The 55,502-nt window shown below is 71.5% G+C and carries 56 protein-coding genes (1 of these 56 running past the window's edge); 34 read left to right on the top strand and 22 right to left on the bottom strand.

What is annotated here, in order from left to right; all coding sequences use genetic code 11:
• A protein-coding gene (locus ACZ6ZQ_RS15455) for a penicillin acylase family protein (RefSeq protein WP_469769042.1) crosses the window boundary here: on the bottom strand, positions 1-1,483 show its 5' portion. 584 nt of this gene lie to the left of the window's left edge; 1,483 of the gene's 2,067 nt are visible here — the first part of the coding sequence; it begins with the start codon at positions 1,481-1,483; the stop codon falls past the left edge of the window.
• Positions 1,484-1,562: 79 nt separating this feature from the next.
• Between ACZ6ZQ_RS15455 and ACZ6ZQ_RS15450 the strand changes: the two genes are divergently transcribed.
• Positions 1,563-2,306 carry a siderophore-interacting protein gene (locus ACZ6ZQ_RS15450; protein WP_469769041.1) on the top strand — a complete coding sequence of 248 codons (744 nt, stop codon included), beginning with the start codon at positions 1,563-1,565 and terminating at the stop codon, positions 2,304-2,306.
• 290 nt (positions 2,307-2,596) lie between these two features.
• On the top strand, positions 2,597-3,610 hold the full coding sequence (locus ACZ6ZQ_RS15445; protein ID WP_469769040.1) for a hypothetical protein: 1,014 nt from the start codon (positions 2,597-2,599) through the stop codon (positions 3,608-3,610).
• A gap of 276 nt (positions 3,611-3,886) precedes the next feature.
• Here the strand turns inward: ACZ6ZQ_RS15445 and ACZ6ZQ_RS15440 are convergent, their stop codons facing one another.
• Positions 3,887-6,013, bottom strand: a complete 2,127-nt coding sequence (locus ACZ6ZQ_RS15440) for a S9 family peptidase (RefSeq protein ID WP_469769039.1) — start codon at positions 6,011-6,013, stop codon at positions 3,887-3,889.
• 199 nt (positions 6,014-6,212) lie between these two features.
• Between ACZ6ZQ_RS15440 and ACZ6ZQ_RS15435 the strand changes: the two genes are divergently transcribed.
• The 5 genes from ACZ6ZQ_RS15435 (at position 6,213) to ACZ6ZQ_RS15415 (ending at position 11,248) form a co-directional block, all read left to right on the top strand.
• A complete protein-coding gene (locus tag ACZ6ZQ_RS15435) occupies positions 6,213-6,407 on the top strand; it encodes a hypothetical protein (protein ID WP_453664896.1) in 195 nt (64 codons plus the stop codon).
• A 52-nt stretch (positions 6,408-6,459) separates the two neighbouring features.
• On the top strand, positions 6,460-7,368 hold the full coding sequence (mshB, locus tag ACZ6ZQ_RS15430; protein WP_469769038.1) for an N-acetyl-1-D-myo-inositol-2-amino-2-deoxy-alpha-D-glucopyranoside deacetylase: 909 nt from the start codon (positions 6,460-6,462) through the stop codon (positions 7,366-7,368).
• Positions 7,368-7,769, top strand: a complete 402-nt coding sequence (locus tag ACZ6ZQ_RS15425; protein WP_469769037.1) for a DUF6113 family protein — start codon at positions 7,368-7,370, stop codon at positions 7,767-7,769. Before mshB ends, ACZ6ZQ_RS15425 begins: the two co-directional genes overlap by 1 nt.
• Before the next feature lie 177 nt (positions 7,770-7,946).
• Positions 7,947-10,127, top strand: a complete 2,181-nt coding sequence (locus tag ACZ6ZQ_RS15420; protein WP_469769036.1) for a peptidoglycan binding domain-containing protein — start codon at positions 7,947-7,949, stop codon at positions 10,125-10,127.
• A 155-nt stretch (positions 10,128-10,282) separates the two neighbouring features.
• Entirely contained in the window at positions 10,283-11,248 is a 966-nt protein-coding gene (locus tag ACZ6ZQ_RS15415) for an NADP-dependent oxidoreductase (RefSeq protein ID WP_469769035.1), read from the top strand.
• A gap of 76 nt (positions 11,249-11,324) precedes the next feature.
• Here the strand turns inward: ACZ6ZQ_RS15415 and ACZ6ZQ_RS15410 are convergent, their stop codons facing one another.
• The 3 genes from ACZ6ZQ_RS15410 to ACZ6ZQ_RS15400 all read right to left on the bottom strand — a co-directional run bounded on the left by ACZ6ZQ_RS15410 (position 11,325) and on the right by ACZ6ZQ_RS15400 (position 14,330).
• Complete coding sequence (locus tag ACZ6ZQ_RS15410) at positions 11,325-12,104, bottom strand: SDR family NAD(P)-dependent oxidoreductase (protein WP_469769034.1); 780 nt, start codon at positions 12,102-12,104, stop codon at positions 11,325-11,327.
• Positions 12,105-12,387: 283 nt separating this feature from the next.
• Positions 12,388-13,227 (bottom strand): transglutaminase family protein, encoded by an 840-nt coding sequence (locus ACZ6ZQ_RS15405; RefSeq protein WP_469769033.1) that lies wholly within the window; start codon positions 13,225-13,227, stop codon positions 12,388-12,390.
• 17 nt (positions 13,228-13,244) lie between these two features.
• Positions 13,245-14,330, bottom strand: coding sequence for a GNAT family N-acetyltransferase (locus ACZ6ZQ_RS15400; RefSeq protein WP_469769032.1), 1,086 nt, complete (start codon positions 14,328-14,330; stop codon positions 13,245-13,247).
• Positions 14,331-14,469: 139 nt separating this feature from the next.
• Between ACZ6ZQ_RS15400 and fdxA the strand changes: the two genes are divergently transcribed.
• Both fdxA and dapC read left to right on the top strand, forming a co-directional pair.
• Positions 14,470-14,790, top strand: a complete 321-nt coding sequence (gene fdxA / locus ACZ6ZQ_RS15395) for a ferredoxin (protein WP_003985062.1) — start codon at positions 14,470-14,472, stop codon at positions 14,788-14,790.
• A gap of 91 nt (positions 14,791-14,881) precedes the next feature.
• On the top strand, positions 14,882-16,000 hold the full coding sequence (dapC, locus tag ACZ6ZQ_RS15390) for a succinyldiaminopimelate transaminase (RefSeq protein WP_469769031.1): 1,119 nt from the start codon (positions 14,882-14,884) through the stop codon (positions 15,998-16,000).
• Positions 16,001-16,163: 163 nt separating this feature from the next.
• Here dapC and ACZ6ZQ_RS15385 read toward each other — a convergent pair whose 3' ends face one another.
• A complete protein-coding gene (locus ACZ6ZQ_RS15385) occupies positions 16,164-16,616 on the bottom strand; it encodes an ATP-binding protein (RefSeq protein ID WP_469769030.1) in 453 nt (150 codons plus the stop codon).
• A 335-nt stretch (positions 16,617-16,951) separates the two neighbouring features.
• Entirely contained in the window at positions 16,952-17,899 is a 948-nt protein-coding gene (locus tag ACZ6ZQ_RS15380) for a VldE C-terminal domain-containing protein (RefSeq protein ID WP_469769029.1), read from the bottom strand.
• Positions 17,900-18,090: 191 nt separating this feature from the next.
• Between ACZ6ZQ_RS15380 and dapE the strand changes: the two genes are divergently transcribed.
• Positions 18,091-19,170, top strand: a complete 1,080-nt coding sequence (dapE, locus tag ACZ6ZQ_RS15375; RefSeq protein ID WP_469769028.1) for a succinyl-diaminopimelate desuccinylase — start codon at positions 18,091-18,093, stop codon at positions 19,168-19,170.
• Between the two features lie 152 nt (positions 19,171-19,322).
• Positions 19,323-20,105 (top strand): LOG family protein, encoded by a 783-nt coding sequence (locus tag ACZ6ZQ_RS15370; RefSeq protein WP_469769027.1) that lies wholly within the window; start codon positions 19,323-19,325, stop codon positions 20,103-20,105.
• Positions 20,106-20,161: 56 nt separating this feature from the next.
• Here the strand turns inward: ACZ6ZQ_RS15370 and folP are convergent, their stop codons facing one another.
• Positions 20,162-21,034, bottom strand: coding sequence for a dihydropteroate synthase (folP, locus tag ACZ6ZQ_RS15365; RefSeq protein WP_469769220.1), 873 nt, complete (start codon positions 21,032-21,034; stop codon positions 20,162-20,164).
• Positions 21,035-21,145: 111 nt separating this feature from the next.
• Between folP and ACZ6ZQ_RS15360 the strand changes: the two genes are divergently transcribed.
• The gene (locus ACZ6ZQ_RS15360) at positions 21,146-21,607 is read left to right on the top strand and encodes a hypothetical protein (protein ID WP_469769026.1); all 462 of its coding nucleotides are present in this window, start codon (positions 21,146-21,148) and stop codon (positions 21,605-21,607) included.
• Entirely contained in the window at positions 21,604-22,194 is a 591-nt protein-coding gene (locus tag ACZ6ZQ_RS15355) for a DNA-3-methyladenine glycosylase I (RefSeq protein WP_469769025.1), read from the top strand. The genes ACZ6ZQ_RS15360 and ACZ6ZQ_RS15355 overlap by 4 nt, the downstream gene beginning before the upstream one ends.
• 121 nt (positions 22,195-22,315) lie before the next feature.
• Here ACZ6ZQ_RS15355 and chcB read toward each other — a convergent pair whose 3' ends face one another.
• The gene (gene chcB / locus ACZ6ZQ_RS15350) at positions 22,316-23,116 is read right to left on the bottom strand and encodes a 2-cyclohexenylcarbonyl CoA isomerase (RefSeq protein WP_469769024.1); all 801 of its coding nucleotides are present in this window, start codon (positions 23,114-23,116) and stop codon (positions 22,316-22,318) included.
• A 336-nt stretch (positions 23,117-23,452) separates the two neighbouring features.
• On the opposite strand from chcB, the gene ACZ6ZQ_RS15345 reads away from it, so the two are divergent.
• Complete coding sequence (locus tag ACZ6ZQ_RS15345; RefSeq protein WP_003966491.1) at positions 23,453-23,620, top strand: DUF3117 domain-containing protein; 168 nt, start codon at positions 23,453-23,455, stop codon at positions 23,618-23,620.
• 132 nt (positions 23,621-23,752) lie between these two features.
• Here the strand turns inward: ACZ6ZQ_RS15345 and ACZ6ZQ_RS15340 are convergent, their stop codons facing one another.
• The gene (locus ACZ6ZQ_RS15340) at positions 23,753-24,418 is read right to left on the bottom strand and encodes an O-methyltransferase (RefSeq protein ID WP_469769023.1); all 666 of its coding nucleotides are present in this window, start codon (positions 24,416-24,418) and stop codon (positions 23,753-23,755) included.
• Between the two features lie 212 nt (positions 24,419-24,630).
• Between ACZ6ZQ_RS15340 and sigE the strand changes: the two genes are divergently transcribed.
• From sigE to ACZ6ZQ_RS15315, 5 genes are all read left to right on the top strand, one after another.
• Positions 24,631-25,320: an RNA polymerase sigma factor SigE gene (gene sigE, locus ACZ6ZQ_RS15335; RefSeq protein ID WP_469769219.1), complete on the top strand. Its 690-nt coding sequence runs from the start codon at positions 24,631-24,633 to the stop codon at positions 25,318-25,320.
• A complete protein-coding gene (locus ACZ6ZQ_RS15330) occupies positions 25,317-26,168 on the top strand; it encodes an anti-sigma factor family protein (RefSeq protein ID WP_469769022.1) in 852 nt (283 codons plus the stop codon). The genes sigE and ACZ6ZQ_RS15330 overlap by 4 nt, the downstream gene beginning before the upstream one ends.
• A 117-nt stretch (positions 26,169-26,285) precedes the next feature.
• Positions 26,286-28,040, top strand: a complete 1,755-nt coding sequence (locus tag ACZ6ZQ_RS15325; RefSeq protein ID WP_469769021.1) for a S1C family serine protease — start codon at positions 26,286-26,288, stop codon at positions 28,038-28,040.
• Positions 28,041-28,148: 108 nt separating this feature from the next.
• The gene (locus tag ACZ6ZQ_RS15320) at positions 28,149-28,589 is read left to right on the top strand and encodes a sec-independent translocase (RefSeq protein ID WP_469769020.1); all 441 of its coding nucleotides are present in this window, start codon (positions 28,149-28,151) and stop codon (positions 28,587-28,589) included.
• Between the two features lie 129 nt (positions 28,590-28,718).
• A complete protein-coding gene (locus ACZ6ZQ_RS15315) occupies positions 28,719-29,381 on the top strand; it encodes a hypothetical protein (RefSeq protein WP_469769019.1) in 663 nt (220 codons plus the stop codon).
• A gap of 84 nt (positions 29,382-29,465) precedes the next feature.
• Here the strand turns inward: ACZ6ZQ_RS15315 and ACZ6ZQ_RS15310 are convergent, their stop codons facing one another.
• From ACZ6ZQ_RS15310 to ACZ6ZQ_RS15300, 3 genes are read right to left on the bottom strand one after another with little or no spacing between them, the layout of a single operon-like run.
• A complete protein-coding gene (locus ACZ6ZQ_RS15310; protein WP_469769018.1) occupies positions 29,466-30,599 on the bottom strand; it encodes an Mrp/NBP35 family ATP-binding protein in 1,134 nt (377 codons plus the stop codon).
• Positions 30,600-30,642: 43 nt separating this feature from the next.
• Positions 30,643-31,230, bottom strand: a complete 588-nt coding sequence (locus ACZ6ZQ_RS15305; RefSeq protein ID WP_469769017.1) for a DUF1003 domain-containing protein — start codon at positions 31,228-31,230, stop codon at positions 30,643-30,645.
• On the bottom strand, positions 31,220-32,491 hold the full coding sequence (locus tag ACZ6ZQ_RS15300; protein ID WP_469769016.1) for a magnesium transporter MgtE N-terminal domain-containing protein: 1,272 nt from the start codon (positions 32,489-32,491) through the stop codon (positions 31,220-31,222). Before ACZ6ZQ_RS15300 ends, ACZ6ZQ_RS15305 begins: the two co-directional genes overlap by 11 nt.
• A gap of 184 nt (positions 32,492-32,675) precedes the next feature.
• Between ACZ6ZQ_RS15300 and ACZ6ZQ_RS15295 the strand changes: the two genes are divergently transcribed.
• Positions 32,676-33,464, top strand: coding sequence for a hypothetical protein (locus ACZ6ZQ_RS15295; RefSeq protein WP_469769015.1), 789 nt, complete (start codon positions 32,676-32,678; stop codon positions 33,462-33,464).
• A gap of 58 nt (positions 33,465-33,522) precedes the next feature.
• On the opposite strand, the gene ACZ6ZQ_RS15290 is transcribed toward ACZ6ZQ_RS15295, so the two are convergent.
• Together ACZ6ZQ_RS15290 and ACZ6ZQ_RS15285 are read right to left on the bottom strand one after the other, a co-directional pair.
• Positions 33,523-34,050, bottom strand: a complete 528-nt coding sequence (locus ACZ6ZQ_RS15290) for a hypothetical protein (protein ID WP_469769014.1) — start codon at positions 34,048-34,050, stop codon at positions 33,523-33,525.
• Between the two features lie 13 nt (positions 34,051-34,063).
• Complete coding sequence (locus tag ACZ6ZQ_RS15285) at positions 34,064-35,179, bottom strand: magnesium and cobalt transport protein CorA (RefSeq protein WP_469769013.1); 1,116 nt, start codon at positions 35,177-35,179, stop codon at positions 34,064-34,066.
• A 445-nt stretch (positions 35,180-35,624) separates the two neighbouring features.
• Here ACZ6ZQ_RS15285 and ACZ6ZQ_RS15280 point away from each other — a divergent pair, with 445 nt between their 5' ends.
• The 4 genes from ACZ6ZQ_RS15280 to ACZ6ZQ_RS15265 all read left to right on the top strand — a co-directional run bounded on the left by ACZ6ZQ_RS15280 (position 35,625) and on the right by ACZ6ZQ_RS15265 (position 39,138).
• Entirely contained in the window at positions 35,625-36,209 is a 585-nt protein-coding gene (locus tag ACZ6ZQ_RS15280; protein WP_469769012.1) for a suppressor of fused domain protein, read from the top strand.
• A gap of 395 nt (positions 36,210-36,604) precedes the next feature.
• Positions 36,605-37,243 carry a DUF6758 family protein gene (locus ACZ6ZQ_RS15275; RefSeq protein WP_453661871.1) on the top strand — a complete coding sequence of 213 codons (639 nt, stop codon included), beginning with the start codon at positions 36,605-36,607 and terminating at the stop codon, positions 37,241-37,243.
• 94 nt (positions 37,244-37,337) lie between these two features.
• A complete protein-coding gene (locus ACZ6ZQ_RS15270; protein ID WP_469769011.1) occupies positions 37,338-38,291 on the top strand; it encodes a PHP domain-containing protein in 954 nt (317 codons plus the stop codon).
• 241 nt (positions 38,292-38,532) lie between these two features.
• Positions 38,533-39,138 (top strand): MarC family protein, encoded by a 606-nt coding sequence (locus ACZ6ZQ_RS15265; protein WP_469769010.1) that lies wholly within the window; start codon positions 38,533-38,535, stop codon positions 39,136-39,138.
• 114 nt (positions 39,139-39,252) lie between these two features.
• Here ACZ6ZQ_RS15265 and ACZ6ZQ_RS15260 read toward each other — a convergent pair whose 3' ends face one another.
• The gene (locus ACZ6ZQ_RS15260; protein WP_469769009.1) at positions 39,253-39,405 is read right to left on the bottom strand and encodes a hypothetical protein; all 153 of its coding nucleotides are present in this window, start codon (positions 39,403-39,405) and stop codon (positions 39,253-39,255) included.
• Positions 39,406-39,543: 138 nt separating this feature from the next.
• Here ACZ6ZQ_RS15260 and ACZ6ZQ_RS15255 point away from each other — a divergent pair, with 138 nt between their 5' ends.
• On the top strand, positions 39,544-40,440 hold the full coding sequence (locus ACZ6ZQ_RS15255; RefSeq protein WP_469769008.1) for an NYN domain-containing protein: 897 nt from the start codon (positions 39,544-39,546) through the stop codon (positions 40,438-40,440).
• Positions 40,441-40,492: 52 nt separating this feature from the next.
• Here the strand turns inward: ACZ6ZQ_RS15255 and ACZ6ZQ_RS15250 are convergent, their stop codons facing one another.
• Together ACZ6ZQ_RS15250 and ACZ6ZQ_RS15245 are read right to left on the bottom strand one after the other, a co-directional pair.
• Positions 40,493-41,347, bottom strand: coding sequence for an alpha/beta fold hydrolase (locus ACZ6ZQ_RS15250; RefSeq protein ID WP_469769007.1), 855 nt, complete (start codon positions 41,345-41,347; stop codon positions 40,493-40,495).
• A gap of 121 nt (positions 41,348-41,468) precedes the next feature.
• Positions 41,469-43,190 (bottom strand): DEAD/DEAH box helicase, encoded by a 1,722-nt coding sequence (locus tag ACZ6ZQ_RS15245; RefSeq protein ID WP_469769006.1) that lies wholly within the window; start codon positions 43,188-43,190, stop codon positions 41,469-41,471.
• A gap of 479 nt (positions 43,191-43,669) precedes the next feature.
• Here ACZ6ZQ_RS15245 and ACZ6ZQ_RS15240 point away from each other — a divergent pair, with 479 nt between their 5' ends.
• Entirely contained in the window at positions 43,670-44,419 is a 750-nt protein-coding gene (locus ACZ6ZQ_RS15240; protein ID WP_469769005.1) for a ferritin-like fold-containing protein, read from the top strand.
• A gap of 7 nt (positions 44,420-44,426) precedes the next feature.
• On the opposite strand, the gene ACZ6ZQ_RS15235 is transcribed toward ACZ6ZQ_RS15240, so the two are convergent.
• The 4 genes from ACZ6ZQ_RS15235 to ACZ6ZQ_RS15220 form a co-directional block, all read right to left on the bottom strand.
• Positions 44,427-44,696, bottom strand: a complete 270-nt coding sequence (locus ACZ6ZQ_RS15235; protein ID WP_453668808.1) for a hypothetical protein — start codon at positions 44,694-44,696, stop codon at positions 44,427-44,429.
• A 198-nt stretch (positions 44,697-44,894) separates the two neighbouring features.
• Entirely contained in the window at positions 44,895-45,122 is a 228-nt protein-coding gene (locus ACZ6ZQ_RS15230; protein ID WP_469769004.1) for a DUF3107 domain-containing protein, read from the bottom strand.
• A 118-nt stretch (positions 45,123-45,240) separates the two neighbouring features.
• Entirely contained in the window at positions 45,241-45,894 is a 654-nt protein-coding gene (locus tag ACZ6ZQ_RS15225; RefSeq protein ID WP_469769003.1) for a TetR/AcrR family transcriptional regulator, read from the bottom strand.
• A gap of 164 nt (positions 45,895-46,058) precedes the next feature.
• Complete coding sequence (locus ACZ6ZQ_RS15220; RefSeq protein WP_469769002.1) at positions 46,059-46,292, bottom strand: hypothetical protein; 234 nt, start codon at positions 46,290-46,292, stop codon at positions 46,059-46,061.
• Positions 46,293-46,591: 299 nt separating this feature from the next.
• Here ACZ6ZQ_RS15220 and ACZ6ZQ_RS15215 point away from each other — a divergent pair, with 299 nt between their 5' ends.
• The 8 genes from ACZ6ZQ_RS15215 (at position 46,592) to moeZ (ending at position 55,378) form a co-directional block, all read left to right on the top strand.
• Positions 46,592-47,551, top strand: a complete 960-nt coding sequence (locus tag ACZ6ZQ_RS15215) for an alpha/beta fold hydrolase (RefSeq protein WP_469769001.1) — start codon at positions 46,592-46,594, stop codon at positions 47,549-47,551.
• A gap of 8 nt (positions 47,552-47,559) precedes the next feature.
• Entirely contained in the window at positions 47,560-48,882 is a 1,323-nt protein-coding gene (locus ACZ6ZQ_RS15210) for a DUF3152 domain-containing protein (RefSeq protein WP_469769000.1), read from the top strand.
• 57 nt (positions 48,883-48,939) lie between these two features.
• Complete coding sequence (locus tag ACZ6ZQ_RS15205; protein WP_469769230.1) at positions 48,940-49,128, top strand: hypothetical protein; 189 nt, start codon at positions 48,940-48,942, stop codon at positions 49,126-49,128.
• A gap of 180 nt (positions 49,129-49,308) precedes the next feature.
• Entirely contained in the window at positions 49,309-51,021 is a 1,713-nt protein-coding gene (locus tag ACZ6ZQ_RS15200; protein WP_469769218.1) for a DUF3492 domain-containing protein, read from the top strand.
• A gap of 37 nt (positions 51,022-51,058) precedes the next feature.
• Positions 51,059-52,246, top strand: coding sequence for a hypothetical protein (locus ACZ6ZQ_RS15195; RefSeq protein WP_469768999.1), 1,188 nt, complete (start codon positions 51,059-51,061; stop codon positions 52,244-52,246).
• A gap of 132 nt (positions 52,247-52,378) precedes the next feature.
• Positions 52,379-53,350 carry an NAD-dependent epimerase/dehydratase family protein gene (locus ACZ6ZQ_RS15190; protein WP_469768998.1) on the top strand — a complete coding sequence of 324 codons (972 nt, stop codon included), beginning with the start codon at positions 52,379-52,381 and terminating at the stop codon, positions 53,348-53,350.
• Positions 53,338-54,129 (top strand): spherulation-specific family 4 protein, encoded by a 792-nt coding sequence (locus ACZ6ZQ_RS15185; protein ID WP_469768997.1) that lies wholly within the window; start codon positions 53,338-53,340, stop codon positions 54,127-54,129. Before ACZ6ZQ_RS15190 ends, ACZ6ZQ_RS15185 begins: the two co-directional genes overlap by 13 nt.
• Before the next feature lie 70 nt (positions 54,130-54,199).
• Positions 54,200-55,378: an adenylyltransferase/sulfurtransferase MoeZ gene (moeZ, locus tag ACZ6ZQ_RS15180; RefSeq protein WP_469768996.1), complete on the top strand. Its 1,179-nt coding sequence runs from the start codon at positions 54,200-54,202 to the stop codon at positions 55,376-55,378.
• Positions 55,379-55,502: the final 124 nt, after the last annotated feature.

Here is a 55,502-nt window from a genome sequence, read left to right as displayed (position 1 = left end):
CATCGGTGCTGTCAGCCGCCATCCGCCGGTCCCAGCCCAGCAGCCGCTCCCGCAGTCGCGAGGCTTCGGGAGAGAGCCCGGGAAGCCCGGCGACCAGCTCCAGCAGCGGGCGCGCGGAGGCCAGACGGGTGTCGGTGTGGACGGCCGCCATGCCGGGCGCCGTCCAGCTCTTCGACTCGCGCAGCAGGTGGGCGATCCGGTCGGCCCGGTGCGGCGGCGCGAATTCGACGCCGAGGGCCGTGGCGAGCCCCCGCGCGTTCGCCATGACGGCGATGTCCTCGACCTCGGCGCTGGGCGTCTCGTGCCACCCCTGCCAGTCGTGCCCGTGCTCCCATGCCGGCACGACCCGCAGCCGGTTGTCCTCGTGCCGCACGGGTACGCGCCCGGCGACCCGGTGCAGCAGCCCGCCGGCGGTGTCCGCGGCATGGACCACATTGACCGGCTCGGTCCATGCGTCGAGCGCCCGGTCCACATCCCCCGTACTGCGCGCCCTGAGCAGCGCGGGGAGCGCCTCGAAGCCGAGCTCGCCGGTCACGCGCGGCGGGTAGCGCAGGCTGATGGCCTCCGTCCCGCCGTCATCGCCGCCGATGATCACGGGGCCGCGCCCGGTCTCGATGATCTCGACCTCGACCGGGTCGCCGCCCGCCACCTCGATCGTCTCGCGGTGGTGGGCGGCCGGGTGCCAGCCGTCCGGGCCGAGGGCCTCGACCGCGGTCGCCGTGCGCCGCAGCCGCTCGCGGTACAGGTCCTGGTAGTCGGACATGGCGTTGGTGATCGCCCAGGCGACGTCACCGGTGTGGCCGAAGTGGGCGAGGCCGGGTACGCCGGGGACGGCGAGGCCGAGGACGTCGAAGTCCGGGCAGACCAGGTGGATCTGCTGGTAGATGCCGGGGTCCTCGATGAAGCGGTGCGGGTCGCCCGCGATGAGGGGCGCGCCCGTGGCCGTACGGTCGCCGGTGACCAGCCAGCCGTTGCTGCCCGAGGTACCCGGACCGTCCGTGGCGAAGAGGGTGATCGCCTCGTCGCCCAGCCGTCGTGCCACCTCCTCGCGCCACAGCTTGGTGGGGAACCCGGCGAACAGGATGTGCGTCGAGATCCAGATCCCCAGCGGGACCCACGGCTCCCACCGACCGGGCGCGAGCCCGGTCGCCGCGAACTCGGGAGCCGCCTCCGCGCCCTCCGGAAGGCCCGCGTTGACGCCGTCCACGTACGCACGCACCCACTCCGCCGTGTCCGCGTCCAGGTTCGCGAAGCAGCGCCGGGCCGTGTCGGCCAGCCGGGACCGACGGGCGAACCGGTCCCAGACGACGGCTTCCGCGCCCAGGAAGGCGGCCGTCGTGCCCTGCACCCGGTGCCGCTCGACCTCGAGCTGCCAGCCCCGGTCCACGGCGGCGTTCCGTCCCTGCGCGAAGGCCAGTTCCAGGGCGCTGGAGGCACGCAGATGCGGGATGCCCCAGGCATCCCGGTAGACCTCGGTCGTCACGCTGTCCCCACTCTCCTGCTCGATCGGCCTTTAGGTTAGGCTGGCCTAACTTTACTGGGTGCTCGGGGAGGAGACAGCGGTGGGGCATGGCTGGGAGGGTGTGGTCCTCAAGCTGATGCGGGGCAAGGACTTCGCATTCACGGTGACCGGGGCGGAGCAGGTCACCGAGCAGTTCCGCCGGCTGCATCTCACCGACGGGGGCATGCTCGGCGCCACCGGAGTGCACCCCACCATGTGGGTGCGGCTCTGGTTCGACAACGCGGGAAAGCCCCATCAGCGCGCCTACACCCTCGTCGATCCCGACCCCGCCGCCGGGACCTTCAGCCTGGAGTTCGCCCTGCACGACGGCTGCGCCAGCGACTGGGCCCGCAAGGCCCAGCCCGGCGACACCATCGAGGCGACGGTCCAGGGCACGGGCTTCGCCGTGCCCGAGCCGCTGCCGTCGCGGCTGTTCGTCATCGGCGACCCGGCCTCGCTGCCCGCGATCAACTCCCTGCTGGACGCGATGCCGCAGGTTCCGGCCACCATCTGGTTCGAGACCCCGCACGCCTCGGACGCCGATCTGCCCGTGCGGACCGACGCCGAGCGCCACGAGCTGCGGCGCGTGCCGCGGCAGGACGGCGGCGGCCGGCTGATCGAGGAGGTGCGGGCCGCGCTGCCCGGTCTGCTCGGTGAGGATCCGGCCGGTGCGTTCGTCTGGATCGCCTGCGACACGGCGACGACCCGGACCCTCACCACGTATGTACGCAAGGAGCTCGCCCTCCCCAAGGAGCGGGTGAGCGCACTGGGTTACTGGCGTCCGGACCCCGTCAAATCCCGCTAAGTGCGCATCAATTTCGTTAACACCCAGGCAACTTGGCCGAAGCAGCACCGATATACGAACGAGCCACCCTGAACTGCGTACGGCCGTGCGGGTGCCGTAGACCGGCCGGAACGCACCATGTCGCTCCGGCCGGTCGCATCCCGTCGCGGTCGCGTCGTATCCCGGGCGACGCCCGTCGGCTTCTGGTCGGCTCCATTCTCGGTTCCTGGTCGGGCCAAGGCGCGTATCGCCGGTCCCAAGAGGTGATCGGTCCCTTGTTCCCGTGAGGGGAGCGATGGAGTATCCCCTGTGTGGCTTTCACACGGGGAGCAAGGATCACCGGCGCGGCGCTGTGTGCCGTCCTCGCGGCACTGGCCGCGGCCTGGATCGTCCGCGACCTCCGTGCGGCGGAAGAGCCGCTCGACCTCTGGTGGTTCTGGGCCGGTGACGGCCGCACCGCGGTCTCGGCGCGGCGGCTCACGACCACCCTCCAGGATCCGGTGCTGCTCGTCGGATACGTCGTCGTGGGCGTCGCGGCCCTGCGCTCCCGGGTGGCGGCCGCCGCGCTCGTCGCCGCCGGAGTCGTCACGCTCGCCGTACGGCTGCCGGGGCTCTGGCTGCTCAGCGCGGTCTGGATGGACCTGAGGGCCACCGACGAGCTCCGCAGCCGTGCACTCGTCTCCGTCTTCGTGGCTCTCGGTATCGCCGTCGGGCTGCTCATCACGGCCGCGGCGGGGCGCCGGCCCGCGGAGTCGCCGTACGACGCGGCCCCGATCCGCCCCTCCCGGGGCGTCTCGGTCACCGCGTTCCTGCTGCTCGCCGCCGTCGCGGGGATCCGCGCGGCCTGGGAGGTGTACTGGACCTCGGAGATCCCCGCGAGTTCCTACACCGACCGCTTCACCGGCAACGCGAACCTCATGCTGCCGCTGCTCGGCCCGCCGCCGGGCTGGCTCAACGCGGCGGTCGTGCTGATCTGTCTCGCCGCGGCGGGCGGCGCGCTCTTCCACGCCGTCTACTCGCGGCCGCTGGGACTGGCCGCCGCTGGGCTCCTCACCGCGAGCGGCGCCGCAGGCCTCGCCCTCGCGATCCGCTTCGAGCTGATCGGCGGCTTCGGCGATCTGCCCGTCCGTGACCAACTCGCCGTCAGCAGCTGGACCTTTGAGCTGGTGGCGGGTGCGGCGGTGCTGCTGGTCCTGGCGCGCAGGGGAGTGAGCGATGCGGCCGGCGGGCCGCTGCCACAGAGGCAGCAGCCAGCCGGTTACGGACATCCGCAGGGTGACGGGTTCGGCCCGCCCCCGCCCTCGTCCCCGCCACCGGGCTGGTGAACCCGGGACCGGCGACCCGCCGACAGTGAACGGCCGCCGGTGAACGGCCCGCTCCGGACGGGCTCCAGGTCCTGTCCTCCGGATCCTGCCGGGCCGAGCCACAGGACACGCCCTAGTGCCCCTCCCGGCAAGCTTTGCCCTGTCGCGCCGCCCGGCACGCACCCTCGCTGCGTTGGCCAAAAGCCCTGGTAGCTCCGCTACAAGGACTTCCGGCCGCCTTGCGATGGCACGCACCGGACGACGCTCCCTGACGGGCAAACATTGCCGGTCGCGGCACTAGTCCATCCCCAGGGAGCGCCTCAGGAACTCCACCTGGAGCAGAAGCATGTTCTCCGCGATCTGCTCCTGAGGTGTCATATGCGTGACGCCCGTGAGAGGCAGCAGTTCATGGGGGCGTCCGGCCGCGAGCAGTGCCGATGAGAGCCGGAGGCTGTGTGCCACCACCACATTGTCGTCCGCCAGGCCATGGAGGATCATCAGCGGCCGTACCGGCTCGGCCGGATCGGTCAGCCCCGCCTCCGTGGCGAGGGAGTTCGCCGCGTAGACCTCGGGCTGCTCCTCGGGGCTGCCGAGATAGCGCTCGGTGTAGTGGGTGTCGTACAGCCGCCAGTCGGTGACCGGCGCGCCGGAGACCGCCGCGTGGAACACATCGGGCCGGCGCAGCACCGCGAGCGCGGCGAGATAGCCGCCGTACGACCAGCCGCGGATGGCCACCCGGCCGAGGTCCAGCGGGAAGCGGTCCGCCAGTGCGTGCAGCGCGTCGACCTGGTCGTCGAGCGTCAGCAGCAGATTGTCCTTGATCCCCTTCTCCCAGCCGGGCGAACGGCCGGGGGAGCCGCGCCCGTCCGCGACGACCACCGCGAAGCCCTGATCGGCGAACCACTGCGAGGTGAGATGCGGATTGCGCGCGGCGACCACACGCTGTCCGTGCGGTCCGGCGTACGGGTCCAGCAGGACGGGAAGCGGACCGTCCGACTCCTGATAGTCGGACGGAAGCAGGACGGCGCACGGGATTCGCCGTGCGCCCCCCTCGACAAGTTGCACACGGGGCGAAAGGACGGGTTCCTCCGTGTACGAGGCGATCGCGGCCACCGGCTTCCCGTCCCGGAGCACCTGAACCGTCGAGGTGCTCACCTCGGGCCGCGCGGAGGCGAGCACCGTCACCGGCCCCGAGCGCACGGCGGAATGCAGCCCCGCGCCCTCGGAGAGCCGCTCGATCCCCAGCTCGTTGACCCGGTACACATGGATCTCGCCGATCTCCGGGTCCGCGGCGTTCTCACCTGCCGAGGCCGCCACCAGGACATCCGACTCACCGATGTCCAGCACCGCCCGGACATGCAACTGCGGCCCGGTCAGCGGCCGGTCGCCGACGGCCAGCACCCGCGCCCCGCCCTCGTCCGCGACCCGCACCAGCCTTCCGTCCGGAGCCCACGCGGGCACCCCGGCCAGCAGCTCGATCCACGCCGGGTCCTCGTCCACATGCACCGTGCGCGTCGTACCGGTCTCCGTGTCCACCGCCAGATGCAGCGCCGTCCGCTGGTCCCGGGACTGCACGAGCAGCAGCGGAGCCCCGGCCGACGACCAGTGCACCCGGGCCAGATAGGGATACCGCTCCCGGTCCCACCCGACCTCGGTGCGTGAGCCGTCGAGCCCCATGAGGAAGAGCCGTACGTCCGCGTTCGCCGTCCCGGCCACCGGGTACGTCATCGCCGCCGGCTCCCGGTCCGGATGCGCCGGATCCGCGATCCACCAACGCCGTACGGGCGACTCGTCCACCCGCGCGACCAGCAGCCGGTCGGACTCCGGAGCCCACCAGAAGCCGCGCGAGCGCCCCATCTCCTCGGCCGCGACGAACTCCGCCACCCCGTATGCCGTGCGCTCGTCCTCCGGCTCGGCCAGCGCGCGGTCCCCCTCGCCCTCCGCGCCGATCACCCGCAGCGCGCCCGCGGCCGCATAGGCGACGAACCGCCCGTCCGGCGAAGGCCGCGGATCGATCACCGGCCCGGCGGCCGGCAGTTCACGTGCCGTCCCGGCCCGCAGCTCCGCGGTGAAGAGCCGCCCGGACAGGGCGAACGCCGCCAACTCCGCCTCCCGGTCCACGGCATACCCGACGATTCCCCCCGACGCCTCACGGCTGCGCTCCCGCCGCGCCCGCTCCTCGGCGGACAACTCCTCGGCCGCCCCGCCCAGCAGGGCGTCCGGATCGGCGGCCACCCGCTCACGTACGTCCCCCTCGAGGTCCAGCACCCAGAGCCGGTGCGCCCGTTCCGTCCCCGAAGGGGACCGCAGGAACACCACCCGGGAGCCGTCCGGGGACACCGTGAACGCGCGCGGTGCGCCGAGGGTGAAGCGCTGCGTCCTGGCGTACTGGCGGGGGAAGGAGAGCTGCTGCCTCATGGTCATGCGACCGAACCTAGCCGTTGGCGCCGCCGTTTCGCCCGCGTCCGACGGACTCGGCGGAGGGTGTGCGCCCCCATGTGCTGCCGTGCACCGATCGATGCGGTGGTACGGATAGTTATGATCCGTAGCGCTAGGTGGGTATGAACCTCCTGGCACATGCAAGCTGCCCGGTCCGGACCGAATATTTGTGGAGGTGACCGCCGTGGCACTCTCGATTTCGGCGGTGGTGCTGCTGGCGATCGTCGTCTTCCTGCTGGTCCGGAAATCCGGACTGAAAGCCGGACATGCGGCGGTTTGCATGCTCCTCGGGTTCTACCTGTCCAGCTCCTCCCTCGCGCCCACCATCACGGAGCTGACCACGAATGTGGCGGGCATGATCGGCGGCATCAAGTTCTGACGGGCCCGATCCGCAAGACACCACCTGGGTCCGGGCCTCGTAGGCTGGGGCCATGACGGATCTCCCAGCCCGTCGTCTGCTCCTGGTGCATGCGCACCCCGACGACGAGTCGATCAACAATGGCGCCACGATGGCCCGGTACGCCGCAGAGGGCGCCAAGGTCACCCTGGTGACCTGCACCCTCGGCGAGGAGGGCGAGGTCATCCCGCCCGAGCTCGCGCATCTGACCGCCGACAGGGAGGACAGCCTCGGCGCGCACCGGATCGGTGAACTGGCCGCCGCGATGAAGGAGCTGGGCGTCGACGACCACCGGTTCCTCGGCGGCCCCGGGCGCTTCCGTGACTCCGGGATGATGGGCCTCCCCCAGAACCGCCGCCCCGGCGCGTTCTGGAGCACCGACGTGGACGACGCCGCCCCGTATCTCGTCGAGGTGATCCGTGCCGTACGGCCGCAGGTCCTCGTGACGTACGACCCGCACGGGGGCTATGGCCACCCCGACCACATCCAGGCGCACCGCGTCGCCATGCGCGCGGCCGATCTCGCCGCGGAGCCCGCCTTCCGGCGCGACCTCGGCGCCCCGCACACCATCGCCAAGATCTACTGGAACCGGGTGCCGCGCTCGGTCGCCGAGGAGGGTTTCGCCCGGCTGCGTGCCGCGGGCGCCGACTTCCCCGGCATCGCGGATATCGAGGACATTCCCGGCGTAGTGGACGACTCGGAGATCACCGCCGAGATCGACGGCTCCGCCTACCTCGCGCACAAGGCCGCCGCGATGCGTGCGCACACCACCCAAATCGCCGTGGACGGGCCCTTCTTCGCGCTTTCCAACGATCTCGGCCAGCCGCTGTTCACCACCGAGTACTACCAGTTGGTGCGCGGCCGCTCCGGCGCACCGGAGGGCGAGCGCGAGCACGATCTGTTCGCCGGCGCGACCGGCACGACGACACAGGAGGCCGCGTGATGAGTCAGCCCGGAGCCTGGCCGGCCAGACCCCCCAAGCCGGGACGCATCGCCGCGTACATCGGTCTCGCCGTCCTCGGTGTCCCTGTCGGGGCCGCGGGATCGCTCGTCCAAGCCGCCTGGTTCCCGGCCGGGTTGGTGCTGGCGCTGCTCGGCGCGGCAGGTCTCTTCTACGGTGGCCTGCGCGCCACCGGCACCCAGCTCGGAGTGCTGGCACCGGCCGCGGGCTGGCTCGTCGCCGTGCTCCTGCTCAGCGCCGGACGGCCGGAGGGCGACGGTGTCTTCGCGGGCGGGCTCGGCGAGATCGTCTTTCTGCTGGGCGGAATGGTGATCGCTGTGATGTGTGCCACCATGTCGCGGTTGCCGCAACCGGGCGGGAGTTCCGGCCGACTTGGCAAGTGACGTGTCCCATCTGAGGCCGAATTGCCCACGCTCGTTGCGGCGGCCGCGGAACGTCGCTTCGCGCAGTCGCCGGATACGCTCCGGCGGCGGCCAGTATGGTGGTGCGCGCCGCCGAGCCGCCCGCAGCAGTGAGAACAAAGTAAGAACGGGCGGCGGAGCCAACCGGGAGAACCTGCTTTGAGCCGTGAAACTGACAGTTCGTCCTCCGGCCCCCAGGGGCGTGGCGGAGCCGCGTACCCTTCGGGGACACCGCCGTACGGCTCCCGCCAGTATCCGTCGCTGCATCCCACGCAGGACGCTCCGGAGGAGGGAGCCGAGCCGGCGTCCGCGCCGCAGCCGGACGAGCCCAGGACCGAGACGACGCTGACGACCCGCATCCGGATCAATATTCCGGGTTCGCGGCCGATCCCCCCGGTCGTCATGCGTACGCCGATGAGCGACGTGGACAAGAAGAACGTCGTGGCGCAGCGCGACGGCGCCGCCGAACGCACGGGCAGCACGCCGCGGCCGCCCGCGCCCGCGCAGCGCGCTGCCACCGCCGCGGACGCCGGGCGTGGCACGGGTGAGGCCGAGGCGGTGGAGAAGCCCGCCGAGGAGCGGACCAGCGACTGGTTCGCTCCCCGCAAGACGCCGGCTCAGACGCCTCCTCCGGCTGCCGCCCCGGCCCCGGGACGGGGTCCGGGCGCAGGTGCCGGTCCGGCGTCGGGTGCCGGTCCGGCCTCCGGTGTCGACGACACGGGTGCGCATCGGATCCCCGGTCCGTCCGGCGCTCCGAACGGGCAGACGCCCGCGCCCGGCGTTCCGTACTTCTCGGATGCCCCGACCGGCGCCGGGTCCCGCCCCAGGAGCGGGCTCGACGACCTCGCGGCGGACACGAACGCACAAGGCCGTGCCACGCCCCAGCTCGGGGTGCGCCCGCCGGGTTCCGCACCCGCCGGCCCCACGGGTCCCGCGGGTCCCACGGCGGGGCCGGCCACCGGTACCTCGCCGTTCGCGCCGGGTGGCGGCGCACCAGGGCACGGCGGTGCTCCCCGGATGAGCGACGACACCGCCGTACTCACCCCGCAGCAGCCCGCCCCCGAGACCGGCCCGGCCGGTCCGGCGGGTCCGATCGTCCCTCCCGGCCCCTCCGGACCCGGCGGCAACGTCTCCGGGGACACGCTGACCAGCGGCATCCCGGTGGTCCCGCCGCAGCAACACCGCTCGCCGTTCGCGCCCGCAGGTCCCGACGCCACGAACTCGCCGTGGCCTTCGGGCGGCCCCGGCGGCCCGTCCGCGCCGGACTTCTCGGCGCCGGACTTCCCCGGCCCGGCCGCATCGGCGCGCACCGCGCCGGGACCGTCGGCGACCCCGCCCGCCCCCGCGGCCTCGTCGCCGTCCTCCTCGTCGTCCTCGTCCGGGCCGGCGAAGAAGGGCCGCTCCAAGCTCGTGCTCGCCGGAGCGGGCGTATTCGGCCTGCTCGGTGTCGCGTACGGCGCCGGGCTGCTGCTCAACCACTCCGACGTGCCCAAGGGCACCACGGTCCTCGGCGTCGACATCGGCGGCGGCACCAGGGACCAGGCGGTCGCCAAGCTCGAAGCCGCCCTCGGCAAGCGCGCCACGTCGCCGCTGCAGCTCACCGTCGGCGGCCAGAAGGAGCAGCTCGCCCCGGACAAGGCGGGCCTCAGCCTCGACAGCCAGGCGACCGTCCGCGGCGCCGCGGGCAGCGACTACAACCCGGTCTCGGTGATCGCCACCCTCTTCGGCGGCGAGCGCGAGGCCCAGCCGGTCATCCCGGTCGACGAGGAGAAGCTGAGCGTCGCGCTGGCCGACCTGGCGGGCGCGTCGGGCTCGGCCACCGAGGGCACGATCAGGTTCGAGCCGGGCAAGGCCGTCCCTGTACCGGGCAAGTCGGGCAAGGCGCTGGATGTCCGGCAGTCGATGATCTCGGTGCGGGACGCGTACCGCGCCCAGGTCGAGACCGGCCGTATCAACACCGTGGAGCTGCCGGTCGCCACCCGCGAGCCGACCATCACCCAGACCGAACTGGACCGGGCGATGAAGGAGTTCGCCGGGCCCGCCATGTCCGGCCTGATCACGATCAAGGCGGGTGGCAAGGAGATCCAGTTCGGACCTTCCAGGTCCCTGCCGAAGATCCTCTCGATGAAGGCGGTCGACGGGCGGCTGGTCGAGGTCTACGACAAGAAGGCCATCAACGAGCTCCTGGACGGCGTCTTCGACGGCATCATGATCACCAAGGGGGACGGCAACAAGCATCAGCTGTCCGCGGACGACGTCGCCTTCGCGATGCAGAAGGCGCTCCTCGGCAAGACCCCGGCCGACCGTACGCAGACGATCGAGCTGAACCCGCAGGGCTGACACGCATCCGCCCCGGAACCCCGGGAGCCCCTGTCCGCGATGACGGACCGGGGCTCCCGGGGTTCCGCCCAAGGAGTGCTCCGGGCTTCTGCCCAAGGAGTGACTGAGGGCTGCCGACGGACTGAGACCGGCCCGTTCATGGCAACGATCACCTCATGGCCACCACGATGCACGCAGTACGGGCCCATGAGCGAGGCGGCCCGGAACGGTTCGCGTACGAGTCGGCGCCGCGGCCCGAAGCGGCGGCGGGCGAAGTGCTCGTCGCGGTCCGCGCCGCCTCCGTCACGGCAGGCGAGCTCGCCTGGGACGCCACCTGGACCGACAGTCTCGACGCGACGGGGCGCGACCGCACGCCCACCGTCCCCGCGCACGAGTTCTCGGGCGTGGTGGCCGCGCTCGGCAGTGGAGTGACCGACCTCGCGGTCGGCGACGACGTCTACGGGCTGATCCCGTTCACCCGCGACGGTGCGGCCGCCGAGTACGTCACCGTCCCCGCGGACATGCTCGCCTCCAAGCCGGCCGCGCTGGACCACGAACACACGGCGGCACTCCCGCTCGCCGCCCTCACCGTGTGGCAGGCGCTGGTGGAGCATGCCGCGCTGCAACCGGGACAGCACGTCCTGATCCACGGGGGCGCCGGAGGCGTCGGCACATTGGGCGTGCAGATCGCCGTGGCCCTGGGCGGGCGGGTGACCGCCACCTCCTCGGCGCGCGACAAGGACTTCGTCACCGGGCTCGGCGCGGAACGGGTCATCGACTACAAGGCCGAGCGTTTCGAGGACCTGGTGCGGGACGTCGACGTGGTGCTCGACCTGGTCGGCGGAGAAACCCTGGACCGGTCCTGGGCGACGTTGCGCCCGGGCGGAACCCTGGTCAGCATCGTCCAGCCGCCGGACCAGGAGAAAGCCGCCGCTCATGGAGTACGAGGCCTGTTCTTCATCGTCGTACCCGACCGGCCCGGCCTGGTGGCCATCAACGAACTGATCGACGAGGGAAAGCTCAGGCCGGTGGTGGACCGCGTGGTGCCGCTCACCGAGACACGAGCGGCCTACGAGGCGCTCGTGACGGACCATCCGCGCGGCAAGGTCGTCCTGCGTGTCGATCACGGGGGCACCTCCTGACGGCCACCAATCCGCCTGCCAGGTGGTCAGGCCCCCGCCCACCGGTCCCGGGACCCGACCTGGTGCCGGGCCCCGCCTACCAGGTGGTCACGAACCCGCCGTCGACGGTGATGTCGGAGCCGGTGATGTTGGCCGCCCGGTCGCTCGCCAGCAACAGCACCGCGTCCGCGACCTCGGCCGGCTTCGAGAACCGGCCGGTGACCGCGAGGCCCGCGGCCCGGGCGGTCACGTCCTCCGGCGCCATCCCGGTCGCCTGGGACACGGTGGCCGCAACGCCGTCGGCGCCCAGCCACAGGTCGGTCTCGACGGGGCCCGGGCTGACCGTGTTCACCCGGATCCCCTGGCCGCCCACCGCCTTGGAAACGGCCTTGGAGAAGTTCGCCAGCGCGGCCTTGGCGGCGCAGTAGTCGATCACGCCCGGGTCGGGGAACACGGCATTGACCGAGCCGATGTTGACGATCGAGCCGCGACCCTTGGCGAGCATCAGCGGCAGGACCCTCCGCGTGACGCGCACCGCGACGAACAGGTTGAGGTTCATCGTCGCCTCCCACTCCTCGTCCGTGGTGCCGAGGAACCCGCCGGGCCGCGCAGCGGCCGAACCCACGTTGTTCACGAGAATGTCGACCTGGTCCCCGGCCGCGTCGACCAGCTGCGCGGCAGCGTCGCCGTCGGCCAGATCCACCCGCACCAGGCGCACCGGTCCGCTCCGGATCAGCGCGTCGAGCTCGTCGGAAGACCTGCGCGCGGCGGCCACCACCCGGGCCCCCTCGGCCGCCAGGGCTTTCACGATCGCGAGCCCGATTCCCCTGCTCGCGCCGGTGACCAGGGCCACGCGGCCTTCCAGTCCGAGATCCACGGTGTCTCTCCCTTCGTTCGTGAGCACCTGGCCCCGGCGGCGAACCGAACCGGCTCGGCGCCGCTTTTCCACGTCTTCACGAACGTGATCGGCCACGTGCGGCACAGGCTTGAGGCAACGGGCCGCATCGCCCGTGGTCCCCGCCGCTCACACCGCCCGCATCGCGGCCGGGGCAGCGGGGCCGACGTGTGACGATCGCGGCACGACCGGCACAACTCGTACGAGTGGAGGTACCTCTCGTGCCGGGCCCGGGCCCGGGGCCGGGGCCGCAGAGCCTCCCGCCTCAGTTCAGCATCGACCGCGCCGCGTGCGCCCGGCGCCTGATCGACGCCGCCGTCGCCGGCTCCACCGCCGAGACGACGTCCGCGTACGCGTCCATCTCCGCCGCTCCCGCGAGGAATTCCCCGCACTGGACGAGGAGTTGGGCTCGTTCGAAGCGGAGACGGGCCGGGTGGGAGGGGAGCAGCAGGGAGAGGTCGACGGCCCACAGCGCGACATCCGTACGCTCCGGGCGCGCGGCCGACCAGGCGCGGATGTTGTTGAGGATGCGCAGGACGATCTGCAGCGGGCTCGCCGGGATCAGCATCGACGGGTCGAGCGGCGCGCCCGTCGCGCCCACGACGAGGAGCTCCGCGTCCGCTCCGGTCAGCAGGCGGCCGCCCGCGAAAGGGTCCGCGAGCACGGGGTTCGCCGGATCGCCGAAGCCGACGACGAAGTGGCCCGGGAGGGCGACGCCGTACACGGGCGCCCCGGCGCGGCGGGCGACCTCCAGCCAGACGACCGAGAGGAGTATCGGCAGGCCGCGACGGCGCCGCAGGACCTCGTGGAGCAGGGAGGACTCCAGACGCTGGTAGCAGCCGGGCGTGCCGTGGAAGCCGCAGCGCTCGCCGAGGAGGGCGGCCAGGGCCGCCGCCCAGGACTCGGGACCTGCGATGCCGTACGGCAGCATTCCCGCCAGCCGGTCCAGCTCCATCTGGGCGGCGTCCAGAGCGGCCTCGTCCAGCGACGGGTCCGCCTCCGTGCCCACCAGCAGGCACAGCGTCGCAAGGTCGGGCCGGTCGGCGCGGGCCTCCTCGGCGAACCGGCGCCGCCAGCGCGTTGCCTCGGGGTGTGGCGGGTGCATATGCGTCTCGTACCCGTTCAGGAAGATCGGGAGTATCGGAAATGGTGGTAGAGGTGATGAACCGCGAAACCCATCCCCTCGTACAGCGCCCGGGCCCCGCCGTTGTCCGACTCGACCTGCAGCCAGGCTGCCGACGCACCCTCGTCCAGGGCGCGGCGGGCGAGCGCCGCCATCACGGCCGTCGCCAGGCCCTGCCTCCGCCGGGCGGGGTCCACCTCCACCGCCATGAAGCCTGCCCAGCGTCCGTCGACCACACAACGGCCGATGGCCGCAGGGATCTCGGATTCGCCCGGCACGGTCGCGAACCACACAGACGGGCCGCTGCCCAGTACCTTCAGCACATGTGGGCCCGGCACAGCGAACCGCTGGTAGCGCCGGAGCCATGGCTCGTCGACGGACCGCGCGAGCCGCACCCGCGACACATCCACGTCCATGTCGCCGACCGCCGCGAGCCCGCCGACGCGCAGCTCCGCCGTCACCTCGCGCTCCCAGCCGCGGCTCTCCAGCTCCGCGCAGAGCCGCTCCTGCGTGCCCTCCGCGCCGGTCGCGGTCTGGATGTAGGGCGGAAGATCACGCTCCGCGTACCAGGCGACAATCCGTTCCAGCGCGTCGTCCAGCGGCATGCCCGGGTCGCCCAGCGCCAGCACCGAGTTCGCGCGCCGAGTGAAGCCCACCCGTCGCCCGGCCGCCACCCCTCCAGGACGCTCCCCCAGACTCCGTCCGGGGGCACCCCCATCGCGCGGAGTCTCCTGGAATGCCGCCCGCAGCTGCCATTCCCCGAGCGGCTCGCTCTCCACCGGCTGCCACGCCCGCGCGGACACCCTCGCGAGCTCCTCGAAGGACGCCGCGGGACCCCGCCGACGAGCCGGCGCGGTGGGCACGGTCTTGCCTGCGACCAGCGACGATTCCGGGATACGGACGGTCTCGCCGGTCCTGCGTGTGATCAGCAGCACACCGTTGTCCCAGGATGTGAGAACACCAACCGTGTCGGTGAACTTCTCCGACCCGGACCCCTCCTCGGCGAGCCGCCGGACCGAAACACGTTTGCCCACGTCAGCGGGGGTGATGCGGACCTCCAGACGTCCCCCGGCGGTGAATTCCACAGCTCAGTCCTCCCCTCCTGTTCGGATCATCCCCAGGAACGGAGATACTAGGGGCGGGCATCGACGACGCCGCGCTCCCGCGCAGCCCCGCGGCGAGCCGGAGATCGGACGCCGCGCCCTACGGAGGAGGAACGACAGCGTGACCTACGTCATCGCGCAGCCTTGTGTCGACGTCAAGGACAAGGCGTGCATCGAGGAGTGCCCCGTCGACTGCATCTACGAGGGCTCAAGGTCCTTGTACATCCACCCGGACGAATGCGTCGACTGTGGTGCTTGTGAGCCGGTCTGCCCGGTCGAGGCGATCTTCTACGAGGACGACACTCCCGAGGAGTGGAAGGACTACTACAAGGCGAACGTCGAGTTCTTCGACGAGCTCGGTTCGCCCGGTGGCGCCTCCAAGCTGGGCCTGATCGAGCGCGACCACCCCTTCATCGCCGCGCTTCCGCCGCAGAACGGCTGATCGCGCGACCTCGGTCCCGTACGGTACGTCCGCCGTACGGGACCGAGGCGTTTGCGCCGCCCCGCGCCGTACGTACGAGAAAGTGAGCACCGTGTCCGCCGTATCGTCCCGTCTCCCCGTCTTTCCCTGGGACAAGCTGGAGCCGTACAAAGCGACCGCCGCGGCCCACCCGGACGGCATCGTCGACCTCTCCGTCGGCACACCCGTCGACCCGGTCCCCGCGCTGATCCAGCGGGCCCTCGTCGCCGCCGCGGACTCGCCCGGCTATCCGACTGTGTGGGGGACGGCCGCGCTGCGCGACGCGCTGGTCGGCTGGTGCGAGCGACGGCTCGGGGCCGTGTCCTTCGGGCACACCAATGTGCTGCCCGTGGTGGGCTCCAAGGAGTTGGTGGCCTGGCTGCCGACCCAGCTCGGCCTGGGCGCCGGCGACAAGGTCGGGTACCCGCGCCTCGCCTACCCGACGTACGAGGTCGGCGCGCGACTCTGCGGCGCCACCCCGGTCGTGTACGACGCCGAGACAATTGCGGCCGACGCCGCGGGGACCGGACTCGACCCCGCCGGACTGAAGCTGCTGTGGCTGAACTCGCCGTCCAACCCGACCGGCCGGGTCCTGTCGAAGGACGAGCTGATCCGGATCGTCGCGTGGGCGCGCGAGCACGGTGTGCTGGTCTTCAGCGACGAGTGCTACCTCGAGCTGGGCTGGGAAGCCGAGCCCGTCTCCGTACTGCATCCGGATGTCTGCGGTGGTACGTACGAAGGCATCGTCTCCGTCCACTCGCTGTCCAAGCGCTCGAACCTGGCGGGATACCGCGCGGCCTTCGTCGCGGGCGACGCGGCCGTGCTGGGTGAGCTGCTGCAGGTCCGCAAGCACGGCGGAATGATGACGCCGGCGCCGGTGCAGGCGGCGACGGTCGCGGCGCTCGGCGACGACACGCATGTCGCGGAGCAGCGGGACCGGTACGCGGCGCGGCGCGGGGCGCTGCGCGAGGCGCTGCTGAAGCACGGCTTCCGGATCGAGCACAGCGAGGCGAGCCTCTACCTGTGGGCGACCCGCGACGAGCCCTGCTGGGACACCGTCGCGCATCTGGCGGAGCTGGGCATTCTGGTCGCGCCCGGGGACTTCTACGGGGAGGCGGGGGAGCGGTTCGTACGCGTCGCCTTCACGGCGACCGACGAGCGGGTCGAGGCGGCGGTCAAGCGCCTCGGCTGAGATCGCGCGCCAGGCCTCGTGCGGCCTCGTCAGGCATGCCGGGCCTCGCCGGGCCTCGTCAGGCATGCCGGCGTGCCGGGCATACGGGAGGGCCCTCGGGAGTTCGTGCTCCCGAGGGCCCTTCCGTGTGTGGGGTGCGTGTCCGCGTGCGGCGCGCGGTGAATCAGCCGACCAGGCCCTTCGCGGGCAGCTCGCCGACGGGCAGCGCGCTGCCCGCGTCCGGGACGCCGCCCCCGGTCAGCGACTCGACCGCGGGCGCACCCTGCGTGGTCGCGGTGGCCGCGGTCTCGCCCAGGGTGCCGGCGGCCCCACCGGCCGTCTTCTGAGCGGCGGGGACACCCGACTCGGCGGCGTCGCCGAGCGTGCTGGAGGCGGCCGGGAGGGTCGTGCCGACCACCTTGCCGCCGGCCTCGTTCGCCAGGCCGGCCGCCTGGCGCGTGGCACCGTCCGTGGCGGTGCCGACTGCGTCGCCGTCCAGCTGGGTCAGGCCGCCCAGGTCCTGGGCGGGCGCAAGCTCCGCGGCGCTTGCGGAGCCGGCCGCACCGACCACGGGAGCTGCGCCGGCTGCGACGAGCAGCGCGGCACGGGCGATCCGGCGGGTCAGGGGGAGGGACATGGTGCTCCTTCGACGAGAGAACGTTGGGGTCGTGCTGTGGTGACTGTCCGGCGATCGGACGCACTGACAACCGCTCGTGGGCCCGGGAAGGTTGCGGTGAGCTGAGGTAAAGAGTTCGTAATGCATCGCATTATCGGCTGCGGACAAAAATGGGCGAACAATGCGGGTGCGGACAGTCTGCTGAACCGTCACTTCCCTTGTGGCGCAGGGGAATTGATGAACGGCCTCGAACGGCTCCGAACAAGCCGGAAAAACATCGCCGGGATGCGCACCGAGTAACTCGGGAGAGTGGCGCCTCGGACGGTTGCGCGATGCGGAATGCGGAGTGAGGGCCGCTACGACGCGACGCGGATCCGGACCGCCCCGGCGTCCGGTGTCCCGGCGCCCGAATCCGCCGCGCGCCAGCCCTCGTCGGCCTCGTCCACGCTCCAGACCTTGCCGCCGAACGCGACCTCGGCGATCCGGAGCTCCGCGGCCTTGGCCACCGCCCAGTGGGCCAGCTCCCAGCCGCGGCGGTCCGCGCCGCCCGTGTCGCCGGTGTCCGTGGCCGCTGTCGCGTTCACCGGCACCGTCAGCTCGGCCGGGCGGGGCGCGCCCGCGCGCCCCGTGCCGCCGGCCGCGGGAAGGACCCCGGGGCCGAAGGAGCGCACGAGTTCCGAGCGGAGCTTCGCCGGGTCGCCGGGCCCCGCGGAAACGCGCGCCGTGCAGGTCAGGGAGGCGGAGGCGCGGCCGGTCAGCGCGGCGGAGAGCAGTGAGGCGTCCGGCTCGTGCTTCGCGTAGGCCTGGGGGAAGCCGCTGCGCTGGACGCGCTGGGCCGCCACCGTCAGGGGCAGCCGCGAGTAGCCGGGTACCTCGGCGAGATGGTCGTAGAACTTGCCGGCGGCGAAGACGGGGTCGCGGATCTGCTTGGCGCTGCCCCAGCCCTGGGAGGGGCGCTGCTGGAAGAGGCCGAGCGAGTCCCGGTCGCCATGGTTGATGTTGCGCAGCGCGGACTCCTGCAGGGCAGTCGCCAGCGCGATGGTGACCGCACGCTCCGGCATCCCCCGGGTCGTGCCCACCGCGGAGATCGTGGCGGCGTTGGCGGCCATCTCCGGGCTGAGCTCGTACGAGGTACCGGCACCGGAGCCCGGGCTGTCGGCGGAGCGCACCACACACCGCGGCGAGCCGCCGCCCCCGCTCACGTACTGCACGACCACGTACGCGATCAGCGCCAGCAGCACGGCGAGCGCGGCCGCGATACGGAAGAGGCGGCCGCGCCGGACGGGGGAGGCGGTCTCGGTCACGGGCCCACCGTACTGGAGGCCGGTGGCGGCCCTCCCCGGTCCTGTGCACCGGGTCGGCCGGGCCGGGCCTGTGCACCGGGGCTACGGACCGGGACCGGGACCGGAGCCGGGTCCGCGACCGGCAGCCGGACAGGCCGGGTCCCGCGACCGGTCGGCCGGAGGCCCGGCGTACGGGGCGTTAGGGTCGGGCCATGCCCGAAACCGCGCTTGACCTCACCCTGGACGCCCCGGAGCTCACCGCACGCCTGGTCGACTTCCCGTCGGTCAGCGGCGACGAGAAGGCCCTCGCCGACGCGATCGAGCAGGCGCTGCGCGCCCTCCCGCACCTCACCGTCGACCGGCACGGCAACAACGTCGTCGCCCGCACGCACCTGGGCCGCGCCGAGCGGGTCGTCCTCGCCGGGCACATCGACACCGTGCCGATCGCCGACAACGTCCCCTCCGAGCTGGACGAGAACGGCATCCTCTGGGGCTGCGGCACCTCGGACATGAAGTCGGGCGTCGCCGTCCAGCTGCGGATCGCCGCGACCGTCCCGGCGCCCAACCGCGACCTCACCTTCGTCTTCTACGACAACGAAGAGGTCGCCGCACACCTCAACGGTCTGGGGCATGTGGCCGACGCCCACCCCGAATGGCTGGAGGGCGACTTCGCCGTGCTGCTGGAGCCGTCCGACGCCCAGGTCGAGGGCGGCTGCCAGGGCACGCTGCGGGTCCATCTCCGTACGACGGGGGAGCGCGCACACTCCGCGCGCAGCTGGATGGGCTCCAATGCCATTCACGCCGTCGGGCCGATCCTGGCCCGTCTCGCCTCGTACGAACCGCGCCGCCCGGTGATCGACGGGCTCGAGTACCGCGAGGGCCTCAACGCCGTGGGGATCGAGGGCGGCGTCGCCACCAATGTCATCCCCGACGAGTGCACCGTGGTGATCAACTACCGCTACGCGCCGGACCGCAGCATGGCCGAGGCGGAGGCGCACGTCCGCGAGGTCTTCGCGGACTGCGGCGTCGCCGAGTTCACCGTCGACGACCACACGGGCGGGGCGCTGCCCGGACTCTCCCACCCGGCGGCCGCCGCCTTCATGGAGGCGGTCGGCGGCACCGCGCAGCCCAAGTTCGGCTGGACCGACGTCTCGCGGTTCAGCGCGCTGGGTGTCCCGGCGGTCAATTACGGACCCGGAGACGCGCTCTTCGCCCACAAGCGCGACGAACACGTGGCCATCGACAAGATCACGCACTGCGAGAACCGACTCCGGGACTGGCTCACCGCCTGATCTCGCCCTGGATGACCGCTCACGGTCCGATCCCGCCCTGACCGGTCGGCGATCGTTCGGCCCGCACTGACCGACCACCGGAATTTCGCTCCCGTCCATCTCCGTCGACCTACCCTGACCTCGAACGAGCACCGCAGCGGAGGGAGCAGGTCATGGGCAACCCCGACGAAGCACGGCAGCCGGAGGAACAGCGGCTGGGACCGGTGCTGCGCCGCAGAGATCAGATCCAGCCCGGCACCACGGACCAGCGCCTGCTGGACACCGAGGGGGACTCCGAGTGGGTGCACACCGATCCCTGGCGGGTCATGCGCATCCAGTCGGAGTTCGTGGAGGGCTTCGGCGCCCTCGCCGAACTGCCCAGTGCGATCAGCGTCTTCGGCTCCGCGAGGACCGCGCCCGGCACTTCCGAGTACGAAGCGGGTGTCCGTATCGGCAGGGCGCTCGTCGAGGCCGGCTTCGCCGTGATCACCGGTGGCGGGCCCGGCGCGATGGAGGCCGCGAACCGGGGCGCCCGGGAGGCCAGGGGCATCTCCGTCGGGCTCGGCATCGAGCTGCCCTTCGAGCAGGGGCTCAACCCGCACGTCGACATCGGCGTGAACTTCCGCTACTTCTTCGTCCGCAAGACGATGTTCGTGAAGTACGCGCAGGGCTTCGTCGTCCTGCCCGGAGGCTTCGGCACGCTGGACGAGCTCTTCGAGGCCCTCACCCTCGTCCAGACCCGCAAGGTGACCCGCTTCCCCATCGTGCTCTTCGGTTCGGCGTACTGGAGCGGCCTGGTGGAGTGGCTGCGTGACACCGTGGTCGCCCATGGCAAGGCGTCCGAGCGTGACCTGCTGCTCTTCCACGTCACGGACGACGTGGAAGAGGCGGTCGCGCTGGTCACGAAGGAGACCGGCCCGCCCCCGACGATCCCCTTCGAGGGCTTCGAGGCCTAAGGGCTGTCCTTAGGCCTACGGATTCCGCCCTGGTTCCGACCCTCGGGATCCGCGGCTCAGGCGAGTCCCCGGCGGGCGACCGCCGGGGGCCGGTGGCCCGCGATCGACGCCACCATGTCCAGCACCTGCCGGGTCTCCGCGACCTCGTGGACGCGGTAGACCTGCGCGCCGAGCCACGCCGACACCGCGGTCGTCGCGAGAGTGCCGATCACCCGCTCCTTCACCGGCCTGTCGAGGGTCTCGCCCACGAAGTCCTTGTTCGACAGCGAGACCAGCACCGGCCAGCCCGTCTCCACCATCTCGCCGAGCCGCCGGGTCGCCTCCAGCGAGTGCCGGGTGTTCTTCCCGAAGTCATGACCGGGGTCGATGAGGATCGCGTCCCGGCGCACACCGAGCGCCGCCGCCCGTTCGGCCAGTCGGGTCGTCACCCGCAGAATGTCCGCCATCACGTCGTCGTACGCGATCCGGTGCGGCCGGGTCCGCGGCTCCGCGCCGCCCGCGTGGGTGCACACCAGGCCCACCCCGTACCGGGCCGCCACCTCGGCCAGCTTCGGATCCACGCCACCCCACGCGTCGTTGAGCAGATCCGCGCCCGCCTCGCAGACGGCCTCGCCCACGTCGTGCCGCCAGGTGTCGACGCTGATCACCACATCCGGGAAGCGACGGCGGACCTCGGCGACGAAGCCGACCGTACGGCGCGCTTCCTCCTCGGCCGTGACCTCCTCCCCGGGACCGGCCTTCACGCCACCGATGTCGATGATGGCGGCGCCCTCGGACACCGCCTGCTCGACGCGGGCGAGTGCGGGCTCGTCGCGGAATGTCGCACCCTGGTCGTAGAAGGAGTCCGGGGTCCGGTTCACGATCGCCATGATCACCGGCTCCTGGGCGTCGAATTCACGCCGCCCCAGCCGCAGAGCCCCGCTGTGCATACCCTGCATCCGCCGTTTCCTCCTCGCGATCGTTCGCCTGCGACCTTAACTGTCGGTGGCGCATGGCACGATCGGCAGCAGACGGTTTCCTGCCCCGGGGAGAGGCTCGCTGTGTTCTGGTTCTTGCTGATCGCGATGGTCGTGGTGGTCGCCGCGGTCACCCTCGCGGTGGTCGGCGGCGGTGAGAGTGCGGTCCTTCCGGAAGCGGCGCCCGAGCAGCTGGTGGACCCGCTGCCGGTGACGCGTCCGGTGGGCCGCGCCGATGTCGAGGCACTGCGCCTGCCCGTTGCGGCGCGGGGCTACCGGATGGCGGACGTCGACGAGGTGCTCGGCCGGCTCGGCGCGGAGCTCGCGGAGCGGGACGCGCGGATCGCCGAGCTGGAGTCGGCCCTGGCCGGGCAGCAGGCGACGGCGGTCAGCCCGCCCGAGCTGTTCGACGAGCCGCAGCCGGGCCGGTTCGAGCGGCCGGAGCGGCCCGGGTTCTTCGACAAGGACCTCGCCAAGGACTTCGACGAGGACTTCGACAAGGACTTCGACGGGGAGCCCGGGCCCGGAGAGGAGCAGGAGCGATGAGCGGCGGTGCCGTTGCGGGTCCTGACGGGCGGCTGCGCTGCCCGTGGGGCCTGTCCACCGAGGAGTACGTCACGTACCACGACGAGGAGTGGGGCCAGCCGGTCCACGGGGACGACTCGCTGTTCGAGCGGCTGGCGCTGGAGGCGTTCCAGTCCGGGCTGTCCTGGATCACGATCCTGCGCCGCCGTGAGGGCTTCCGGCAGGCCTTCGCCGACTTCAAGATCGCGTCCGTGGCCACCTTCACCGATGCCGACCAGGAGCGCCTCCTCGCCGACCCCGGAATCATCCGCAACCGCGCCAAGATCGAGGCGACCCTGGCCAACGCTCGCGCGCTCGCGGACTGGCCGGCCGGCGAGCTCGACGCCCTGATCTGGTCGTACGCGCCGGACCCGGACTCCCGCCCGGCGCCGCGCACCATCGGGGACGTACCGGCGGTCACGGACGAGTCCAAGGCCCTCTCCAAGGACCTCAAGAAGCGTGGACTGCGCTTCATCGGCCCCACGACGGCATACGCGCTGATGCAGGCGTGCGGCCTCGTCGACGACCACCTGGCGGACTGCGTCGCCCGCCGGGCCGGCACGGCGTAAGGGGTGCGGTCGGGGCTCGCGCTGCCCGGGCCCGCTCCTCGAAGTGCCGGGCGGTCTCCGATGGAGCCGCCCGGCACTTCGATGGCTGGGGGTCCGGGGGTCCGGAGGTCCGGGGCAGCCCCTACCGGCCCAGGTACTTCGGCTTCTCCTTGGCGATGAAGGCCTGGACCGCGATCGCGTGGTCCTCCGATGCGCCGGCCCTGGTCTGCAGCTCGTCCTCCTTGGCCAGCGTCTCGTCGAGCGAGTGATCCGCGCCGTACGCGAGCGACTCCTTGATCGCGGCGTACGCGAGAGTCGGCCCCTCCGCCAGCGCCCGGGCCACCGCCGCCGCCTCGGCCGCGAGATCGTCGGCCGGTACGAGCTTGTTCGCGATGCCCAGGTCGTATGCCTCCTGAGCCGTGATCGACCGCGGGAACAGCAGCAGATCGGCCGCGCGGCTCGCGCCGATCAGCCGGGGCAGCGTCCAGGAGACCCCGGAGTCGGCGGTCAGCGCGACCCCGGCGAAGGAGGTCGTGAACTTCGCGGAGTCGGCGACGACCCGGTAGTCCGCGGCCAGGGCGAAGCCCAGACCCGCGCCCGCGGCCACCCCGTTCACCCCCGCCACCACCGGCTTCGGCATCTCGGTCAGGGCTCGCACGATGGGGTTGTAGTGATCACGCACGGTGTTCATCGTGTGGCTGGTACCCGACTCCTTGTCGGACACGAGCAGGGAGATGTGCTCCTTCAGGTCCTGGCCCACACAGAACGCGCGCCCCGATGCGGTCAGCAGCACCGCCCGTACGGCGGTGTCCGCGGCAGCGGCCTGCAGCGCGTCCCGAAGGGCGACCTTGGCCTCGGTGTTCATCGCGTTCATGGCCTCGGGCCGGTTGATCGTGATCGTCGCGAGTCCGTCGCTCACCTCGTACAGCACGGTGTCGGCCATGACAGGGTCCCCTTTGCGCCTCAGGCAGTGATGTCCAGCCCAGCATGGCGGAGATCGCCGAGGCCTGACATGCGCCCCGGTATGTGACCTGTGTCAAAGAATCCGAGACCCGGATTGGGCGTGCGAAGGTGAGGCGAGGGCGAAGTATCGCAGGCGGATCCCCGAAATGGGCGGTTTTGTGAAAGCGCGTTGCGCAAGCGATGCCGACTGATGTTGGTCATCGGGTCCCGCGATGCGGGATAATGGCTGGGAAGCAATGTGTTCGATGCCGGTGACGCGTGCCCATCCAGGGGGCCGTCGGCTGACGATGAGCTGGTTTCAGGAAGGGGAACGAGCATGGCGGCCATGAAGCCGCGGACGGGCGACGGCCCGCTCGAGGTGACCAAGGAGGGGCGGGGCATTGTCATGCGCGTTCCGCTCGAAGGCGGCGGTCGGCTTGTCGTCGAGCTGACTCCGGACGAGGCAGACGCCCTCGGTGACGCCCTCAAGAAGGTCGTCGGCTGACGCGGAAGCGCCCACACCTTTCCGCACTGCCCCGGCACGGCATCATGCTGCGCCGGGGCGGTGTCGTATGTGCGCCCGTACGCGCGGCGGGCTGCTGTGCGCGGTGCGCTGCGGTGGAGCGGGCCGGCCGGATCAGCCGCGGCGCACCGCGCACAGCAGCCCGTTGCCCACCGGCAGCAGCGACGGAATCAGTTCCTGGCTCTCCCGTACCGCTCGCAGCAGCTCCCGCACCCGCAGGACCTCACCGGGCTGCGCCGCCGAATCGACCGTGCGGCCGTCCGCGAAGACGCCCTCGAAGCACACAAGACCCCCAGGCCGCAGCAGGCGCAACGATTCAGCGAGACACTCCAGCGACTCCATCCGGTCGCCGTCGCAGAAGACGAGGTCGTATCCGCCGTCCGCGAGCCGCGGCAGTACGTCGAGGGCGCGGCCGGGGATGAACCGCGCCCGGTTCCCCGCGAAACCAGCGGCCCGGAACGCCTGCCGTGCGAACTGCTGGCGCTCCGGCTCGGGGTCGACGGTCGTCAGGACGCCATCGGGCCGCATACCCTGCAGCAGATAGATCCCGGAGACCCCGGTGCCGGTACCGATCTCCGCCACCGCCTTGGCGTCCGCCGTCGCGGCCAGCAGTCGCAGGGCTGCGCCGGTGCCCGGCGACACCGAGGGCAGCCCTGTCTCCCGGGCCCGCTCACGGGCCCAGCGCAGAGCTTCGTCCTCGGCGACAAAGGCGTCGGCGAACGCCCAGCTCGTCTGCCGGTTGGCGGTAATGGCCCTCTCCTGTCCCCGTAGTCGGCGCAACCGTGACTGTATCCGCTGCACCCGGGAACCCGCAGATGGGACCGGGCGTTATGAGGGGCAGGGGGAAAGGGGTGGACGGAAGACACCCGTTCCCAAATTCGCGTAAAGATTCTTATCCGGAGCTAACGGGCGAGGTGGCTATGGTAGGGACTCCACTGGACACCACCAGAGCCGACAGGGGAGGTGCGGCTGCGCCTGTGGATCGGAGAGGGGTGCTGCGGCGCCTTCTCAGGTCGGCGGGTGAGCCGAAATCCGTGACCGACACCGCTGACGCCCGTTCCCGCCAGGCCGACTCCGTACCCACCGCGACGTTCGCATCGGATGCGGAATCGCAGGCGTGGACTCCTCCCTCCTGGGAGGACATCGTCAGCACGCACAGCGGCCGGGTCTACCGTCTCGCCTACCGTCTGACCGGAAACCAGCACGATGCGGAGGACCTCACCCAGGAGGTCTTCGTCCGTGTCTTCCGCTCCCTGTCGACCTACACGCCGGGGACGTTCGAGGGCTGGCTGCACCGCATCACCACCAATCTGTTCCTCGACATGGTCCGCCGCAAGCAGCGCATCCGTTTCGACGCGCTCGGCGACGACGCGGCCGAGCGGCTGCCCAGCCGTGAGCCGTCCCCCCAGCAGGTCTTCCACGACACGCACTTCGACGCCGACGTCCAGCAGGCGCTCGACACCCTCGCGCCCGAGTTCCGCGCGGCCGTGGTCCTCTGTGACATCGAGGGTCTCTCGTACGAGGAGATCGCGGCCACGCTCGGCGTCAAGCTCGGCACCGTCCGCAGCCGTATCCACCGCGGCCGGTCCCATCTGCGCAAGGCCCTGCAGCACCGCTCTCCCGAGGCGCGTGCCGAGCAGCGCGCGCTCGCGGGCGTGGCCGGGGAGGGCGGGACGGCGTGAGCGGCACAACTCCCACCCCCGCGGAGCAGCATCTGGGGGACCGGCTCGCTGCCCTGGTCGACGGCGAGCTGAAACACGACGCGCGCGAGCGCGTCCTGGCCCATCTGGCGACCTGTCCCAAGTGCAAGGCCGAGGCCGACGCGCAGCGCCGGCTGAAGAGCGTCTTCGCCACTGCCGCCCCGCCACCGCCCTCCGAGGGCCTGCTCGCGCGGCTGCAGGGGCTGCCCGCCGGGCCGCCCGGAGGTGATGACGACGGGCGGGGAGGTCCCTTCGGCGGGGGGCGCCTCACCGATGCTGTCTTCGGCGTGACCCCGGAGGGCTTCGGGTACGTCCCCGGCGGGCCCGGGCTGCCCGGCGGCGGGCCCGGATCAGGGTTCCGCATCCACGACGTGGGACGTCAGGAAGCCGAGCGTTCGCCGTGGCGCGGCCGCAGGTTCGCGTTCGCCGCGGCCAGCGCCGTCTCGTTCGCGGCGATCGCCCTGGGCGGGACGTTGCCGCTCGCCGCCACGGGAGACGTATCGGCCCGCGGGGACCATCGTGGCAACAGCGTCACACCGCTGCGCACGGCGACCGCGACCAGCAGCGGAGCGGAAACCAACCGCCGTCGCGGCGGGGCGACCGGGCTGGTCGGTCTGAGCGGTGAGCGGGCCGCGGCGATGGCCCCGCGGGCCCTGACCCAGGCACAGCCGCTGTCCCACCCCTTCGCGGCGCCGGCTCTGCTCACGGGCGGGTCCACGCCGCCGCTGATACGGCCCACGGGCTCGGCGTTCCAGCTCGCCACGGCCCCCGGCCCGACGCTGTCGGCCACCCCGCTGCCCAGCCGGCTCGCGTCCCCGACCCAGCGCTGATCCGGCCTCCGGCGCCCGGGTGACCGGGCACCCTGTGGGACACCATCGGCAAACCTGGTTGAATCCAGGGGAGGGGTGCCCGGCGGGGCGCGCGGACTGGCCAGTTGCGGGGAGAGCATGGAGAACGGGAAGCCGACGGGTCCCAAGCCGAAGTGGTGGAGCCGCCCGGCCCGTACGGAGACACCGTCGGCGCCCGACGCGGCTCCGACGGAGCCGCTCACGGAGCCTACGGACCTCTCGGAGCCCACGGACACCGTCCTGGCCGTTGACGTCGTGCCGCCTGCGGCACCGGCCGCCCATATCGACGATCAGCCCGACTACCCCCTGGCGGCACCCGCCGCCCCGGTGGCCTCACCGTCCGCCCCGGCGCCCGGCGAGGCCGGGACGGTCCGGGAGACCCCGGCGCCGGTGGTCCCCGCACCCGAGGTCCCGGCTCCCGAGGCCTCGCACGCCGCGGCTGCCCCCGCCGGAGGCCACCCCACCGGTGGCGCGGGTATGCAGCCGATGCACGAGCCCGACGAGTACCGGACACCGCCGTACGGGGGCCCCGGGCCGTGGGCGCCTGCCCCGCCCGTGCAGCGACCTGTGGGCGGCACGCCGGCGCACGGGACGCATGTCCCGCCGCAGTACCCCTCGGGCAACGGGTACGCACAGCCCGCACCGGCACCCGCAGCCGTACCCGCGCAGTGGACCCAGTACGACCCCTGGAGCGCCCCCGGAGGCACCCTCACCCGGGCCGGCGAGCCGCCCAAGAAGAAGAGCAGGCGCGGCGTGGCCCTCGTCGGCGCGCTGCTTTTCGCGCTGCTCGCCGGAGTGCTCGGCGGCGGCGTCGGCGCGTACCTCGAACGGAACGGCGGAATCACCACCGTCGAGCTGCCGCAGGCCGGCCCCGAGGACTCCGGCCGGGCCCCCGGCAGCATCGCCGGCATCGCCGCCAGCGCGCTCCCGAGTGTCGTGACGCTGCACGTCAGCGGCGGCGGCGAGCAGGGCACCGGCACCGGCTTCGTCCTGGACGCGCAGGGCCACATCCTCACCAACAACCATGTGGTCGCCCCGGCCGGCAGCTCCGGAGACATCTCCGTCACCTTCAGCGGCGGCGAGACCGCGCGCGCCACCCTCGTCGGCAAGGACAGCGGCTACGACCTCGCCGTCGTCAAGGTCCGCGGCGTCTCCGGCCTCAAGCCGCTGCCGCTGGGCAACTCCGACAACGTGCGGGTCGGTGACCCCGTCGTCGCCATCGGCGCGCCCTTCGACCTGCAGAACACCGTGACCGCCGGAATCATCAGCGCCAAGGAGCGCCCGATCACCGCCGGCGGTGAAGAGGGCGACGGCAGCGACATCAGCTATGTCGACGCGCTGCAGACCGACGCGCCGATAAACCCCGGGAATTCCGGTGGCCCGCTCGTCGACTCCAAAGCACGCGTCATCGGCATCAACAGCGCCATCCGCGCCGCCGACAGCGCACCCGGCCCGGACGGAAAGGCCGGCCAGGCAGGCTCCATCGGCCTCGGCTTCGCCATCCCCATCAACCAGGGCAAGCGGGTCGCCGAGGAGCTCATCAACACGGGCAAGGCCACCCACCCCGTGATCGGCGTCAGCCTCGACATGAGCTATGCGGGCGACGGCGCCCGCGTGGGCGAGAAGGGCAAGGACGGCGCCCCGTCCGTCACCGCGGGCGGCCCCGCCGCCAAGGCCGGTCTGCGTCCGGGCGATGTCATCACCAAGGTCGACGGCCAGCGGGTGCACAGCGGTGAGGAACTCATCGTCAAGATCCGCGCGCACCGCCCCGGCGACCGGCTGGAACTCACGCTGACCCGTAAGGGCAAAGAGCAGACCAGGACGGTGACGCTCGGTTCGTCGACCGGCACGTGAGCGACACCCCGAAGGTACCGTCCGGACAGATTCGCCGGGTACCGTGGAGCCGGCCCCATCCGGCCATTCGGCAGCGGCACGGAGAACACGAACACAAGGAGCAGCAAGGTGTTCAATGACATAGGCGCACTCGAGGTTGTGACACTCGTGGTCCTTGCCGTGCTCGTCTTCGGCCCGGACAAGCTGCCGAAGGTCATCCAGGACGTCTCGCGCTTCATCCGCAAGGTCCGGGAATTCTCCGACAACGCGAAGCACGACATCCGCAACGAACTGGGCCCGGAATTCAAGGACTTCGAGTTCGAGGACCTCAATCCCAAGACGTTCATCCGCAAGCAGCTGAATGAGAACGAGGATCTCAAGGAGATCCGCAGCACCTTCGATCTCAAGAAGGAAATGAACGACGTGGCGGACGCCGTGCACGGCAAGGAGCCCGACAGCTCCGTCCCGGCCGTGGTCAACGGCTCGCCCGGCGCCGCCCCGGATCTGCTCAAGAAGCGCGAAACCGTCGATCAGGGCGAGCGCCCGCCGTTCGACGCAGACGCCACCTGAGCGCCCTGAGCGCCATCAACCGCTACGAGCCGGTGCGAGATGGCTATCCTCTCCATCTGTCCGGAAACGAGGACGCCCGCGGGGGGCGGGCCGTTCCGGACCTTGGTGATCGAGGAGGCGGCCAGGCAGATGGAGACGACGAGTCGGGTAGGGGCGCAGAGTACGCCCAGCACGTCCACCGCTGAGGGGGTGCCCGCAGCCCGGCGTACGGTCGACAGCTATCTGCGCGCACCGTTCCCCTGGTACGGACTGGACGGGGCCTTCACCGGCCCGCGCTGGCTGATGCAGGTCGGCACCGACGCGGACGGAACGGTGCAGCACGGCTCCATGGGCCACGGCGACGAGCCGTCGATAAAGTCCGACGCGACCGCAATCGACAAGGAACGCTTCGCGGTGGTCGTGACGATCGCGGCGAGCCCGGTACGGCGCACCGGGGACGGCACAGGCCTCCTGGACGCCACGACGGTCTCGTCCGCGGCCTGGCTGGCCGGCTCGGGGCTGCTGGCATACACGTGGCCCGCGCAGCTCGACCACTCGCTGCGCGACGACTGGCTGGACCAGCAGACCGAGACCGCGTTCGCGCTGGCGGACGACCTGTCCGGTCCGGCGTGGTCCGAGTTGTCGCTGCCGGTGGACGGGGTGCCGATGCCGTTCCACTACCGGGAGTCGGAGTTCGGCTGGGTGCTGGCCGGGTCCGCGCAGAACGGGGTGCACGTGGGGGCGTACGGGCGGGGCCTGAGCGCCTACGGCTTGGGGTTCTCGGCGGTGCGGGACATCGCGGCGTACGCCTAGACGTACGAGGCGTACGCCTGGACGTACGAAAGGGGCACCGTCCACCGGGACGGTGCCCCTTTCGCGTACGTTCGCGTACGTACGTCAGAACTTGTTGCGCGGCGTGATGCCCAGGCTCATGCCCGAGAGACCGCGCTGGCGGCCGCCGAGCTTGCCGGCGATGCTGCGCAGGGCCGCGCCCGCCGGGGAGTCGGGGTCGGTGAGGACGACCGGCTTGCCCTCGTCGCCGCCTTCGCGAAGGCGGACGTCGATCGGGATCTGACCCAGCACCGGGACCGTGGCGCCCGTCGTCTGCGTCAGGCCGTCGGCGACCCTCTGTCCGCCGCCCGAGCCGAACACGTCGACCATCTCGTCGCAGTGCGGGCACGGCAGGCCCGACATGTTCTCGACGACGCCGACGATCTTCTGGTGGGTCTGGACGGCGATGGAGCCGGCCCGCTCCGCGACCTCCGCCGCGGCCTGCTGCGGAGTGGTGACGACCAGGATCTCCGCGTTCGGCACCAGCTGGGCCACGGAGATCGCGATGTCGCCGGTGCCCGGGGGCAGATCGAGCAGGAGGACGTCCAGATCGCCCCAGTACACATCGGCGAGGAACTGCTGGAGCGCGCGGTGCAGCATCGGGCCGCGCCACACCACCGGTGCGTTGCCCGGGGTGAACATGCCGATCGAGATGACCTTCACACCGTTCGCGGACGGCGGCATGATCATGTTCTCGACCTGGGTGGGACGGCCGTCCGCACCCAGCATCCGGGGCACCGAATGCCCGTAGATGTCGGCGTCGACGACACCGACCTTCAGTCCGTCTGCGGCCATCGCCGCCGCCAGGTTCACGGTCACGGAGGACTTGCCCACGCCGCCCTTGCCGGACGCCACCGCGTACACCCGCGTCAGCGAGCCGGGCTTGGCGAAAGGCACCTCGCGCTCGGCGGTCGTGCCGCGCAGCGAGGCCGCGAGCTCGCGCCGCTGCTCGTCGCTCATCACGTCCAGCGAGACATCGACGCGGGTGACGCCCTCGACGCCCGCGACCGCGTCCGTGACGCGCTGGGTGATCGTCTCACGCATCGGACAGCCGGAGACGGTGAGATAGACCGTGACGGCAACTGCGCCGTCGGCCCCGATCTCGACCGACTTCACCATGCCGAGGTCGGTGATCGGCTTGTTGATCTCGGGGTCGTTCACCGTCGCCAGTGCTTCGCGCACCGCGTCTTCCGTAGCCATACGGACGATGGTACGGCGCCGGATCCCGCCCCGGGGGCCCCTGTCAGCGGTCGCCTTCGTCACGTCTGCGGGCGGCCACGGGCGGGAATACCGGCGGATGGTGCGCCAGCTCCTTCAGCAGGCCCTCGAACTCCGAGCGGATCCAGTCGCGGGTGGCGACCTCGCCCAGGCCCATCCGCAGTGCGGCGATCTCCCGGGTCAGATACTCGGTGTCCGCGATGGAGCGCTCGTTCTGCGCCCGGTCCTGTTCCATCTCGACCCGGTCGCGGTCGGCCTGGCGGTTCTGCGCGAGCAGGATCAGCGGGGCGGCGTACGACGCCTGCAGCGACAGCGCGAGCGTCAGAAAGATGAACGGGTACTCGTCGAAGCGCAGGCCGGTCGGCGCGAAGATGTTCCACAGGACCCACACGATGACCGTCAGGGTCATCCAGACGATGAACCGGCCCGTCCCCAGGAAGCGGGCGATCTTCTCCGAGAACCGGCCGAAGGCCTCCGGGTCGTACTCCGGCAGGACCTTCCGGCGCGGGGCGCGCGGCACATCGAGCCTCACGCGCGGGCGCGGCGCCCCGGCCCCGGCGGGAGGCCTCTCCTTGCCCTCGCCGCGCTCGGCGAGTCCGTGGTCACTGCTCATGGGCGGACCCCGTCCCCTCGAACTCGGCCTCGCGCCAGTCCTCCGGCAGCAGATGGTCGAGAACGTCGTCCACGGTCACCGCTCCCAGGAGTGCCCCGCTCTCGTCCACGACCGGCGCCGCGACCATGTTGTACGCGGCGAGATAGCTGGTGATCGCGGGCAGCGGGGTGCGCGGGGCGAGCGGCGGCAGATCGCTGTCGACGATCGAGCTGACCAGGGTGAAGGGCGGATCCCGCAGCAACCGCTGGAAATGCACCGTGCCCAGGTACTTGCCCGTCGGCGTCTCGTCGGGGGGTCGGCACACGTACACCTGCGCGGCCAGCGCGGGGGAGAGGTCCTGCTGGCGCACCCGGGCCAGCGCGTCCGCGACGGTCGCGTCCGGGCGCAGCACGATCGGCTCGGTCGTCATCAGCCCGCCGGCCGTCCGCTCCTCGTACGACAACAGCCGGCGCATGTCGGCGGCGTCGTCCGGCCGCATCAGCATCAGCAGCCGCTCCTTGTCCTCCTCCGGCAGCTCGGAGAGCAGATCGGCGGCGTCGTCCGGGTCCATCGCCTCCAGCACGTCCGCAGCCCGCTCCTCCTTCAGCTTCCCGAGGATCTCGATCTGCTCGTCCTCCGGCAGTTCCTCCAGGACATCGGCAAGCCGGTCGTCGTGGAGGGCCGCGGCGACCTCGGCGCGCCGTTTGGGAGAGAGGTGGTGCAGGGCGTTGGCGAGATCGGCGGGGCGCAGCCGCTCGAAGGTGGCGAGCAGGCTCTCGGCGCCCTGTCCCTCCTCCTCCAGCGAGAAGCCGGTGACGGCCGACCACTCGACGGTCAGCGCCTCGCCCTTGCGCCGCAGGGCCCCGCCCTTGCCTCTCCGTACGAAGACCTTGTCGATCTCCCAGTCGCGCCGGGCCGGGAGCTGCTGGATGGCGACGTCGAGGACGGTGACCTCCTCGCCCGACTCGACCAGCTGGACCCGGCGGTCCAGCAGCTCGCCGAGGACGAGGCGCTCGGTCGGGCGCTGCTCGAAGCGCCGCATGTTGACGACGCCGGTGGTGATGACCTGACCGGTCTCGACGCCGGTGACGCGGGTCATGGGGAGGAAGATCCGGCGGCGGCTGAGCACCTCGACGACCATGCCGAGCAGCCGGGGCGGCCGCCCGCCGACCCGGAGCATGGCGACGAGGTCGCGCACACGCCCCACCTGGTCGCCGTTGGGGTCGAAGACCGGGACACCGGCGAGGTGCGAGACAAAGATCCGGGGGGCGCCTCCCGCCATGATCCGCGCCTCCTCAGTCCGTTCCCATCTGCCCGGAAATGCGGCTGTTCAACGGCTTCAGGCTAGCCCGTACCGTTCCATGGTGCTGCTGTGGAAGGTCCGGACGGCTCCCTTCCGGAGGGCCCACCTGGCCCGGGTACGCTGCGGTCTTGCCACCCCCACGCGTATGAGAGGCAGTGTGCTCGTGACCGCTCTCCACCCTGCCGCCGTCGCCCGGGCCCGCCGGGCCGCGCTCTCCGTCGCGCTGTGCGCGGGGCTGGTCGCAGCCCTCACGGCGTGCGGCGAGGACCCGGACGCGGGGACGAACGGCGTCGGCAAACTGGAGGCGACCGCGATCGAGGCCAAGGCCAAGGCGGCGGCCGACGGCGCGGACGCGGTACGGCTCGCCGGCACCCTGGTTTCCAAGGGCGGCACCTACAAGCTGAACATGCAGCTGAGGAAGACCGGCGCGATCGGCTCGGTCACCTCGAAGAACTCCACGTTCGAGCTGCTGCGGGTCGGTGACGCGCTCTATCTGAAGGCCGACGCGGACTTCTGGAGCCACAAGGAAGCGGACGGATCGGGCGGGAAGGAAGGCTCCGATTCCACCGGCGAGGAGGACGAGGCCGCCGCCGAGAAGCTCGACGACAAGTACGTGAAGGTCCCCGAGGGCGACCCGGCGTACAAGCAACTGCGCGGCTTCACCGACATGGATGTGCTGCTGGACGGACTGCTCGGGCTGCACGGCAAGCTCAGCAAGGGCGACCGCGACAAGGTCGGCGGCGTGCGCACGATCAAGATCATGGGCGGCGAGGGCAACGGCGGCACGCTCGACGTCTCACTGGAGGGCACCGCCTACCCGCTCCAGCTCGCCCGCGCGGGCGGCGCGGGCGTGCTCACGCTCGCGGACTGGGACAAGGAGTTCACCCTGGAGCCCCCGTCCAAGGAGGAGACGGTCGACTACGGCCGTCAGCTTCCCCGTACGAGCGACTGACGGCAGACGGCAGACGGCTGACCACCGACCACTGACGGCGCCCGGCCCGACCGGGCGGTCAGCTGTGTTTGCGGCCCCGGCGCAGCAGCCGCGGCAGGGCCGCGGGAATCGGCCGGCGGGTCGTGGCCGGAGTGGGGAGCGGGACGGCCGACAGGGAATCCCGCGGGTGCTCCGTGGACGACTCACGCGGCTCCAGCCGCAGCACCCGGCACTCCTGGCCCCAGCGCTCGGTCATCCGCTCGCCGTCCGGCGCGTTGAGCCGCTTGCCCTTCAGCTCGGCGACCGCGGCGTCCCACGCTTCCGAGCCGCGGGCCAGTTCGGTCACCGCGGCGGTCCACGTCACCAGCCGGCCGCCCTTGTCCTTGCTGCGCACGGTGATCTCGGCGGTGGAGCCGTCGGTCAGCCCGGGCAGCGGCTGCTCGCCGGGGCCGTCGCCGACCACATGCGCGGCCCCGTCGTGCCACACATGCCACAGCGCCCGGGAGGGTCCGGTGCCCCGGACCCAGATGAGACCGGACTTCTTGGTGGCCTCCTCGACGAGGGCCTGGCCGAGCAGCATGTCGTTGCCGAGCTGAGCGTCGTTCATGCTCCGCAGCCTATTAGAGCCAGCCGTTGCGCTTCAGGGTGCGGTGAATGGTGAGACAGATCCCGACGATGCCGACCATGACCATCGGGTACCCGTACTTCCAGTGCAGCTCGGGCATGTGGTCGAAGTTCATGCCGTACACCCCGCAGACCGCCGTCGGTACGGCGATGATCGCCGCCCAGGACGTGATCTTGCGCATGTCCTCGTTCTGGGCGACCGTCGCCTGCGCCAGATTGGCCTGGAGGATCGAGTTCAGCAGCTCGTCGAAGCCGATGACCTGCTCCTGCACCCGGGCCAGGTGGTCGGCGACGTCGCGGAAGTACTTCTGGATGTCCGGGTCGACCAGCCGCATCGGGCGCTCGCTCAACAGCTGCATGGGCCGCAGCAGCGGCGTGACCGCCCGCTTGAACTCCAGCACCTCACGCTTGAGCTGGTAGATGCGCCCGGTGTCCGTACCGCGTGTGCTGCCCTTCGACGGCGCGGAGAATACGTCGATCTCGATCTCGTCGATGTCGACCTGCACGGCGTCCGCGACCGCGATGTAGCCGTCGACGACATGGTCGGCGATGGCGTGCAGTACGGCCGAGGGGCCCTTGGCGAGCAGCTCGGGGTCGTCCTGCAGCCGGTGGCGGAGGTTGCGCAGCGAGCCCTGCCCGCCGTGCCGCACGGTGATCACGAAGTCGGGCCCGGTGAAGCACATCACCTCACCGGTCTCGACGACCTCGCTGGTCGCGGTGAGCTCGGCGTGCTCGACGTAGTGGATGGTCTTGAAGACCGTGAAGAGCGTGTCGTCGTACCGCTCCAGCTTGGGCCGCTGGTGGGCGTGGACGGCGTCCTCCACGGCCAGCGGGTGGAGGCCGAACTCGGCGGCGATACCGGAGAATTCCTCCTCCGTCGGCTCGTGGAGGCCGATCCACGCGAAGCCGCCGCCCTCACGCACCCGGAGCATCGCCTCGTGCGGGGTGAGGCACTCCGCGTCTTTGACCCGTCGGCCGTCGCGGTAGACGGCGCAGTCGACGACCGCGCTGGAGGCCGAGGGGTCACGGGTCGTGTCGTACGCGCTGTACGGGCTGGTGCTCTTGCGCAGCGCGGGGCGGACCGCTTCGCGCAGGTCACGGATCATCGACATGGCAGGCTCCTTCACGGAGAGGCCGCCGGTGCGAGGCGTGGCACAGCCCGGAATGGGGACGTTATGTCGATACGTCCGCAAAGCGGGCGGCACCGCGGCGCGCGGTGACGGCGTTCGCTACAGACAGTCAGGCAAAAACGACGTGCTCTTCCGTCGTGCGCGGTGCCATGGAACGGAGCGGGAAGCCCTCAGACTCAGACCGTGAGGGGTCGCGCGGAAGAGCGGTTGGTACTGCACGGTCGACTTCGATCCACCGCAGCCCCACCTCCTCCGGCCGGTCCCCCGTGGGGGATGACGTGTCGTCGGGAACCCGGGAGTCACTCCCTCAGCCGCTACTGGGGGGTGCCCCATGCGCATGCTGTCCCGACCAGGCGGCCAAGCCTATCAGCCGACTGAGGGTCAATCCCTTTCTTTGCCCGTTCCTGATGCGATCTATGCTCGCGGGATGGGAGAAGTTCTTGCTCTGGTCGAGGCCCGGCTGCGCACCGCGCTGGGTGAACCGGACGCGCGCGCCGCGGTCACGTTTCTCGGTACGGACCGGATCGAGGTGCTCCGTTTCGTTGACGGAGACATCGTCCGGTACGCCACGCTCGGCATGTCCGCCCAGCCGATGACCGACCCCAAGGATGTGCTCGCCGACCCGGTGAAGGGGCCGCGCGCGGAGCTGCTCCTGTCCGTACGCGCAGGGCTCGCCGACACCGACAAGGTGCTCCGCCCGCTCGCGGTCCTCGCGTCATCACCGCAGGTCGAAGGGGTGATCGTGGCGCCGGGCAACTCCTTGGACCTCGGTGAGCCGCTGTGGCCGCAGGCGCCGTTCTCCTCCGTCCTGGTCGCCGAGTCCGGCGGCCTGGTCGAGGACCTCGAACTGGGCGAGCCGATGGACCCGGTGCGCTTCCTTCCGCTCCTGCCGATGACACCGAACGAGGCGGCGTGGAAGCGGGTGCACGGCGCGGCGCAGCTCCAGGAGCGCTGGCTGGCCAACGGAACGGACCTGCGCGATCCGCTGCGCAGGTCCGTAACTCTGACGTGACGCCAGTCACGCCTGGAGTGTGGGTGAAGTGACCTATCTCATGGCCGAGTTGGGCTTCCGGCTGCAGGGCGACTGCATGACGGACTGCATGAAGGAATGCGCGACGGAATGCACGACGAGATGCACGACCACCGTATGGCCGGCTGCCTGACGGGCTGTTCGACGGGCTCTCCGACGAGCCGCTCGAAGGGCTTCTGACGCTCAGTCGGCGAAGGCCGTCACGCCGCCCTGCACCACGTGCACCGGCTTCGGCTCCGCCGCCTCGCGCAATAAATTAGATAGGCTAATGAATGTAATCTACACCTAGTCACCGCTGGTGAGGCCGGGTGAAACCGCCGTGACGGAGGGGTGATCGTCCTTGACGCGACGCCGGACGGGTAGGACTGTTGAGCGCTATGAGGGGCGAACCCAGTTGCCCGAAGTGTGGTGGCCGGGTCAGGGCGCCCGGACTCTTCGCCGACACCTGGCAGTGCGATGTGCACGGTTCCGTGCACCCGTTGCAGCCCGTGATCCCACCGAGCGTCGAGGCCCTCACTGTTGTGGTGGCCCGCGCCAAGGTCCCGGTGTGGATGCCCTGGCCGCTCCCGGTCGGCTGGCTCTTCACCGGCGTCGCGTACGCGGGCGACGACCGCAGCGGCGGCCGCGCCACCGCCGTCGCCTGCTCGGGCCCCGGTCCGCTGGGCGGCGTGGGGGAGTTGCTGCTGGTCGCCGAGGAGCTCGGGGTCGGCCTCGGCGCACGCTTCGCCGGGATCGACGGACCGGACCCGGGCCCGCACATGGCAGTCGACACATCACCTCAAGCCAAGGTCCTCGCCGCGGGCCGGCCCACACCGCTGTGGCATGTCAACGATGTGCCGGAGGACCGTGCGGTCTTCGCGGGCGAGGCGCGCGGGCTGTGGCTGTGGGCGATCGTCTGGCCCGAGTCGACGGGGCTGCTGATGTACGACGAGCTGATACTGACCGATCTGCGGGACGCGGGCTCGGAGGTGGAGCTCCTGCCGTGCGGGGCGCTGTCGCCGAGACTGCTGTCGTGACGGCTTTCACGTGACGCGATGGTCCGGGTGATGTTCGATCCCCCGTTACGATTGAACGTCCCCCTGTCCGCCCCGAGTCCTGGAGTCACGCGTCGTGCGCATCGATCTGCACACCCACTCCACGGCATCGGACGGTACGGACACCCCGGCCGAGCTGGTCCGTAACGCCGCGGCAGCCGGACTCGACGTCGTCGCGCTGACCGACCACGACACCGTCGGCGGTCACGCCGAGGCGATCGCCGCACTCCCGGTGGGGCTCACGCTCGTCACCGGCGCCGAGCTCTCCTGCCGGATCAACGGCATCGGCCTCCACATGCTCGCCTACCTCTTCGACCCCGAGGAGCCCGAGCTGGCGCGCGAACGTGAGCTGGTACGGGACGACCGCGTGCCGCGTGCGCAGGGCATGGTCGCCAAGCTCCAGGAGCTGGGCGTGCCGATCACCTGGGACCAAGTGGCCCGGATAGCGGGAATCCCGAGCGACGTACGCGAGGTCGCGCCGTCGACCGCGACGACAGCCGCATCTGCGCCGAGCGGGCGGAGAAGCGGGAAGTCGGGAGGGGTCTCGGTCGGCCGCCCGCACGTCGCCTCCGCGCTCGTCGAACTCGGCGTCGTGCCGGACGTCTCCGCGGCCTTCACGCCCGACTGGCTGGCCGACGGCGGACGGGCGTACGTCGAGAAGCACGAGCTCGACCCCTTCGACGCCATCCGTCTGGTCAAGGCCGCCGGCGGCGTCACCGTCTTCGCCCACCCGCTCGCGGTCAAGCGTGGCGAGGTCGTGCCCGAGGACGTCATCGGCCGGCTGGCCGCGGCGGGCCTCGACGGTCTCGAGGTCGACCACATGGACCACGACGAGCCGACGCGTGACCGGCTGCGGGGAATCGCCGCCGATCTCGGTCTGCTGGCCACCGGCTCCAGCGACTACCACGGCAGCCGCAAGGCCTGCCGGCTCGGCGACTACACGACCGACCCGGAGATCTACGGCGAGATCACGCGCCGTGCGACCGGCGCGTTCCCGGTCATGGGCACGGGCGGATCACCCCGCCGCTGACCCCTGGTCTCCCGCGGGCGGCTTCCGGCGTTCCCCGCGCACGTACGTGCGCGCCTTCGTACGCCCCACCCTGCCGATCTCCATGGATCTCCTTGGAGCTCCATGGAACGCCGTGGAACCCCCAGTCACCGTGCTGCACCGCGCTGCACGGCGCCGCATTGCGCTGCACCGCGCGAAACTCCGCGAAACGCCGCGGAGAACCCGACACCCCTGACACCCCGACACCCTGCAAGGCCTCACTGTGTTCGACGTCGCCGTCTTCGGCTCCCTCTTCCTCACTCTGTTCGTGATCATGGATCCCCCCGGGATCACCCCGATCTTCCTCGCCCTCACCTCCGGCCGACCCGCCAAGGTCCAGCGCCGGATGGCCTGGCAGGCCGTCGCCGTGGCCTTCGGTGTGATCACCGTCTTCGGCATCCTCGGCCAGCAGATCCTTACGTATCTCCATGTCTCGGTGCCCGCACTGATGATCGCCGGCGGTCTGCTTCTGCTGCTCATCGCGCTCGACCTGCTGACCGGCAAGACCGACGAGCCCAAGCAGACGAAGGACGTCAACGTGGCGCTCGTACCGCTGGGCATGCCTCTGCTCGCCGGGCCGGGCGCGATCGTCTCGGTCATCCTCGCGGTGCAGCACGCCGACGGCGCCGCGGCGCAGGTCTCGGTGTGGGCGGCGATCGTCGCGATGCACATCGTGCTCTGGCTGACGATGCGCTACTCGCTGCTGATCATCCGGCTCATCAAGGACGGCGGTGTCGTGCTGGTGACCCGACTGGCGGGCATGATGCTCTCGGCGATCGCCGTGCAGCAGATCATCAACGGTGTCACCCAGGTGATCCAGGGCTCCTGACCCGTTGCGGCAGGTCGCGCCGTCGCGGCGCACCGCCCTTGCAGCACATCGCCCCCGTACGGAACGTGTCCGTACGGGGGCGCGTCGATCCTGGGCGTCACGAAGCCGAAGGCGTTACGAAGCCGAGGCCTGGGCCGGTCGGATGTAGATGCGCTGGCCGACCGCGGCGGCCTGCTGCACCATCCGGTTGACGGAGGCGGCGTCCACAACGGTGCTGTCCACGGCGTTGCCGTCGACGTCGTCGAGTCGCATGATCTCGAAGCGCATGAAAGTGCTCCCTTCTGTCCGTCTGAGTTCCGTACGTTCCAACGGGATGCCGTCTGCAAACATTCCCTACGCTAAGGAAATTTTTTGGATGGCTAACTACTGGCAGGTATGCCACCGCCAGCTCACAATGGGGGCGGTATGAACGACGCACTGCCCACCGAGATCAGCGCCCGCCTGGAGCGCACCAACGAGCTGCTCCAGCGCATGCTCGCCGAGGTCGCGAAGACCCCGTCCACGCATGCCATCTTCGTCGACGCCGGTTACGTCTATGCTGCGGCCGGGTTGCTTGTAGCGGGAACCGAGGACCGGCGCTCCTTCGATCTCGACGCCGAGGGGCTCATAGAGGCGTTCATCGACAAGGCCCGCACGATATTCGCGGACAGCCGCCTCCTGCGCGTCTACTGGTACGACGGCGCCAGGCGCCGCATCCACACACCGGAGCAGCAGTCCATCGCCGAGCTTCCCGACGTCAAGGTGCGGCTCGGCAACCTCAACGCCAACAACCAGCAGAAGGGCGTCGACTCCCTCATCCGCAGCGACCTGGAGTCACTCGCCAGGCACCGGGCCATCAGCGACGCGGCGCTCGTCGGCGGCGACGAGGACCTCGTATCCGCGGTGGAGGCCGCCCAGGGATACGGCGCACGGGTCCATCTGTGGGGCATAGAGGCGGGCGACGGGCGCAACCAGGCCGAGCCGCTGCTGTGGGAGGTGGACAGTCAGCGCACCTTCGACCTCGACTTCTGCCGGCCCTATGTCACGCGCCGGCCCGTCACGACGTACGAGGACGACAGCCCGCCGCCGGACCGCGAGGACGTACGGTTCGTCGGCGCACAGATCGCGGCGACCTGGCTGGTCGAACGTGGCCGTGAGCCCATGGCGGAGCTGCTGCCCGGCCACCCGTATCTGCCCGGTCCGGTCGACCAGGACCTGCTGATGGAGGCGGAGAAGCTGCTCAAGCACTCACTGCGTGGTTACGCGCATCTGCGGCGGGCGCTGCGGGACGGGTTCTGGCAGCACCTTCAGGGGCAGTTCTGATCACCTTCAGGGCCGGATCCGGTCACCTTCAGGGTCAGTTCCGATCCCCTGGTCAGTTCTGATCCCAGAAGTCGATCAGCGCCTCGGCGGTCTCCGCGGGACGGTCCGTGTTCGGCGAATGCTCGGCGCCCTCGATCACCGTGCGGCGCGCGCCGAGCCGTTCCGCCATCGCGTCGAGCAGCGATACGGGCCAGGTGTCGTCATGCGCGCCCGACAGTACGTGCTTGGGCAGCGGCTGTACGGCGGCGAGCTCGGCGATCCGGTCGGGTTCCACGGTCAGCTGCCGGCCCGTCGCCAGCAACTGCGCGGGATTGTGGCGCATCCAGCGCCGCCGCAGGTCCTCGCCGTCGGTGGCGGCCTCCTCCGGCGGGTCAAGCGCCTGCATCGCCTCCCACACCTGCCCCATGTCCATCACCGCGAGCGCGTCGCTCAGCAGCTTGACCTTGTCCTGCTGGGAGGGGGAGATCCGGCCGGGCCCGGACGACATGAGCGTCAGTGTCCGGAACGGCCGCGGGTCGAGCAGGACGGCGGCACGGGCGATCTGGCCGCCGAGCGAATGCCCGACGAGGTGGACCTCGGAGCCCCCCGGGTTGCCGATCTCCTCGGACTGCGCGAGCACGTCCCTGGCCAACTCGGCCTGTGCGTAGGCCTGTTGGTCTGCGGGGCCGTCGCTCTCGTACTGCCCGCGGCCGTCGATGGCGATCGCGCGATAGCCGGCCGCGGCGAGTGGTTCGAGCAACGCGATGAAGTCCTCCTTGCTCCCGGTGTACCCGGGCAGGAGCATCACGGTGCCTTTGCTCGCGCGGCGGTCCGGCTCGGCGTCCAGCACGGCGAAGTCCCCACGGGCGGTGCGGAGGTGGTAGCTGCGGGCGCAGGCGGGGGGCACGAAGGTGGGAGGCCGGCTCATGCGGACGAGGCTAACGGGTAGCCGGGCGCCCGCGTGCAGGGGCTGCCGCGCGGCTGCCGTCCCCGGCATGGCAAAGGGCCCGTCACCCTCCCAGGGGTGACGGGCCCTCAGCGCGAGGGGATCAGGCCTCCGGCTGGGCGGCCTTGGCGCGCGTGCGGCGGCGGCGCGGCTTGGCCGGCTCGTCCGTCGCGGTTTGCGTCGCGGTTTCCGTCGTGACGATGTCCGTCGTGGCCGACGACGCGCGCGTGCGGCGGCGGGGCTTGGCCGGCTCGTCCGTCGCGGTTTGCGTTGCGGTTTGCGTCGCGGTTTCCGTCGTGACGATGTCCGTCGTGGCCGACGACGCGCGCGTGCGGCGGCGGCGCGGCTTCGCGGGCTCCTCCGTCGGCCCGGTCGTCTCCGCCGGCGCTTCCGTGACCGCGGCCGCGGCGGCCGCGCGGGTCCGGCGTCGGCGGCGCGGGGTGCGCGCCTCCTCCACCGTGTCCACCGTCTCCTCGGCGGCGGCCGGAGCCGTGGCCGACGCCGCCGCCTCGTCGCTCACCGGCGACCCGCTGCGCGTACGGCGACGCTGGCGCGGCGTGCGGGTACGGGCCGGGGTCTCCTCGGACGTCGTACGCGCGGACCGTGCGGGACGCGAGCGCGCACTGCGGCCGCCCGGCTCGCCGAGGTCCTCCAGCTCCTCCGCCTCGAGACCGGCGCGGGTGCGCTCGGCACGGGGGAGGACGCCCTTGGTCCCGGCGGGGATGCCGAGCTCCTCGAAGAGGTGCTCCGACGTGGAGTACGTCTCGACCGGGTCGTTGAAGTCCAGGTCCAGCGCCTTGTTGATCAGCTGCCAGCGCGGGATGTCGTCCCAGTCGACCAGCGTCACGGCGGTGCCGGACGCCCCCGCGCGGCCGGTGCGGCCGACGCGGTGGAGGTACGTCTTCTCGTCCTCGGGCGACTGGTAGTTGATGACGTGCGTGACGCCCTCGACGTCGATACCGCGAGCGGCGACATCGGTGCACACCAGCACATCGACCTTGCCGTTGCGGAACGCGCGCAGCGCCTGCTCACGCGCGCCCTGGCCCAGGTCGCCGTGAACCGCGCCGGAGGCGAAGCCGCGCCGGGCGAGCTGGTCGGCGATGTCCGCGGCCGTACGCTTCGTACGGCAGAAGATCATCGCCAGCCCGCGGCCCTCGGCCTGCAGTATGCGCGCGACCATCTCGGGCTTGTCCATGGAGTGCGCACGGTACACACGCTGTGTGATGTTCGCGACGGTCGCGCCCTCGTCGTCCGGCGCGGTCGCGCGGATGTGCGTGGGCTGCGACATGTAGCGGCGTGCGAGGCCGATGACCGCACCCGGCATGGTCGCCGAGAACAGCATGGTCTGGCGCTTGACCGGCAGCAGCTGGATGATCTTTTCGACGTCGGGCAGGAAGCCCAGGTCGAGCATCTCGTCGGCCTCGTCGAGGACGAGCGCCTTGACGTGGGAGAGGTTGAGCTTCTTCTGGCCGGCCAGGTCGAGGAGGCGCCCGGGCGTGCCGACGACGACGTCGACGCCCTTCTTCAGGGCCTCGACCTGCGGCTCGTACGCACGGCCGCCGTAGATCGCGAGAACGCGGACGTTGCGCACCTTGCCGGCGGTCAGCAGGTCGTTGGTGACCTGCGTGCACAGCTCACGGGTGGGGACGACCACGAGCGCCTGCGGCGTGTCGGTCAGCTGCTCGGGCTTGGCCCGGCCCGCCTCGACGTCCGCGGGGACGGTGACGCGCTCCAGCAGCGGAAGTCCGAAACCGAGGGTCTTGCCCGTGCCGGTCTTGGCCTGGCCGATGACGTCGGTGCCGGAGAGCGCGACCGGGAGGGTCATCTCCTGGATGGGAAAGGGGGACGTGATGCCGACGGCCTCAAGGGCCTCGGCGGTCTCGGGAAGGATCCCGAGCTCTCGGAAAGTCTTGGCCTGCGTAGTCAGGGTGTTGCCTCTTCTGTGAGACGCGGCGCGAGGCGAACGCTGGGGGTCTTACCGCACCTGGGTCTTACGCACCTGGGTACTGGACGGCCGGCCGTGGATTGGCCGGAAAGGCGCGGGACCACTGCCGTCGCTCGAGCGCTCGTGCCGCTGAGGTCCCCTCATGTGGCGAAATTGCGCACAGAGGGCTGTCAGGTCGGAGCCGATCGGGCCACCGACCGGGCATCCTCATTCAGAGGGCCCGCCGAAATATCCGGCAGGCTTAATACCACTGTACCCCGGATTCGCGCATGTGTGTTGGGCGAATTCCTGGGAACCGCGTGGCGGCGGGTGCTGACCAGGCACTTCCGCGGCGCGGATGGCGAGCTATTGTGCGCTCCATGGAGACGCCTGACAACGCCACCGCGCCCGCCGCCGACGCAGCCGAAGAACTCACCGGGATCGCCGCCCAGGACTGGGCCGCCGCTTCCGCCGACCCCCAGTACCGCGCCGCGGTCGTGGACCTGCTGGGAGCGCTCGCGTACGGCGAGCTGGCGGCCTTCGAGCGGCTCGCCGAGGACGCGAAGCTGGCGCCGACGCTGGCGGACAAGGCAGAGCTGGCGAAGATGGCCTCCGCCGAGTTCCACCACTTCGAGCAGCTGCGGGACCGGCTTGCCGGCATCGAGACCGAGCCGACCAAGGCGATGGAGCCGTTCGCGGCGGCACTGGACGAGTTCCACCGCCAGACCGCACCGTCCGACTGGCTGGAGGGCCTGGTCAAGGCGTACGTCGGCGACTCGATCGCCAGCGACTTCTACCGCGAGGTGGCCGTACGTCTGGACTCCGACACCCGTCGGCTGGTGCTCGCGGTGCTCGACGACACGGGTCACGGCAACTTCGCCGTCGAGAAGGTACGCGCCGCGATCGAGGCGGACCCGAGGGTCGGCGGGCGGCTCGCACTGTGGGCGCGCCGGCTGATGGGCGAGGCACTGTCCCAGGCGCAGCGCGTCGTCGCGGAGCGGGACGCGCTGTCGACGATGCTCGTCGGCGGCGTCGCGGACGGGTTCGACCTCGCTGCGGTGGGCGAGATGTTCACCCGTATCACCAAGGCGCACACCAAGCGGATGGCTGCGCTGGGGCTGGCTGCCTGACCGCAGGTCAGACGGCGGCTGATCGGCGCAGGCGGCGGGCCGTCGGGCGGATGAGCAACGACAGCGTGACGGCCCCGACGAAGAGCGCGCCCGCCAGGGTGCCGAGGAGATAGCCGGGTCCGAGCGCCGCGTGCGTCAGATACGCCCCGAAGAGTGCACCCAGCGTGCCTGTCGTGTACACGACGCGGGGTGCCGGGAGCCGGTCAGGAAGCCGCCGTACGGCTGACCAGGAGAGCGCGAATCCGAGCAGGACGGAGCCGAGAGCTTCCAGGATCACCACAGGTCACCTCAGGGACGCCGGACGGGCAAATCGGATCGTAGCCCGTCCTACCCGAACCGGCCGGAACGCAACCCTCCGCACGAGCCGGAGAGAACCCGGGGCGATCACCGGACCATCACCCGGTACGCCGCGGGCACGGGGACGAACAAAAGGGCCCGGCGGGGCAGTCCCGCCGGGCCCTTCCGTATGTGTGGTCTAGAGCGCGCCGAAGCCCACGCGGCGCGTGGCCGGCTCGCCGATTTCGACGTAGGCGACGCGGTCCGCCGGTACCAGCACCTTGCGGCCCTTGTCGTCCGTCAGGCTGAGCACCTGCGCCTTGCCGGCGAGCGCGTCGGCAACCGCCTGCTCGACTTCCTCGGCGGTCTGAGCGCTCTCCAGAACGATCTCCCGCGGCGCGTGCTGCACGCCGATCTTGACCTCCACGGCTATGTCCCTCCGAACGGTCAGCGATGCGCGGTCAGCCGCGCCGTACCAGCACACATTAGCCCGGTGAGGCGACGTGACACGGACCAGCCGTGCACGCCGGCAGCGAACAGGCTCGTCAGTGGCCTTCGCCGTGGCCCTCACTGCCGTGCAGCGGGAATCCGGCGATGCCCCGCCACGCCAGCGAGGTCAGCAGCTGCACCGCCTTGTCGCGCGGGATCGCGGAATCGCTGGACAGCCAGTAACGGGCGACCACCTGCGACACACCGCCCAGCCCGACGGCCAGCAGCATGGACTCGTCCTTGGACAGTGCGGTGTCCTCGGCGATGACGTCGGAGATCGCCTCCGCGCACTGCAGGGACACCCGCTCGACCCGTTCGCGCACCGCGGGCTCGTTCGTCAGGTCCGACTCGAAGACCAGCCGGAACGCGCCGCCCTCGTCCTCCACGTATGCGAAGTACGCATCCATCGTCGCCGCGACCCGCAGCTTGTTGTCCGTCGTCGACGCCAGCGCCGTACGCACGGCCTGCAGCAGCGACTCGCAGTGTTGGTCCAGCAGCGCCAGGTAGAGCTCCAGCTTCCCGGGGAAGTGCTGGTACAGCACCGGCTTGCTGACGCCGGCGCGCTCCGCGATGTCGTCCATGGCCGCCGCGTGGTACCCCTGGGCGACGAATACTTCCTGGGCCGCGCCCAGGAGCTGGTTGCGTCGGGCACGGCGCGGCAGGCGGGTGCCGCGCGGGCGGGCCGCCTCTGTCTGCTCGATGGCTGTCACGCCGCCTCCCACGTTCGATGTCACAAGCACAGTGTCGCGTGCGCGCGCTGTGCGCTCGCGCCCGCCATCGTACTTTTGGGTAACCGTGGTGTGCGCGGTGCGAGCGCAGAATTTCACGTACCGGACGCCTGCGGTAGCTGGAGATTCCTGGGAATCCAAACAAATCAGCGGTAGTCGTCCTCGTCGAGTGCGACCACCCGGGCCTGTTCCGCTGCGTCCGCCTCGTTCGCCGCGTCCGGGTGGATGGCGGTGAGCGGGTCGTCGCGGCGTTGTTGCAGCTCCGTGTGCTGCTCCGCGGCGTCGGCCTCCGGGGTCTCCTCGTCGAGTTCGTCGGATGTGAGCGACTGGCCCTGATCGTCTTCTGCGAAGGTTTCCGGGTCCGTCGGGTCGACAGCCATCTGGATCCCTTTCCCGTACTCATGGGCCTAGGGCCTGTCGTTCGGATCTTGCCGGGCTCGCGTGCCCTGGCACGCGCATCTGCGGCGTTGTCGTCAGTCGCCAATGCTCCGCAGTGGCTCCCTCCTCCGCCTTGCATCTGCACGCGCCAGACCCCGCTCGCTGATCCGGCCTGATCCGAACGACAGGCCCTGGGGCTAATACGCCCACTACGAGCCTAGGAGCAAGCTCTCCCCGACGCTATGCGATCTGTGACGGCGAACACAGGATGCGTCGCGTGATCGTCTCGTAACATTGCCCCATGTCTTCGACCGAGCTGCCGGAAACCCGCGCCGCCGCACCGGCTCCGCGGGTCCGTGCCGTACGGGTCGCGGAGGGTGAGAAGCTGCGCTCCGTCGAGCTGCCGGGACTGACGCTCAACGTCCGGACCCGCCCCCCGGCCCGCTCGGGACTGCCCCCCGCGCTGTACGTCCATGGGCTCGGCGGCTCCTCGCTGAACTGGACGGCGCTGATGCGCCGGCTCGAGGACACCGTGGACGGCGAGGCGGTCGACCTGCCCGGCTTCGGCGACTCCCCGCCGCCGGACGACGGCAAGTACTCCATCACCTCCCATGCCCGCGCCGTCATCCGGATGCTCGACGCGGGCGGTCGCGGCCCGGTGCATCTCATCGGCAACTCGCTGGGCGGCGCCGTCACCACGCGTGTCGCGGCCGTCCGCCCGGACCTGGTGCGCACCCTCACGCTGATCTCGCCCGCGCTGCCGGAGCTCCGTGCCCAGCGCTCCGCCTGGCCCACCGCGCTGATGGCGATGCCCGGCGTCACCGGGCTGTTCAGCAGACTGACGAAGGACTGGACGGCGGAGATGCGCGTCCGCGGGGTGCTGGCCCTCTGTTACGGGGATCCGGGCATGGTCTCCGACCAGGCGTTCCGCGACGCCGTGGAGGAGATGGAGCGGCGGCTGGAGCTGCCGTACTTCTGGGACGTGATGGCCCGCTCGACGCGAGGTCTCGTTGACGCGTACACGCTGGGCGGACAGCATGGACTGTGGCGCCAGGCGGAGCGGGTGCTCGCGCCGACCCTGCTCGTCTACGGCTGCCGCGATCAGCTCGTCTCGTACCGTATGGCGCGCAGGGCGTGCGCCGCGTTCCGGGACTCCAGACTGCTGACCCTCCCGGACGCCGGGCACGTTGCCATGATGGAGTACCCGGAGACGGTCGCGGAGGCCGTACGGGAACTACTCGACGACAGCGGTAGGAGCTGATCCGGGGCGTGGGACGACACAGTCGAAAGGGCCCCGCACCCAAGGCCGCCGACACCAGCAGCACCACCAGCACCACGACGACGTCCGCGACCCCCGGCTCCGGCCGGCGCCGGCTCTCCGCCGCCGGGCCGGAGCAGCACTCGGGCCCGGCGGCGTACGGCACCCCGGCGCACGGCGTGCCGCAGGTACGCGGCGGCCATCCCCAGCAGTACGAGGCGGGCGGCGGCTGGGGCACCCCGCAACGCGCCCCGCAGGGCACCTCGCCGGGCGGCCCGCAGCGATACGGCGACTGGCAGGGCGTCCCCCGCGGACACACCGCCACCGCGACCGGGCAGCACCCGGTCGTACCGTCGCCCGGGCGTCAGGGGCCGCCGATCGGTGCCGGTGCCAGGATCCCCGGGCCGCGGCGCGAATTCGTCGAAGCCTTCGACGCACCCGCCGCCGATGAGCAGCAGCAGGACACGCGGCCCGGCGCTCCCGACGGCGCCGCCCCCGAGGAAGCCCCCGCCAAGGCAGGCAAGGGCCGTACCTTCACCGGAATCGCGGCAGCCGCCGTGACCACCGTGCTCGCGGTCGTCGTCGCCGGACAGGTCACCGACACCGGTCCGGACACGCCCGCCACCCAGGCCGCCGACGGCGCGGACAGGAACGCGGAGAACGGCTCGGCGTCGCGCTCGGACCAGCGGGCGGTCCCGCCCCGGGAGGCGCCGGCCGCGCCGGCAGCGCCACCCACGTATGCGCAGCTGATGACCCGGCAGTTCCCGCTCGACCCCAAGCTCAGCGGCTCCGGGAAGTTCGACGCCGTGCCCGGCTTCGCGAAGGCGCCCGGCACGGGCCGGAAGATCCGCTACCGGGTGGATGTCGAGCAAGGGCTCGGTCTGGACGGGAAGCTGTTCGCGGAGGCCGTCCAGAAGACCCTCAACGACGACCGGAGCTGGGCGCACGGCGGTGCCATGACGTTCGAGCGGATCTCCTCGGGGGAGCCCGAGTTCGTCATCACCCTGGCCAGCCCCGGAACCACGGCGGACTGGTGCGCCAAGTCCGGTCTGGACACCGCCGAAGGCAATGTCTCCTGCGACTCCGCCGAAACCGAGCGTGTGATGATCAACGCATTCCGCTGGGCGCAGGGCGCGGAGACCTACGGGCCCAGGGCGATGCTGACGTACCGCCAGATGCTCATCAACCACGAGGTCGGACACCGCCTCGGGCACAACCATGTGAACTGCCGCACGCCGGGCGCCCTCGCCCCGGTGATGCAGCAGCAGACGAAGTCACTGGACATCGACGGGATCAAGTGCCGCCCCAACCCCTGGGTGTATCCCGGCGAATGAGCCCGTCCTCGTCTCCCGGCGATTGAGACCGCGGTCTCAGGTGTGACTCATCGCGCGTTGACATCGCACACGCGGCCCTGGCGCACCCTCGGCACGATGTTCGGCGGCGCGGTGCTCACCGAGTCGCTGTTCGGCATCCCCGGGCTCGGCAAGACCTCGATCGACGGGATCCGGATCTCGCCGCGGTGCACCGCTCCGCTCGGAAGGACCTTCGCAAGGAGCTGGCCGCGGCCTGACGGAGCGTAACGGAATTCGCTTGTAGCGCGACCGAACGCTACGAGACTGCGAAAGTTACGTGCATTCACCCCTTCCGGTGGCGCGATGGACAACCGTCCATCGCGCCACCGGCGTATCCGCATAACGTCTTCCCGCTGCGAGCCGCCGGACCAACGGCGGCCGCCCACACAGGAGATCGGGGGTGTGCTCGTGCGGATCGGACTACTCACGGACGGTGGCTATCCGTATGCGACGGGTGAGTCCAGGCTCTGGTGCGACCGGCTCGTGCGCGGGCTCGCGCAGCACGACTTCGACATCTACGCACTCAGCCGCAGTGCCCAGCAGGAGGACGACGGCTGGATCGCGCTGCCGCCCCACGTCCAGCGCGTACGCACCGCGCCGCTGTGGGCGCCCGAGGACGACATCCACAGGGGCGGCCCGAAGGGCCTCCGCAGAAGGGTGGTGGTGGGCGACGGGCGGGCGTATGGCCGGCGCGAACGGCGCCGGTTCGCCGCCCACTTCAAGGAACTGGCCGCGGCCGTCTGCTCGGAAGGCGAGGCGGGCGGTTTCGCCGACGGCCTGTACGGGCTCGCCGAACTGGCCAGGGAGTCCGGCGGGCTGTACGCCGCGCTGCGTTCCGAACTCGCCGTACGGATCCTGGAATCCGCCTGCCGCGCCCCCGGCGCACGCCGCGCGGTGCACGCGGCGACCGTGCCCGACTACCTGGCCTTCACCGACGAGCTGGAGCGCGCACTGCGCCCGCTCTCGCTCGACTGGTACGGGGACGACTCGCTCGGCGCGGTGGACCTCTGCCACTCCGCGTCCGGCGGCACGGCAGCCCTGCCCGGCCTTCTGGCCAAACGCTTCTTCGGGGTTCCGCTGCTGGTCACCGAGTACGGCGTGCAGCTCCGGGCGCACTACCTCGCCGTCTCGGACGCGCCGCTCGGAGCGCCCGTCCGCGCCCTGCTCGCCGCCTTCCAGGGCTGCCTCGCGGGCGAGGTGTACCGACAGGCGTCGGTGATCACCCCCGGCAACACCCACGCCAGGCGCTGGCAGGAGAAGTGCGGCGCCGACCCCGCCCGACTGCGCACGGTCTACCCCGGCATGGACGGCGAACGCTTCACCGCCGTGGGGGAGGGGGACGACGACGGCGATCCGCACACCCTCGTCTGGGTCGGCCGGATCGAACCCGCCAAGGACCTCATCGCCCTGCTCCACGCCTTCGCGGAGGTGCGCAAGGAAGAGCCGGAGGCCAGGCTTCGGATCCTGAGCGCGCCCGTGCAGAGCGGGGAGGGCGGCGCGTACGTGGCGCACTGCAAGGCGCTGGCCGCGCAGCTCTTTCCCGACGAGGCGGCCGACGCGCACGCGGTCGGCGACAACCCCGTCTCGTTCGAGGAGATCGGCGGCCCCGAGGCCCCGGACCTCGCGGACGCCTACGCCGCCGGAGCAGTCGTCGTCCTCTCCAGCGTCGTCGAGGGCTTTCCGATCAGTCTCGTCGAGGCGATGTTCTGCGGCCGCGCCACGGTGTCGACGGATGTCGGCGCCGTCGTCGAGGTCATCGGCGGTACGGGGCTCGTGGTGCCCCCGCGCAATCCGCGGGCGCTCGCCGACGCCTGTCTCGCGCTGCTGCGCGACCCCGAGCGCCGTGAACGGCTCGGTGCGGCCGCGCGGGCCCGGGCACTCGAACTCTTCACCGTCGAGCAGAATCTCGCGGCATTTCGCGGCATTTACCTGGAGCTCATCTCCCAGAGCCCGGTCCACCGCGACTCGGAGGCCGTCGACGACGACGGCGAGCCGCTGCCCTTCGCCACCCCCGCAGAAGCCCACGTCCCCGGCCACTGGACCGGCGGCCGCGGCCGCCCCCGCTGGGCGGGCCCCGCGCCCATGGCCACCGCGGCCGCCCCAGGAGCCCCCGATGCCTGACTCCACCCCTGCCCCTCGCCCCGAGAGAACCTCCGCGATGCGTCCACGACCCGCGCGGCGCTCCGTCGTCCTGGTCGACGGGCCGCAGCAGCCCGCGAGCCGCGGGGACCGGGACGCGCGCTCGCGGGAACCACTGGAGGACGAGCCCACCGGCGGCGGGCCCGGGCGCGCCCGGAACAAGCCGGCGCGGCGCGGGCCCGCCGATCCCGTCAAGGCGCTCATGCACCGCCACCGCGAACTGTGCGAACGGGCCGTCGACCCACTGGAGATCGCCGCCGGGCTGGAGGCACACGGCGTCACCGACCGTACCGCCGCCCGGTTCCGGCACCGCGATGTCTTCTCGCTCGCCGAGGAGCTGTACGCCCGCGTGCCGCGCGGCGACGCGAGCCCCCGGCCCCCGGCGCGGGACGTGCGCGGCGCGCGCACCGCGCACGTCGGACACACACTCCTGCCGGGCGCCGTCGCCGTCCTCGCCGCCCTGGCCCTGCGGCTCACCGACGACACGGCACGGCTCGCCGCCGGGGCGGTGGGCGGGATCGGGCTCACCGTCGCGCTGGCGTGGAGCCTGCGGCGCGGACCCCTGCGGGCGTCGGGGCGCACGGTGCCCGGCACGCGCCTCCTGGTGTGCTGGCTCGCGGCCTACGCGCTGCTCGGCGACGGGCTGCTGGAGCAGTTCACCGGCGCCGGGCCCGAGGGCACCTGGTCCCTCACGCCCGCCCCGCTCGTGGGCCTCGCCCTCGCCGTCGCCCCCGCCGCCTGGACCGCCCACCTCTTCTCCGTGCAGGCCCGGCGCAGGCTCAGCGGCAGCCGCGGCCTCGAAGAGTTCGCGGCCGGAGCGCGCCCCCTGCTGCTCGCCGTCGTCACCCTGTACGCCGCCACTCTCACCGGCCTGCTCGTCCTGACCTCCGTGCTGCTCCCGCTGGCACTCGGCCCGGCCATCGCCCTCGGCCTGCTGCTCTTCCTCTCCCGGCTGCTCACCGTGCACGGCTTCCCCGAGGCCGCGGCCACCGGCCTCGCCGCCGCCTGTGCCGGTGAGGCCCTGGCCCTGGCCGCCGTCCTCGGCGGCCGCCTTCCCGGCTGCGGCTTCCTCGCCCGGCCCGTCGAGGCGACCGTCGACGCGCTGGGCGCCGGTGCCGTACCGGCCCTCGCCTGTGGCGCCGCCGCCCTGGGGCTGCTGGTCCACGCGACCGCCGCCCTCTCCCGGGCCTCGGCCCACACCACCTGACCCCCCCACCTGCCCCCCGCGCTCCCGCGGAGCCGACGCCGCGGGCATACCCGACCCACCACCCCTGAGGAGACGAACGACAATGACTGCGCACCACCCAGCACCGGCCCGTCGGCCCCGAGGAGCCGCGCGATGAGGGTGCTGCTGCTCGGAGCCAATGGATTCCTCGGCCGTTTCGTCGCCGACAGGCTGCTCGCCGATCCGGCCGTGCACCTCACCGCGCTGGGGCGCGGCGACGACGCCGACGTACGGTTCGACCTCGCGGGCGGCAGCCCGGGAGCGCTCACCCGCTTCCTGGACGCCGTCCACCCCGGAGTCGTGATCAACTGCGCGGGCGCCACCCGAGGCGGTGCCCGCGAACTCACCCGGCACAACACCGTGGCCGTCGCCACCGTCTGCGAGGCACTGCGACGCAGCGGCTGCGACGCCCGGCTCGTCCAGCTCGGCTGCGCCTCCGAGTACGGGCCCTCGCAGCCCGGCTCGTCGACCGCGGAGGACGCCGTACCACGCCCCGGCGGCCCGTACGGCGTCTCGAAGCTCGCCGCGACCGAGCTGGTCCTGGGCTCCGGCCTGGACGCGGTCGTACTGCGGGTCTTCTCACCCGTCGGTCCCGGCACCCCAGCCGGATCGCCGCTCGGCCGGCTCGCCGAGGCCATGCGCCGTGCCATGCAGTCCGGCGACGGCGAGCTCAAGCTCAGCGGCCTCGGCGTACAGCGCGACTTCGTCGACGTGCGGGACGTGGCGCGGGCCGTGCACGCCGCCTCCCTCTCCGCCGCCCAGGGCGTCGTCAACATCGGCACCGGCCGGGCCGTACGGCTGCGTGACGCCGCCGCCGTACTCGCCCGGGTCGCGGGCTACGCCGGCGCGCTCCACGAACTCGACACGCCCCCCACGCGCCCCGGCCACCCCGTCATCGGAGCCCCCCGTGGCCCCGAGTCCCTCGCCGAGCACCTGGGCGCCACCCCGTACCCCTACCCCGACGGCTGCGGCAGCTGGCAGCAGGCGGATGTGCGCACCGCCCGCGACCGGCTGGGCTGGCGGCCCCGGATCAACCTGGAGGAGTCCCTCGCGGACATCTGGATGGAGGCGGCATGCCGCATCTGATCACCACGGACGCCATGCTCTCCGCGACCGGCGCCGACCGGCTCGGCTTCGGCATCCCGGGCTACGCGCATCCGCTGCTCGCCCCGGTCGAATGGGCCGAGCTGACCCGGCCGGGCACCCCGCTGCACTGGGCGGTGCTCAATGTCGCGGACGGGCCCGGCACCTGCCCCGACCCGCACTGCCTGGAGGCCGCGGGGAAGCTCGGCAACGCCGGGATCCGGGTGCTCGGCCATCTCGATCTCGCGTACGGCACCCGCCCCTTCGCCGAGATCGTCGCCGACGCCCACCGCTACCTCGACTGGTACCGGGTCGGAGGGTTCCTGCTGGACCGCTGCCCGGTCGAGCGCGCGGACCTGCCCCAGGTGCGGCGTACGACGGCCACGCTGGAGGCGGTCCTGGAGGGCGGGCATCTGGTCCTGGGCCATGGCACACACCCGTATCCGGGGTACGCCGAGGCCGCCGACCAGCTCGTCACCTTCTCCGGGCCATGGGCCGACTACCGCTGGTCCCAGGTGGCGGAGTGGACCGCGGACTACCCGCCGGAGCGCTTTGCGCACTTTGTGCACGGCGTGCCGCGGACCCATCTGGAGGAGGCGGTACGGATCGCCCGCTGGCAGGGAGCGGGAACGATCTTCTTCACCGATCGGACGGGTGCCCGGACATGCGGCCGGGTGGGAGGTCCCGCGGGGAGCCGGGTGGGACAAAACGGAGCATTCGACGCGCTGCCCGGCTACTGGGACGAAATCGTCTCGCAGATCGGACCGGGTGTCTCGGAATGAGAAGACGCGTGGCACTGTTACAGCGAGAACAACCGTACTGACAACGACCAGCTGTATTGATGAGGTCTCCGTGTCGCTGCCACCCCTGGTCGAGCCGGCTGCCGAGCTCACCGTAGACGAGGTCCGCAGGTACTCCCGCCACCTGATCATCCCTGATGTCGGGATGGACGGGCAGAAGCGGCTGAAGAACGCCAAGGTGCTCTGTGTGGGCGCCGGCGGTCTCGGCTCGCCGGCCCTGATGTACCTGGCCGCGGCCGGTGTCGGCACGCTCGGCATCGTGGAGTTCGACGAAGTCGACGAGTCGAATCTGCAGCGCCAGATCATTCACAGCCAGTCGGACATCGGCCGCTCCAAGGCCGAGTCCGCCCGTGACAGCGTCAAGGGCATCAACCCCTACGTCGACGTGATCCTTCACGAAGAGCGGCTCGAAGCCGAGAACGTGATGGAGATCTTCGGCCAGTACGACCTGATCGTCGACGGCACGGACAACTTCGCCACCCGCTACCTGGTGAACGACGCGTGCGTGCTGCTCAACAAGCCGTATGTGTGGGGTTCGATCTACCGTTTCGACGGTCAGGCCTCCGTCTTCTGGGCCGAGCACGGTCCCTGCTACCGCTGCCTGTACCCGGAGCCCCCGCCGCCGGGCATGGTTCCCTCCTGCGCCGAGGGCGGCGTGCTGGGCGTGCTCTGCGCGTCCATCGGCTCCATCCAGGTCAACGAGGCCATCAAGCTGCTCGCCGGTATCGGTGAGCCGCTGCTCGGTCGGCTGATGATCTACGACGCCCTGGAGATGCAGTACCGCCAGGTCAAGGTCCGCAAGGACCCGAACTGCGCGGTCTGCGGTGAGAACCCGACCGTCACCGAGCTCATCGACTACGAGGCCTTCTGCGGCGTCGTGTCGGAGGAGGCCCAGGAGGCGGCGCTCGGCTCGACGATCACTCCCAAGCAGCTCAAGGAGTGGATCGACGACGGCGAGAACATCGACATCATCGATGTCCGCGAGCCGAACGAGTACGAGATCGTCTCCATCCCGGGTGCGCGGCTGATCCCGAAGAACGAGTTCCTGATGGGCAACGCCCTCCAGGACCTGCCGCAGGACAAGAAGATCGTCCTGCACTGCAAGACGGGTGTCCGCAGTGCGGAAGTGCTCGCCGTGCTCAAGTCGGCGGGCTTCGCGGACGCGGTGCACGTCGGCGGCGGTGTGATCGGCTGGGTCAACCAGATCGAACCGCAGAAGCCGGTCTACTAGTCTTCTGAGTCAGGAGTTCTGTTTAGATGTGTAGGCTTGGCTTGTGGCACGTACTGGGCGGCCGAAGGCCGAGTTGACGCTGTCGGATGAGGAACGCGCCGCGCTGGAGGGGTGGGTGCGGCGT

The sequence above is a fragment of the Streptomyces sp. NPDC053673 genome (assembly GCF_055585225.1).
Note: the sequence above shows the minus strand (reverse complement) of the source record. Positions and strands in the feature narration are given on the sequence as shown.

What these genes read in the sequence shown, in the direction of transcription:
- ACZ6ZQ_RS15440 (WP_469769039.1), bottom strand. Translation starts at nt 6,013, where the DNA reads ATGACCATGAGGCAGCAGCTCTCCTTCCCCCGCCAGTACGCCAGGACG.
- mshB (WP_469769038.1), top strand. Translation starts at nt 6,460, where the DNA reads ATGACGGATCTCCCAGCCCGTCGTCTGCTCCTGGTGCATGCGCACCCC.
- ACZ6ZQ_RS15425 (WP_469769037.1), top strand. Translation starts at nt 7,368, where the DNA reads ATGAGTCAGCCCGGAGCCTGGCCGGCCAGACCCCCCAAGCCGGGACGC.
- ACZ6ZQ_RS15415 (WP_469769035.1), top strand. Translation starts at nt 10,283, where the DNA reads ATGGCCACCACGATGCACGCAGTACGGGCCCATGAGCGAGGCGGCCCG.
- ACZ6ZQ_RS15405 (WP_469769033.1), bottom strand. Translation starts at nt 13,227, where the DNA reads ATGCACCCGCCACACCCCGAGGCAACGCGCTGGCGGCGCCGGTTCGCC.
- ACZ6ZQ_RS15385 (WP_469769030.1), bottom strand. Translation starts at nt 16,616, where the DNA reads ATGTCCCTCCCCCTGACCCGCCGGATCGCCCGTGCCGCGCTGCTCGTC.
- dapE (WP_469769028.1), top strand. Translation starts at nt 18,091, where the DNA reads ATGCCCGAAACCGCGCTTGACCTCACCCTGGACGCCCCGGAGCTCACC.
- ACZ6ZQ_RS15370 (WP_469769027.1), top strand. Translation starts at nt 19,323, where the DNA reads ATGGGCAACCCCGACGAAGCACGGCAGCCGGAGGAACAGCGGCTGGGA.
- folP (WP_469769220.1), bottom strand. Translation starts at nt 21,034, where the DNA reads ATGCACAGCGGGGCTCTGCGGCTGGGGCGGCGTGAATTCGACGCCCAG.
- ACZ6ZQ_RS15355 (WP_469769025.1), top strand. Translation starts at nt 21,604, where the DNA reads ATGAGCGGCGGTGCCGTTGCGGGTCCTGACGGGCGGCTGCGCTGCCCG.
- chcB (WP_469769024.1), bottom strand. Translation starts at nt 23,116, where the DNA reads ATGGCCGACACCGTGCTGTACGAGGTGAGCGACGGACTCGCGACGATC.
- ACZ6ZQ_RS15345 (WP_003966491.1), top strand. Translation starts at nt 23,453, where the DNA reads ATGGCGGCCATGAAGCCGCGGACGGGCGACGGCCCGCTCGAGGTGACC.
- ACZ6ZQ_RS15325 (WP_469769021.1), top strand. Translation starts at nt 26,286, where the DNA reads ATGGAGAACGGGAAGCCGACGGGTCCCAAGCCGAAGTGGTGGAGCCGC.
- ACZ6ZQ_RS15315 (WP_469769019.1), top strand. Translation starts at nt 28,719, where the DNA reads ATGGAGACGACGAGTCGGGTAGGGGCGCAGAGTACGCCCAGCACGTCC.
- ACZ6ZQ_RS15310 (WP_469769018.1), bottom strand. Translation starts at nt 30,599, where the DNA reads ATGGCTACGGAAGACGCGGTGCGCGAAGCACTGGCGACGGTGAACGAC.
- ACZ6ZQ_RS15305 (WP_469769017.1), bottom strand. Translation starts at nt 31,230, where the DNA reads ATGAGCAGTGACCACGGACTCGCCGAGCGCGGCGAGGGCAAGGAGAGG.
- ACZ6ZQ_RS15300 (WP_469769016.1), bottom strand. Translation starts at nt 32,491, where the DNA reads ATGGCGGGAGGCGCCCCCCGGATCTTTGTCTCGCACCTCGCCGGTGTC.
- ACZ6ZQ_RS15290 (WP_469769014.1), bottom strand. Translation starts at nt 34,050, where the DNA reads ATGAACGACGCTCAGCTCGGCAACGACATGCTGCTCGGCCAGGCCCTC.
- ACZ6ZQ_RS15285 (WP_469769013.1), bottom strand. Translation starts at nt 35,179, where the DNA reads ATGTCGATGATCCGTGACCTGCGCGAAGCGGTCCGCCCCGCGCTGCGC.
- ACZ6ZQ_RS15280 (WP_469769012.1), top strand. Translation starts at nt 35,625, where the DNA reads ATGGGAGAAGTTCTTGCTCTGGTCGAGGCCCGGCTGCGCACCGCGCTG.
- ACZ6ZQ_RS15275 (WP_453661871.1), top strand. Translation starts at nt 36,605, where the DNA reads ATGAGGGGCGAACCCAGTTGCCCGAAGTGTGGTGGCCGGGTCAGGGCG.
- ACZ6ZQ_RS15260 (WP_469769009.1), bottom strand. Translation starts at nt 39,405, where the DNA reads ATGCGCTTCGAGATCATGCGACTCGACGACGTCGACGGCAACGCCGTG.
- ACZ6ZQ_RS15255 (WP_469769008.1), top strand. Translation starts at nt 39,544, where the DNA reads ATGAACGACGCACTGCCCACCGAGATCAGCGCCCGCCTGGAGCGCACC.
- ACZ6ZQ_RS15250 (WP_469769007.1), bottom strand. Translation starts at nt 41,347, where the DNA reads ATGAGCCGGCCTCCCACCTTCGTGCCCCCCGCCTGCGCCCGCAGCTAC.
- ACZ6ZQ_RS15245 (WP_469769006.1), bottom strand. Translation starts at nt 43,190, where the DNA reads ATGACCCTCCCGGTCGCGCTCTCCGGCACCGACGTCATCGGCCAGGCC.
- ACZ6ZQ_RS15240 (WP_469769005.1), top strand. Translation starts at nt 43,670, where the DNA reads ATGGAGACGCCTGACAACGCCACCGCGCCCGCCGCCGACGCAGCCGAA.
- ACZ6ZQ_RS15220 (WP_469769002.1), bottom strand. Translation starts at nt 46,292, where the DNA reads ATGGCTGTCGACCCGACGGACCCGGAAACCTTCGCAGAAGACGATCAG.
- ACZ6ZQ_RS15215 (WP_469769001.1), top strand. Translation starts at nt 46,592, where the DNA reads ATGTCTTCGACCGAGCTGCCGGAAACCCGCGCCGCCGCACCGGCTCCG.
- ACZ6ZQ_RS15195 (WP_469768999.1), top strand. Translation starts at nt 51,059, where the DNA reads ATGCGTCCACGACCCGCGCGGCGCTCCGTCGTCCTGGTCGACGGGCCG.
- ACZ6ZQ_RS15190 (WP_469768998.1), top strand. Translation starts at nt 52,379, where the DNA reads ATGAGGGTGCTGCTGCTCGGAGCCAATGGATTCCTCGGCCGTTTCGTC.
- ACZ6ZQ_RS15185 (WP_469768997.1), top strand. Translation starts at nt 53,338, where the DNA reads ATGCCGCATCTGATCACCACGGACGCCATGCTCTCCGCGACCGGCGCC.